Consider the following 56694-nt stretch of genomic DNA (forward strand, 5'->3'; position numbering starts at 1 on the left):
CGCTTCCGTTGCTGGTCCGCCGGTTCAAGGAGGACCGGTCGAGCTGCCTGTTCGGGGTGATGTCGCTCTGGCAGGGGGTGGACGTGCCGGGTGACTCCTGCCAGCTCGTGGTGATCGACCGGTTGCCGTTCCCGCGTCCCGACGAACCGCTCGCGGCGGCCCGGGCGGCGGCGGTGGACGCCGGCGGCGGATCCGGGTTCGCGGCGGTCAGCGTGCCGATCGCCGCGATCCGGCTGGCCCAGGGGGTCGGCCGGCTGATCCGGGCGACCGGCGACCGCGGGGTGGTCGCGGTGCTGGACTCCCGGCTGGAGACGGCCCGCGGCTACGGGCCCTTCCTGCGCCGGTCGCTGCCGCCGTTCTGGTACACCACCCGACCCGAGGTGGCCCGGGGCGCGCTGGAACGCCTCGGCGGCTCCTGACCCCACCCGCCCGCCGTGCCGGCGTCCGCGTGCGTCCGCGGGCCCGGGGGACGGTCGCGGACTCAGCCGCCGTTTCGGCGGAACCGCGCTGTCCGGACCGCCGGACACCCCGACCTCGCCGGAACGACGCGCGGACGTGACGGTCCGGACCGACCCCGGGGCCGGCCGGAAGCGACCGGCCCGGGACGGGTCACGGGGCCTTGGCGGCGACGACCACCGCGTCCGGTGGGGTCTCCGGCACGGTACGGGCGGCGAGCCGGCGTACCGCGGTGTTCAGCACCGCGATCAGCGGCACCGACACCAGCGCCCCGGTGATCCCGGCGAGCACCACCCCGGCGGCGATCCCGATGATCACGGCGAGCGGGTGGATCGCCACCGCCCGGCCCATGATCAGCGGCTGGAGGATGTGCCCCTCGACCTGCTGCACACCGATCACCACGCCGAGGATGATCAACGCGGTGACCGGCCCGCTGTCGACCAGCGCCACCAGCACCGCGACCGCGCCGGACAGGGTCGCCCCGACGATCGGGATGAACGCCCCCAGGAAGACCAGGGCGGCCAGCGGGAAGGCGAACGGGATGTCGAAGATGACGAGGAAGATCCCGATGCCGACCGCGTCGATGAACGCCACCAGCACCGTCGCCCGGACATACGCCACCAGGGTCGACCAGGACGCCTGACCGGCGTCGTCGACCTTCCACCGGGCCCCGACCGGCAGCAACCGGACCAGGAAACGCCAGATCTGCCGCCCGTCCCGCAGGAAGAAGAACGTCGCGAAGAGCACCAGCAGGGTGCCGGTGAGCACCTCGGCCACGGTCGCGGCGGTGGAGAGCGCGCCGCTGGTCAGCCGGTTGGTGTTGTCGTTGACCCACTGCTGGCCCTCGTTGATGTACCGGTCGAGCTGGCCGTCGCTCAGATGCAACGGGCCGTTCTTCAACCAGTCCTGGATCTGCCGGACCCCCTCGGAGGACTTCGCGCTCAGCTCCGGGACACCCTTGATGAACTCGTTCACCACCAGGGTCAGCGTGCCGATGACCGCGGCCAGCCCGGTGACCAGCACCACCGCCGTGGCCAGCGAGCGGGGGAACCGGGCCCGCAGCAGCCACCCCACGGCCGGGGCGAGCAGCGCGGAGAGCAGCATCGCGATGGCCAACGGGATGATCACGATCCGGATCTGGCCGACGATCTTCAGCAGCGCCCAGCCGACCAGCCCGACCACGATCAGCCGCCACGACCAGGCGGCGGCGATCCGCAGCGCGTGCGGCACGTCGGCGTCGTCCCGGCTGACCGTGGACGTGTGCAGGGCGGCCGGGGTCTCCGCGCCGACCACCACCGCCGAGGCGGGAGCCACCGGACCCGGTGCGGCCGGCGAGGCCACCCCCGGCCGGGGTGCGTCCGCCGCGTCGGCCCGGATACGGTCGCGGGCCCGGCCCTCCCGTACCGCCTGCCGACCCGACTCGTACGCGCGGCGGAGCTGTCCGCGTACCCGCTCGAAGCGGCTCAAGCGCACCTCCTGCTGACCAAGTGTCCACATACCGTAACCGGCGGACAGGAACCCGCGCGGACGTCACGGTAGGCCGGTTCCGCCACACAGTGCCCAGGCCGCATGGTCGGTAACCACCGGCGGGCGGGCGGCGCGGACACGGTAGCGTCTCCTCCCGTGACCGCCGACCAGAGTCTCGACGCCGGGCTGCCGATCCGCCTCCTGCACGACCGGGTGCTGGTGCGCATGGAGGGGAGCGAGGGCGAGCGCCGGTCCACCGCCGGCATCGTGATCCCGGCGACCGCCGCCGTGGGCAAGCGGCTGGCCTGGGCGACCGCCGTCGGGGTCGGCCCCAACGTCCGGTCGATCGTCTCCGGCGACCGGGTGCTCTTCGACCCCGACGACCGCTCCGAGGTCGAACTGCACGGCCGGGGCTACGTGCTGCTGCGCGAGCGGGACGTGCACGCCGTCGCCGCCGAACGCGTCGAACCCGACTCCACCGGCCTGTACCTGTAGGTCGGGGGTTCCGCCGTCGGCGGTCCCGGGGCCGTTCGCGCTCCGGGTGCCGTTTGCGCAGGGGAACGACGGGAAGCCAGGCACGTCCACGCCCTGGGGAGGGACGATGCCGATCTTCCTGAAGAAGCTGCTCATCATCCTGAGCGTCGGCTTCCTGATCTACTTCATGGCGTTCCGGCCGCAGGGCGCGGCGGACCTGTTCAAGGCCATCGGGGTCGCCCTGCTGGCCATCGCCGCCGGCCTCGGTGACTTCCTCACCAGCCTGTTCTCCTGACCCACCGGTCGATCCGCCAGTCGGGCCCTCTCCCGGCGACGCCGGTAGTTTGGCAAACTTTGCAACTTTCCCCGGTTTGCCAGTCGCTGGCAAACCGGGGATTTATGGCAAACTTGACTTCGTGGTAGCGCCGGACGGGCAACTCTTGCTTCAGCAAGCCTTCCGGGTCTTTCAGGACCTGGTCGAGAGCGAAGGCGTCCGGGTGACTCGCCAGTCGGCGGTCGCCCCTGACTCCAGCCGGGACGATGTCTGGCGCATCGAGACCTCGCAGCGCTTCTGCGAGCTGGCCGTCCAGGCATACCGCCGCTTCACGCCCCGACATGCTGACCAGGTCGTCAGCGGTGTGTCCCGTTTGATGCGCAGCATGCGCCCTCAACCGATTCTCGTGGTCGCTCCCTGGTTGAGCCCGCAGTCTCGCGAACTGCTCGTCGATCAGGAGATCAACTATCTCGATCTGACCGGGAACGTCTGGTTGCGTCTGCCGAACCCGCTGATCATCGTGCGTACCGAAGGTGCACGGAAGGACCCTGACCCCTCCGAGCGGCCCCCCGTACGTCTGCAGGGCAAGGGGATCAACGCGCTCGTACGTATCCTGGTGGATGTCGCGCCGCCCTACCGAATGGTCGACCTCGCCCGTGCTACCGGCTTGAGCCCCGGGTACGTGTCCCGGACGCTGGAGGCCCTGGACGAAGAACGTCTGATCGACCGGGGCAGGGACCGGGTCGTACACGATGTCGACTGGCAGCGACTGCTGCGCAGAAGAGCCGAGCACTACGGCCTGCTGAAGTCCAACCACACACGCGGTTACCTCGCCCGGACGGGGCTCACCGCGTTCGCCCGCGACCTGGCCGTCACCCGGCCTGGCGACATCGGCCCCGATGCCGACGCCGAGTATCGACGTCTGATCGGGCAGGGCGAAGACCCGGCGCTCGTGACGGGCTCGTTTGCCGTGAGCGACTACGTGCGGGTCGCCGCACCCGCGCAGCTCGTGCTGTACGTCCCTGACGCGGACCAGTTCGCGGATCGCCACGGGCTGATGCCGGTGGACCGGGGGGCGAACGTACTCCTGCTCCGGGCCGCGGACCGATCCCAGCTCGATCGCGTGCGCATGGTGGACGGAGTGTTGCACGTCGGCGTCTCCCAACTGGCATTGGACTGCCTGGCTGGTAATGGCCGTCTGCCCGAGGAGGGCGATGCTCTGCTCGACTGGATGCGAGAAAACGTCGTGGCGTGGCGTAAGGACAAGCTTCCGGAGCGTTAACCTCCCCCGGTGATCGAACGTGAACTGGATCCGCTCTACGTAGCCGCCCGCCGGGTCCTTCTCGATGCCCTGGACGCGCTCGGCACACACCGATCCGCGTTGATCCTGGTCGGTGCTCAGGCCGTGTACCTACGCGCCGGCGATGCCGACCTGGAGACGGTCGCACCGTTCACCACCGATGCCGACTTCGGGATCGATGCCAGCCGTCTCGGTAGCGACCCCGACATCACCGGAGCGATGGTCCGGGCCGGGTTCAGACTGAAGGTGAAGTCCGGCGGCAACGGCGTCGAACCCGGAAGTTGGCTCGCCACAACCCATCTGGGCGGCGACATGGTCTCGGTCGAAGTGGACCTGATGGTGCCGGAAGCCCTGGCCGTCGGTCACGGCAAGCGGGACGCCCGCCTCCCGTACCACGGCAAGAACGCCACCCGCTGGGCACCGGGCCTTGAGGCGACCGTACTCGACAACGACGAGCTGCCGATCGCGAGTCTTGAGCCCGAACGTGACCCCCGGACGGCTGTCATCCGGGTCGCCGGACCCGCCGCCCTGCTGGTTGCCAAAGCCCACAAACTCGGTGAACGTCTCGGTGTCGGCAGCCAGCACCGGATCAGGCCCAAGGACGCGGGCGACGTCTTCCGGATCATGCGGAGTCCGACCCCGCCCACCGTGATCGGTCGCCGACTGAACGAGTTGCGCCGGGACCCCATGTGCGGAGCCAGCGTCCACGCCGGGGTCCGTCATCTCACCGACCTGTTCGGCGCGCCTCGCGCGCCCGGCGTGGACCTCGCCGTGGCCAACCTCGCGGGGGCCGTCGCCGAGGACGAGGTCCGCGTGTTGATGCCGGCATACCTCGATACCGCGTTGGCCACCTACCGGGATTGACCGGCGTCGGCCGGAGTACGACGGGTCAGCGGGGGCCGCCCGGATGCCATGGCGCGCCCGGGTGCGGGCCGTACCAGCCGTACGGGACGGGTGGGGGTGGTGGGGCCAGGACCACCGGGATGGGCACCACCGGCTCCTCCGGGGCCTCGACCGGCCGCTGCTGGCCGTCCGGGAAACGCAGGTGGTAGCGGTCGCCGTCCCAGATCCCGATCGGGGCCTGCGGGTCCCGGCCGACGAAGAACCCCCGGTACGCGCTGATCGTGTCCAGCAGGAAGCGCTCCTCGGCGACGGTCCGCTCCCGGTCGGCGGGCCGGCTGTCCAGACCCCGACGCATGCCGTCCCGGAGCAGGGCCAGCCGGGTGGCCGCGAACTGGTACCCGCGCATCGCCTTGACCGCGCGGTCCCCACCGACCCGGCGGGCCCAACTGCGGGCGGCGTGCCGCCGGCCCAGGCTGCCCAGCGCGGCCACCTCGGGCGGAGTGAGCCAGCCGGCGCGGACGTAGTCCGGCAGGGTGCGTTCGGTGAGCCGACCCTCCCAGGCCCGCAGCCAGATCGCCAGCCCGACCATGCCGAAGAAGATCGGCACCATCACGCCGATGTAGCCGTACAGCGCGACCAGGGGCTGGCCGGTGGCGGCGGCCAGCGACGGCAGCAGGTTCCAGGTGCCGTGCAGCATCATCGCCACCAGCAGGCCGGCGACCGGGGCGAGGAAGCGGACCCGCCGGTCGGCGGTCCGGGCGGAGATGCCCAGCCCGATCCCGGCCATCGAGGTGAACAACGGGTGGGCGAACCCGAACAGCAGGATCCGGACGATGAAGATGGCCAACACCTGCTGTGCGCCGGTCGCCGGGCCGTACTCCTCGACGCCGGTGCGGTAGCCGTAGCCGCCCAGGTAGAGGATGTTCTCGACCATGGCGAAGCCGATCGCGGAGAGCCCGCAGTAGACCAGCCCGTCGGTGATCCCGGACCACTCCCGCCGCCGGAAGATCAGCAGCAGGATCGGGCCGAGGGCCTTGGTCAGCTCCTCGATGAACGGGGCGACCAGCACGGCGGTGAGCGCCTCCGGCAGGTGCCAGGCGGCGAACCGGCCGGCGAAGAACTCGTTCACGGTCAGCGACGCCGCGGTGGAGACGAAGGCACCCCACGCGAAGCAGAAGACCAGGTACTTCAGGGGCTCCGGCTCGTACCGGTCGAGCCACAGGAAACAGGCCACCAGCACCGGGACCGGCAGGATCGCGGCGACCAGGCCGATCAGCAGCGCCTCCGCCCCGAGGCTCTGCCCGAGCGTGAAGATCATGAAGACCGCGCAGCCGGCGATGACCAGGATGGTGCCGGCCAGCACCGCGTACCGCTGCCAGCTCGTCCGGCGGACGGGCATCCGGGTGACGGGCGGCCCCGGGGTGTGCAGGGCGGGGCTCGGCGGCGGCGGAGCAGCGGGGGCTCCGCCGGACGGGGTGTCGGCCATGCGGTCAGCGTAGCCACCCGGGACCCGGCCGGCCCGCCGCATCCGCCAGCTGCCCCGGCCCCCGCCGGGCGGGGCCGGGCCGCATCCGGGACAGCGAGACCGGCAGGACCTGGACGGCGGAGGCCGGCCGCCGCCGAACACCACGTCGTACCGCCGGCCGTCGTGGCGCCCGGCGGCGGGTCTCAGGGCAGGGCCGGTGGGGGTGCCGTCCCGGCCCTGCCCTCGGGCTGCTCGGCGGGCGGGGCGGGCCGCTCGTGTTCCCCGAAGGAGGACCGGACCAGCCGGTTGGCCTCGTCCTGGTCCAGGCCGGAGGCGACCAGCAGGTCGCTGGCGGTGGTACGCACCTGGGCCACCACCACGCTGCCGGAGAACCCCACTCCCCCGGTGTACGTCCGGCCGGCCTCGCTGACCGCGCGCAGGGCGCGTTCCCGGGCGTCCTGCGGTTCCACCCCGGCGGCGAACTCGTGCCGCAGCAACCGCACCGACTCGGCCAGGTGGCCGATCGCGTCGGGCATCGGGTCCGGCACCGGCTCGTCGTCCTCGATCATGGTGACCGCGCGGCGGATCAACGTGCCGCTGTTCCGCATCGCCCGGTCGATCGGGTCGGCCGCCTCGGCGTAGTGGGCCAGCTCGCTGCGTCGGTGCCAGCGGGCCGGGGAGATGGTGATGGTCTCCTTCGCCCCCTCGATGGCCTCGGTGAACGCGGCCAGCTCCTCCTTGTTCTGCCGGAGCCGGTCCAGCGCCCGCTGGCAGCTTTCCCGGTCCCGGGCGCGGATCGCCTCCGCCGCCCGGTCGAGCTGGTCGGCGAGCAGGTCCAGGGCCGGCCGGGCCGCCCGGTTGATCACCCGTAGCGGGTTGAGCGGCAGCAGCACCGCCGTCACCAGCAGGGCGATTCCTCCGCCGACCAGCGCGTCGACGAACCGGGGGATCTCCAGGTTCTTGGTCGACGGACTCAGCGTGGCGATCAGCACGGCGGTCGCCGCCGCCTGGATGACCACCGCGACACTGCCGCCCAGGAAGATCGAGATGACGATGGCGAGTACCACGACCAAGCCCAACTGCCAGGGCCCGGTACCCAGGAAGTAGATCAGCACGTCACCGATCAGCACCCCGATCGCCACCCCGATGATCAGCTCGACGGTGCGGCGGGTCCGTTGACCGACCGAGGCGGCCAGCGTGCCGACCGCCGAGATCGGCGCGAAGACCGGCTCCGGGTTGCGGAGCAGTTCGTGCGAGGCCACCCAGGCCAGCGCGGCGGCCAGGCCCGCCTGCAACGCCAGCACCAGCGCGCCACGTACCCGGTGCATCCGGTCCCGTAGGGTGGCGTGCCCCCGGTGCCGGAGCTGCGCCATCGCCCCGGCGATCCGGGCGGTGTCGACGTCGACCAGGCCCTCGCGCACCTCGGTCCGACGCATCAGCGGGCGGCGTCGGTCACGGGCGAGGGCCATGGGCCGGACTACCCGTCCCGGGCCGGGTGAATCCTGCCCCGGTCGGACCGCCGCATCGGGCAGACTGCACCGGGTGGAGAACCTGGTACGACGGTGGCGGGCGGCGGCCTGCGGGGCGGGTGCGCCGGCCACGGCGGAGCTGACCACGGCCGGCGAGGACCTGCTCGCCCGGTGGCGGGAACCCCACCGGCGCTACCACACCGTCGCGCACCTGACCACGGTGCTGGACGTCGTCGACCGGTACCCGGGCCACGCCGGACGGCCCGACCTCGTTCGGCTCGCCGCCTGGTGGCACGACGCGGTCTACGACCCGCGCGCGGCCGGGGACACCAACGAACGCGACAGCGCCACCCTGGCCGGTACGGTGCTCACCGCCGTGGGGCTGCCGGCCGTCGCGGTGGCCGAGGTCAGCCGGCTGGTCCTGCTCACCGCCGGGCACGCGGTCGCGGCCGACGACCACGACGGCGCGCTGCTCTGCGACGCCGACCTCGCGGTCCTGGCGGCCGACCCGCCACGGTACGACGACTACGCGGCGCGGATCCGGCAGGAGTACGCGCACGTGCCGGAGGCGGAGTTCCGGGCCGGCCGGGCCGGCGTGCTGGCCAAACTGCTCGACCTGCCCGCCCTGTTCCACGTGCCGGAGCTGGCCGGGCGGTGGGAGGCCCCGGCCCGGGCGAACCTGGCCCGGGAACTCGCCGCCCTGCGGCTCGGGGACTGAAACGCCCTGCCGGGGGCCGTGGCCGCCGGGTCGACCGGTCGTTAGCCTCTCCTGCATGTCCACCACCCCGATCGTCGACGAGTTGCGTGCCGCGCTCGGCGAGGCCGCCGTCCTGACCGACCCGGATCTGCTCCGCATGCACCAGCGCGACGAGGCCGACCTGTGCGCGGCCGGCGTGCCGCTGGTGGTGGTCCGTCCGCGCAGCACCGAGCAGGTGGTGGCGGTGGTCCGCGCGGCGGCCCGGCACGGCGTACCGGTGGTGCCGCAGGGGGCCCGGACCGGGCTGGCCGGCGCGGCGAACGCGGTCGACGGCGCGGTGGTGCTCAGCACCTCGGCGATGGACGGGATCCGGGAGATCGACCCGGTCGGCCGGATCGCCGTGGTGCAGCCCGGGGTGGTGAACGCCACCCTGGCCGGGGCGGTCCGCAAGGAGGGCCTCTACTACCCGCCGGACCCGGGCTCGTGGGAGTCGTCCACCATCGGCGGCAACGTCGCCACCAACGCGGGCGGCATGTGCTGCGTCAAGTACGGCGTGACCACCGAGTACGTGCTCGGCCTGGAGGTGGTGCTCGCCTCCGGTGAGGTGCTGCGGACCGGCCGGCGGACCGCCAAGGGCGTCGCCGGGTACGACCTGACCCGGCTCTTCGTCGGCTCGGAGGGGACGCTGGGGATCATCACCGAGGTGACCCTGGCGCTGCGACCCGCCCCGGAGGAGTCGCTGACCCTGGTGGCGGTCTTCGACTCCACCGCCGACGCGGGCACCGCGGTCGCCGGGATCGCCGCCCAGGGGCTCAGCCCCAGCCTGCTGGAACTGCTCGACCGTACCCACCTGGCGGCCATCGAGGCGTACCAGCCGATGGGGTTGCGCACCGACGCGGAGGCGCTGCTGCTCGCGGCGGCCGACACCGGCCCCCGGGCGGCGGCGGACCTGGCCCGGATCGAGGAGGTCTGCACGGCGGCCGGCGCGTCCGAGGTGTACACGGCGACCGACGCGGTGGAGGCTGCGGCGCTGCTCCAGGCCCGCCGGCTGGCCCACCCGGCGATGGAGGCGTTCGCCGCCCGGACCTACCCGCAGGGCAACGGCGGGCTGGTGATCGACGACGTGGCCGTGCCGCGCGGCGCGCTGGCCGCGCTGCTCGACGGGGTGGCCCGGATCGCCGCCGAGTGTGACGTGCCGATCGGCGTGGTCGGGCACGCCGGCGACGGCAACATGCACCCCAACATCGTGGTGGACCGGGCCGACCCGGCCAGCGTGGAGCGGGGCCGCCGGGCCTTCGACGAGATCATGCGGCTCGGCCTGGACCTGGGCGGCACCTGCACCGGCGAACACGGGGTCGGGTTGCTCAAGCGGGAGTGGCTGGCCCGCGAGATCGGCCCGGTCGGGATCCGGGTGCACCAGGCGATCAAGGCGGCCCTCGATCCGGGCGGGCTGCTCAACCCCGGCAAGGTGCTCTGAGCGACCCGACGGGAACGGTCGGCGGGAGAGCCGGGTCAGCGCGGCGCGGGCAGCCGGGCGGGGCCAGGTCAGCCCCCGTCCCGACCGCCGGGCGGGGCCGGGGCAGTGCGACCCGACCGCCGGGTAAGGCCCGGGTCAGCGCGGGGCGGGCAGGCCGCTGGGGTCGCTGTCCGAGCCCCGGTCGGCGGCGAATCCGCGTACGTCGGGCGCGCCGAGCCGGGCCGCGTCGGCGGTGGCGTCGTCCGGCATCAGCTGCGACTGGCGTTCCGCCTCCACCCGGGCCCGGTAGTGCTCCACCTCGCGGGCCCGTACGTCGGCGTTCCAGCCGAGCACCGCGCCCATCAGCTCGGCCGCGTGCTCCGCCGAGTCGAGCCCCCGGTGGCTGGTCTCGAAGGAGATCCGGGCCCGCCGGGTCAGCACGTCCTCCAGGTGCAGCGCCCCCTCCGCCCGGGCCGCGTACGTCACCTCGGCGGCCAGGTACTCGGGCGCGCCGGCCAGCGGGGCGGCCAGCAGCGGATCCGCCGCGATCAGGGCGAGCAGGTCCGTGGTGAGGCTGCCGTACCGCTCCAGCAGGTGCTCCAGCACCCCGACCGGTACGCCGTGCCGGCGGGCCAGGTCGGCCCGGTCCCGCCACATCGCCGCGTACCCGTCCGCGCCCAGCAGCGGCAGGTCGGCGGTCCGCGACGGGCGGGCGTTGCCGAGCCGGCGGGCGGCCCGGTCGACCACGTCGGCGGCCATCACCCGGTACGTCGTGTACTTGCCCCCGGCGACCAGCAGCAGGCCGAGCATCGGCTCGACCACCGCGTGCTCCCGGGACAGCTTCGAGGTGGAGTCGGCCTCACCGGAGAGCAGCGGACGCAGCCCGGCGTATACGCCCTCGATGTCGGCGGTGGTCAACGGCTTGTCCAGCACCCCGTTGACCTGGTGCAGCAGGTAGTCGATGTCCCGGGCGGAGGCGGCCGGGTGGGAGCGGTCCAGCCGCCAGTCGGTGTCGGTGGTACCGATGATCCAGTGCCCGCCCCACGGGATGACGAACAGCACCGAGGTGGGCGTCCGCAGGATCAGACCGGTCTCGCCGGTGATCGCCGAGCGGGGCACCACCAGGTGCACCCCCTTGGAGGCACGGACCCGCAGCCCGGGGCGCAGCCCCACGTCGTTGAGCATCCGCGACAGGTCGTCACTCCACACACCGGTGGCGGCGATCACCGTACGGGCGCGTACCTCGAACTCGGCGTCCGGGGAGCCGGGCACCGCCTCCAGGTCGCGGACCCGGACCCCGGTCACCTCCCGGGCCTGCCGGGTGAGACCGACGGCGCGGGCGCTGGTCACCACGGTCGCGCCGAGGCTGGCCGCGGTGCGGGCCAGGGTGACCACCAGCCGGGCGTCGTCGACCTGCCCGTCGAAGTAGCGGATCGCGCCGGCCAGCCGGTCGGCCCGCAGGCTGGGGAAGACGCGCCGGGCCCCCTCCCGGCTCAGGTGCCGGTGCATCGGCATGCCCCGCCCGCCGCCGAGGAGCCCGGCGAACGCGTCGTACGCGGCCACGCCGGTGCCGTAGTAGGCCCGTCGCCAGATCCGGGCCGGTAGCCCGCGCAGCCCGCCGTCGTCGGGCAGCGGCACCAGGATCGGCACCGGCCGGACCAGGTGCGGGGCGAGCCGGGTGGCGAGCAGTCCCCGCTCGGTGAGCGCCTCGTGGACCAGCCCGAACTCCAGCTGTTCCAGGTAGCGCAGGCCGCCGTGGATCAGTTTGCTGGACCGGCTGGAGGTGCCGGCGGCGAAGTCCCGCGCCTCGACCAGGGCCACCTTCAGGCCCCGGGAGGCGGCGTCCAGGGCGGCCCCCGCCCCGGTCACACCACCCCCGATGATCAGCACGTCGAACCGCTCGGCACGGAGCCGCCGCAGGTCGTCGGCCCGCCGGGCGGGAGAGAGCTGGCTGGCGGTGGCACGGGAGACGTTGGGGTCGCGCACCCGTTCACGGTAGCCGCACCGGCCACCGGTCGGCACACCCCGAACCGGACCGCAGCCGGCCACCCCGCCCTGAACCGCACCGGAACCGCACCGGAGCCGGCCGGCGCGTTCCGGTCCGGAGCCGTACCTGGCCGGCACGCCCGGGGACGGCCCCGTACCTGGGCGGCACGCCCGGGAACGGGGCCGTACCGTACGGTCATGCAGCCCGCTCCCCCGTTCGGACCGCCCGTACCCCCGCCCGCGCCGGCCCCGCCCGGGGCGTTGCCGGTGGTCGCGGCCGTCCTGGTCGGCTGCTGGACCGTCGCGGTGGTACTGCTCCCGCAGGTGGTCGGCTGGCTGGTCGAGCAGGTCATGCTCGCCACCGGGGCGGACCGGCCGGTCTGGCTCTGGCCGGTGGTGTCGCTGCTGACGATCCTCCTGGTCGGGGTGCCCGCCCTGCTGCTCGCCCTGGTACCCCGCTCCGGGTCGGTGCGTACCGCCGGCCGGTGCTGGCTGGCCGGGGCACTGGCGCTGGGCGCGCTCGGGCTGCTGCGGACGATCCCGCCGGTGCACCACGAGGCGTACCTCGCCGCGCTCGCCGTCGTCGCCGCGCTGACCGCCGTCGTCGCCACCCGCCTGCTCGCCCGGGGCCGCCGACTCCCGGCGGCCGAAACCACCGGGCCAGGCCGGTCCGGCGGGCCGGGCGGGACCGTCGAGGTCACCGAGCCGGGTGGTACCGGCGGGACCGGCGGGGTCACCCTGCTCGCGGTCGCCGCCGGTCTGGTCCTGCTGCTGCCCTGGCTGTGGCTGGGGGCACTCGGCGGGCTGCTGGAGACGGTGCTCGCGGTGGCCGCGGCGGCGGCCGTCGGCGCGCTCGCCGGGGCCCTGCTGGACGTCGGGTTCTGGACCTCGTTCGGGGCCGGTCCCGACCGCCGCCCGGCCCGGCTGGTGCTGGTCGGTGGCCTGGTCGCCGGGGTGACCCTGCTCCTGCTCGCCGCCGGCACCGGACACTCCGGTACCTCGCTCGCCCTGCTGCTGACGCTGCCGCCGGTCGGTTTCGTGCTCGCCGCGCTCCAGGCTCCCACCGACCGCACCGGCCGGCCGGCCGGTTCCGCCCCGGTGCGCTGGCTGGTCGGGCTCGCGGTCCTCGGTCCGCTGGCCGGCACCGACCCGGAGGAGGTCAGCCTGCTGCTGACCACCACCCGGGACGTGCCGTACTGGGTGGCGGTGACCGCCGGAGCCGGCCTGGTCGTCGCGCTCGGGCTCGCCGTCGGGTACGGCCTCGTGCTACCCCGCCGCGCGCCCACCCGTACGGTCGCCGCGGTCACCGTCGGGGTCCTGCTGGTCGCCGGTGCCCTGGTGTACGCCGGCCCCGGCAAACCGGGTCTGCACGGCGAACGCCTGCTGGTGGTGTTGCGGGAGCAGGCCGACCTGCGGGACGTCCCTACCGGCACCGGGCCGGCCGGGCGGGACGCCCGGGTCCGCGAGGTCTACCGGCGGCTGGTCGCCACCGCCGACCGCACCCAGGCCGACCTGCGCCGCAGCCTGGACCGGGTCCGGCTGTCGTACACGTCGTACTACCTGGTCAACGCGATCGAGGTGGACGGCGGGCCGGGAATCCGCACCTGGCTGTCCAGCCGTCCCGAGGTGGACCGGGTGCTGGTCAGCCAGCGGCTGCGTCCGTTGCCGGCCCCGGCCGGTACCAGCCGGGGTGACGCCACAGCCCCGACCGGCCCGGAGTGGAACATCCGCATGATCGGCGCGGACCGGGTCTGGTCGGAGCTGGGCGTGGAGGGGGCCGGGATCACCGTGGGCAGCTCGGACTCCGGGGCGGACGCCGGGCATCCGGCCCTGTCCGCCGGTTTCCGGGGCGGCGACGACTCCTGGTACGACCCGTGGGACGCCAGCCGCACGCCACGGGACAAGGGCGGGCACGGTACGCACACCCTGGGCAGCGCGGTCGGCCGGGGCGGCATCGGCGTCGCGCCCGGGGCGACCTGGACGAGCTGCGTGAACCTCGACCGTAACCTCGGCAGCCCGGCCCGCTACCTGGACTGTCTCCAGTTCATGCTGGCCCCGTTCCCGCCCGGCGGTGACCCGTTCACCGACGGCCGGCCGGAACGGGCACCGCAGGTGCTGACCAACTCGTGGGGCTGCCCGATCATCGAGGGCTGCGACCCGGCCGCGCTGCGCCCGGCCGCCACCGCCTTCGAGGCGGCCGGCGTCTTCGTGGTGGCGGCGGCCGGCAACACCGGCCCGTCCTGCGCCTCCATCGACGACCCGCCGGCGATGTACCCGGAGGTGTTCACCGTCGGCGCGGTCGACCGGTCCCGCCGGGTCACCGACTTCTCCAGCCGTGGCCCGGTACCCGGTGGCGGCAAGCCGGACCTGGTGGCTCCCGGCGCGGCGGTCCGCTCGGCGATGCCGGGCGGCGGGTACTCCCTGCTGGACGGCACCTCGATGGCGACGCCGCAGGTGGCCGGGGTGGTGGCGCTGATGTGGTCGGCGAACCCGGCGCTCGTCGGCGACCTGGAGCGCACCCGGCGACTCCTCCGGGACACCGCCACCCCGGTCCAGCTGCCCCGGACCTCCACCGAGGCTGCCCGCCCCTGCGGCGACGAACAGGACGTCGCCGGCGCCGGCCTGGTCGACGCGTACGCCGCCGTCCGGGCGGCGCGCGGGTGAGCTGACCGGCCTAGCGGGGGTCCTGCGGATCGTGGGGGTCCGTCATCCGGTACTCCCAGCCCTCGCGCCAGCCGAAGTCGGCGTCCACCAGGTCCTCCAGCCGGGCCCCGTCGATCCGATGGTCGAGGCCCCACCGGGTGGCGACGTGTCCGATCACCAGGACCCGTTGGCCCGCCCACCGCAGCGACAGGTCGTCGAGAAAGCGCCCGACCCGGTGCACGGCCTGTCGCCAGCTCTCACCACCGGGGTAGGGACGGTCGAGGTACCGGCTGCGCCGGCCGTGCAGTTCGGCGGCCGGCATGCCGTTCCGCTCCCCGTAGTCACACTCCCGCAGCCGCCAGTCGTGCAGCACCGGAATCGTGGTTCCCGCGAAGGCCACGTCGGCCGTCTCCACCGCCCGTCCCAGGTCCGAGACGAACACCGCCACGATGCCGTCGCTCCGCCTGCGCCGACCGAGTTCGGCTGCCAGTGCCCGTCCCCTGGCGGACAACCGACCCGGCAGCCATCCGGTGGCAAGACCTCGCTCGTTGTCCTCGCTCCACGAGTGCGTCTCGAAGACGATCTCAGTCGGCATGAGGCGATGCTACTGACGACAGCTCCCCTGGGCTCGCCACCCGCTCGCGGCCGTCCGGACCGGTTCGCGCCCTCGACGGGCTGCGGGGCTGGGGCCGTTCCGGGGCCGGGAGCCGAACCGGGCTGCCCCGGTCCCGCCCCGGTCGCATCGGAGCCCGGGCAGCGGAAAGGGCGGGCCGCTGACGCGGCCCGCCCTTTCGGCGTGTGTCGGAACCGGACTCAGAAGTCCATGTCCCCGCCACCCGGGCCAGCCGGGGCGGCCGGGGTCTTCTCCGGCTTGTCGGCCACGACAGCCTCGGTGGTGAGGAAGAGCGCCGCGATCGACGAGGCGTTCTGCAGCGCCGACCGGGTCACCTTGGCCGGGTCGATGATGCCGGCGGCCAGCAGGTCCACGTACTCGCCGGTCGCGGCGTTGAGGCCGTGACCCGCGTCGAGGTTGCGGACCCGCTCCACGACGACGCCACCCTCGAGGCCGGCGTTGACGGCGATCTGACGCAGCGGGGCGTCCAGCGCGATCTTGACGATCTGCGCACCGGTCGCCTCGTCGCCGACCAGGTCGAGCTTGTCGAAGGCGGTCTTGCCGGCCTGCACCAGCGCGACGCCACCACCCGGGACGATGCCCTCCTCGACGGCGGCCTTCGCGTTGCGGACGGCGTCCTCGATGCGGTGCTTGCGCTCCTTCAGCTCGACCTCGGTGGCCGCGCCGACCTTGATCACCGCAACACCGCCGGCCAGCTTGGCCAGGCGCTCCTGCAGCTTCTCGCGGTCGTAGTCGGAGTCGCTCTTGTCGATCTCGGCCCGGATCTGGTTCACCCGGCCCTGGATCTGCTCGGCGTCACCGGCACCGTCGACGATGGTGGTCTCGTCCTTGGTCACCACGACCTTGCGGGCCCGGCCCAGCATGTCGACGCCGACGGCGTCCAGCTTGAGGCCGACCTCCTCGCTGATGACCTGGCCACCGGTGAGGATGGCGATGTCGCCCAGCATGGCCTTGCGGCGGTCACCGAAGCCCGGCGCCTTGACGGCGACCGACTTGAAGGTGCCCCGCACCTTGTTGACGACCAGGGTGGCCAGGGCCTCGCCCTCGATGTCCTCGGCGATGATCAGCAGCGGCTTGCCGCCCTGCATGACCTTCTCCAGGATCGGGAGCAGGTCCTTGACCGACGAGATCTTGCTGTTGACGATCAGGATGTACGGGTCGTCGAAGACGGCCTCCATACGCTCCGGGTCGGTCATGAAGTACGCGGAGATGTAGCCCTTGTCGAAGCGCATGCCCTCGGTGAGCTCCAGCTCCAGCCCGAAGGTGTTGCTCTCCTCGACGGTGATGACGCCTTCCTTGCCGACCTTGTCCATCGCCTCGGCGATGATCTCGCCGACGCTGCTGTCACCAGCCGAGATGGAGGCGGTGGAGGCGATCTGCTCCTTGGTCTCCACGTCCTTGGCGAGCTTCGACAGCTCCTCCGAGACGCTGGAGACGGCGGCCTCGATGCCCCGCTTCAGGGCCATCGGGTTGGCACCTGCGGCCACGTTGCGCAGACCCTCGCGGACGAGGGCCTGGGCCAGAACGGTCGCCGTCGTCGTGCCGTCGCCGGCCACGTCGTCGGTCTTCTTGGCGACCTCCTTGACCAGCTCGGCACCGATCTTCTCGTACGGGTCCTCGAGCTCGATCTCCTTGGCGATGCTCACACCATCGTTGGTGATGGTGGGGGCACCCCACTTCTTCTCGAGCACGACGTTACGGCCCTTGGGGCCGAGGGTCACCTTCACGGCGTCGGCGAGCTGGTTCATGCCCCGCTCGAGGCCCCGGCGGGCCTCCTCGTCGAACGCGATCATCTTGGCCATACGGCGTTGTCCTCCTGGACACTCACGGGCCACCCGAGTGTGTGTCCCGGATGGGCCGCCTGGTGTACGCACCTTGGGACGTCGCCACCTGGCGACGACGACGTCCGTCGGCCGGGCCGGATAGCCCGCGACGACCGGCCATGTGCCACGCCGCTCGCGCCGCGTGGCCGTGGCCCTACCGCCCCGACCATTGGCACTCACATCATGCGAGTGCCAATGACTTGTTTAGCACTCTCCCCTGCCGAGTGCAAGCACGATCGCTCTCCGCCCCCCTCTCCCGTCCCCGCCACCTCCACCCGGCGCTGACGGGAGCCGGAGCCGAAGGGGACGACGGGCCGAGTAGCACGGCCACGATCGGCCAAGCAGCGACGGGCCAAGCGGAACGACGAGCCGAGCGGAACGACAGGTAAGCAGCGACGGGCCAGGCAGCACAACCACGGACGGAAAGCGGCCTTCAGTACCAGGCGACCGGCCCGGCCGGGCGCAGAGGAGTGCGCCCCAGAGCCGGGCAAGAGGCTGGGCGAGGCGAGAGACCCGGGCGAGGCAAGAGGCCGGGGCGAGGCGAGAGACCCGGGCGAGGCAAAGACGCCCCGGGCAAGGCAGGAAGCCCAGGGCAAGGCGAGAGGCCCCGGGCGAGGTGAGAGGCGGACGCCGGGAATGGGTGAGAGGTCTCGGGGCCAGGCGACAGGCGACAGGCGACGCCGGACCGGCGGTCCAGTGTCGGGAGATGGCCAGCCAGAGTCCAGGGCACCCGACCCGGACGAGGGTGATCCACCCACGCACCCCAGGGTGCACACCGGGTCCGCCCGCCCGCCACGGCCAACGAGCCCAGAACCGGCAGGCGGACACAGACCAGCAGAGCCGGCTCAGAGCCGTCGGAGCAGACACAGAACCGGCAGGGCAGACGCCGCGCAGCAAACGTGCCGCGCTGGCCCGCTCCCTGCGGCCATCGGAGCAGACACAGAACCGGCAGGGCACAGGCCGTTGGCGGCATCGGCCGATGTCAGGCCCGTAACCCGTCGATCGCGGTTCGCCCGGCTCCGACGGTTCGGATCCGGGCGGACTCCACGTGGGCCGGTCGGGCACGGACGCCTCTGGCGTTCGTCACCGAACGACCCCGTCTGCTTCGGCGCGACGGCGTCGTCACCGCCCCGCCACCCCCGTGGTCGGCGCTCAGGCGATGACGCGCACCCGCTCGGCCTGCGGGCCCTTCTGCCCCTGAGCGATCTCGAACTCGACCCGCTGCCCGTCGTCCAGCGCCTTGTAGCCGTCCATCTCGATCGCGGAGAAGTGGACGAAGACGTCCTGCCCTCCGTCGACGGCGATGAAGCCGTAGCCCTTTTCGGCGTTGAACCACTTGACGGTGCCTTGCGCCACGGTGCACTTCCTCACTTCGCTGGGCGACACGCAACCCCCGACGCCAGCGGGCAGCCGGCATCGGAACAACCGTGTTTCACACCGGCCGGGAGCGGCCGATGTACGGTGACCGAAATCGCACGCTACACGAAGCGTGACCGCAGCGCACGACCCCAAAATGGGGCGTAACGGGCAGCTCTCGACCCGGGAGGGCATCGGCCAGCATCGCTGCGGTAGGCATTCGGACATGACGCAAAATCCGGCCAGGTCAGCCCCGGGCACCGCCACGGTCCGCCGGGTGCGTCCGGCCGACGCCGCCCGGGTCCGGGCACTGCGGCTGGAGATGCTCGCCGACGCGCCACTGGCCTTCCTGGAGACGCTCGCGGACGCCGCGGCCCGTCCGCACGCCGAGTACGCCGCGCGGATCGCGTACACCTCGCGTGGCTCGCACACGGCACAGTTCGTCGCCGAGCCACAGGACCATCCGGGAGACCATGCGGGAGACCACCCGGCAGGCGGCCGGGGAGACCGGCGGGGACACCGACTGGTCGGCCACGCGGGCGGCGTCGCCGCAGCTGACGAGCCGGACGTGACCGTGGTGTTCGCGGTCTACGTCACGCCGACCTGGCGCGGCACCGGGCTGCTGGCGGACCTGGTCGACGGCGTCGGGGCCTGGTCCCGCGCGTGCGGTCGGCCGCAGCTGATGCTGGAGGTGGTGGTCGGCAACGACCGGGCGTACCGGGCGTACCGGCGGCTGGGCTTCACCGACACCGGGATACGTGTCCCGCACCCCACGATCCCGGCGCTGTGGGAACTCCAGATGCGCCGGGCGGCCTGACCGGTCGGGACGCCGGGTGGGGGCCCTTCGCGGACCCGGGAAGGACCCCCACGGTGCCCGGTCAGGCGGGGCGGCGGCTCTGGACGATCCGGAACCGGTTGGCGACGTACGCGCCGTCGGTGAGGGCGGCGTTGGCGGCCGGGTTGGCTCCGCTGCCGTGGAAGTCGGAGTAGGCCGCCGACTGGTTGACGAAGACGCCGCCGGTCAGGTTGGCGGACAGGTGCACACCGGCATCGACGGCCGCCGCCTCGGCCGCGTCCAGCACCGCCTCGTCGGTGGAGTAGACCGCGGCGGTCAGCGCGCCCTTCTGGCCGACCGTGGTACGCAGGATCTCCAGGCTCCGCGCCGTCGACCCGGTGGCGATGACGAAGGAGATCGGCCCGAACCACTCCTTGCCGTAGGTCGCGGTGGCGTCCGCGTCCAGCTTGACGATGGTCGGCGTACGGACCACCGCGTCGGGGTGCGCCGGGTGTTCCAGCGGACGCGACTCCAGTACGACGTCACCGAGCTTGCCGGCCTCGTCCAGCCGGTCCAGCACCCCGTCGTTGACGATCGCGCCGGTCAGCTCGACGGCGCGGGCCGGGTCGGCGGTGAGCTTGCCGACCGCCGCGGCGATGCCCGCCGCGACCTCGTCGAAGCTCTTGTGCCCCTGGTCGGTGTCGATCCCGTCGGCGGGGATGAGGATGTTCTGCGAGGTGGTGCACATCTGGCCGCTGTAGAGGGTCAGCGTGAACCCGAGGTTGCGGCACATGCCGGCGAAGTCGTCGGTGGAGTCGATGACGACCGTGTTCAGCCCGGCCTTCTCGGTGTAGACCGCCGCCTGCCGGGCGTGCCGCTCCAGCCAGTCGCCGTACTCGGTGGAGCCGGTGAAGTCGACGATCTTCACGCCGGGGTGCAGGGCCAGGTCGGAGGCGAGCTTCTCGCCGGGGGTCTCGGCGGCCAGCAGGACCAGGTTCGGGTCGAAACCGGCCTCGGCGAGCACCTCCCGGGCCACCTTGACGGTGATCGCCAGCGGCAGCACCGCACGCGGGTGCGGCTTCACGATCACCGGGTTGCCGGTGACCAGCGAGGCGAACAGCCCGGGGTACGAGTTCCAGGTCGGGAAGGTGTTGCAGCCGATCACCAGGGCGACGCCCCGGGGCACCACGTGGAAGGTCTTGGTCATCCGCAGCGGCTCGCCCTTGCCGACCGGCTTCTCCCACCGGGCCGTCCCCGGGTGCCGGGTCATCTCGGCGTACGCGTACGCGACCGCCTCCAGCGCCCGGTCCAGCGCGTGCGCGCCGCCGGCCTGGAACGCCATCACGAACGCCTGCCCGCTGGTGTACTGCACCGCGTTCGCCAGCTCGAAGATGCGCCGGTGCAGCCGGGCCAGGATCTCCAGGCAGACTCCGGTACGCGCCTGCGGGCCGGCGTCCCGCCAGCCGGGCAGGGCGGCGGAGGCGGCGGCCACCAGTTCGTCGGCGCTGGCGTGCGGGTAGCGCACGTCCAGGGGCACCCCGAACGGGCTCGCCTCGGTGGCGACCCGGTCGCCGGTGCCCGGCTGGTCGAGGGGGAAGTCCGCGCCGAGGTACGCCTCGAAGGCGGCCCGGCCGTCGGCGGCGGCGGTCTCGCCGTACACCCGAGGGCTCGGGGATTCGGGGTAGGCGGACCAGTACCCGCGCTCCGTGATCGCGGTCAGCGCCCGGGCGAGGGTGTCGGCGTGCGTGGCGTACAGGGGATGCGGGGTCTCCGTCATGCCCGCCATCATGCCGCAGCCCCGGACCGGCCGGTAGGAGCCGTTGGTCGGGTGGCCGGGGGCGGTGGTCCGGCGCATCCTTGACCGGTGCGGCGGGAGCGACACGACAGGGGACGGCGACCGACCGGGGAACAGCGGTCGGCAGAGGAACGGCGACCGGCAGAGGAACGGCGACCGGCAGAGGAACGGCGACCGGCGGTGGGCGGTCACGCGACGGGGGACGGCCTGCGGCAGCGGGCGCGGACCACGGCCACCTGGCTCAACGGCACCACGGTGGTGGGCCTGGCGCTGGCGGTGCTGGCCCGGACCACCCGGCGGCGTACGCCGGACGGGTTGATCGTCGCCGGACGGTACCGGTTGCCGGTGCCCCGGCAGCAGTGCTTCACGGTCGGTTCGGTGGTGCTGACCCGCCGGCCGCCCGAGTGGCTGCTGCACCCGGCACGGGCCGACCTGCTCGGACACGAACGGCGGCACGCCGGCCAGTACGCCTGGCTCGGCCCGCTGTTCTGGCCGGCGTACTGGCTGGCCTGCGCCTGGTCGGTCGCGTTGACCGGCGGGTACGGCGGCAGGAACGTGTTCGAGCGGCGGGCCGGCCTGGCCGCCGGCGGATATCCCGAGCCGGCCCTGCGCCCGTGGCTGGCGGCCCTGCGGACCCGCCGGCCCGGCGGCGACCAGCGGGCCGCTGGCAGCCAGCGGGTCGACGGCTGTCACCAGGCCGGCGGTGCCGCGCTGGCGGCGGTGGTCAGAAGTCGAGCTGCCACTCCATCCAGGCGTCGACGGCCCGGAAGCCCATCTGCTCGTTGACCGCGATCATGTAGGAGTTGCTGGCCGCGTTCCAGGTGTCGATCACCCGGAGCTGGGGCTCGTGGGCCAGCGCGTACCGCAGGTTCTCGATCTTGCAGAGCAGGCCGAGCCGGTGGCCCCGGTGCTCGGGGTCGACGATGGTGATCTGCTGGAAGGACTGCCACGGGAGTTCGGTGGGGTGCAGGTCGAGCATCGTCCAGGCGACCACCCGGCCGGTCGCCTCGTGCAGGACGCCGTGGTGGTAGGCGCGTCGCCCCCGGGCCGCCAGGACCCGTTCGGTGCCCCGGATGCGCTCGGCGTCGACCCGGTCCGGCTCCATGGTGAGGTCACCGAGAGGCGCGTCCAGGATGAGCCGGCTGTCGAGGTAGGCGACGTCGTCGAGGTACTCCTCCGGCGTGGTCTCCTGCCAGCAGACCGTGCGGTAACCGGCCGCCCGGTTGCAGGCGTCGGCCACCAGGGCGTCCAGGGCGGCGTGGTCGAGGTTGGCGATCTCCAACCGGCGGCGGACCTCGGGCAGGGCCGGTTTGGCACCGACCGTGGCCGCGAACCCACGGCCGTGGTCCGGCCGGTACACGCCCCCGGGCAGCGGGCCGACGGTCGGCCCGATCAACCGTTTACGGCCCAGCTCACGCAGCGTCCGGATGGCGTACTCGAGCAGCGCCCGGCCGAAACCCCGGCGCCGGTACGCCGGGTGCACCACCAGTTCGACACCGGCGTTGTCCGGATTCTCCAGGTGGGACATCCGTAGTTCCAGGTATCCGACGGGTACACCGTCGAGCGTCGCCAGGGCGGACCGCTGTTCCCGGCCCGGCATCGGGTGTCGGAGCAGGGCCGCGAACTGTACGTGGGTACGCGGCGCGAAGTCGGGTACGTCGACCATGCGGGCGGGTTCGGTCACCTGGAGGGCCGCGTCGATCGCGGCCGGATCGGACGGGTCGAGGGGCGCGATCACGAGGCTCATGCCGACGAGGGTGCGGGACCGACAGCAAACGGGCCAGCGATTTTCATCGCCGGCCCGGGAAGCTTGGTCGGGAGGGACGATCGCACAACGCCTCCGGCGTTGGGTCGTAAGGCTTGAAAAGTCTCCGGCGAACGCCCTCCCGCACGAAGCATCTTGCGCCCGTCCGGTTGCTGCCGTCAAGTCCTCGGCGGGGGGTTTTTCGTACCGTGGGCGAACGGTCGGTTACCCGACGGATCGACCCGATCCCCCGTTCGGGCGAGTCGACACGCCCGACCGGCCAGTCACCCGGACTCCGGCAGGACGATACCGGGTCAGCCGAGCAGACCGGCGTCCCGGGCGGCCCGCAGCGACGGCCGGATCCGGTGGGTCGGCCCGACCTGGCCGGCGACCGCGTCGATGGTCTTGAGCCCCTCGCCGGTGTTGAAGACCACCGTCTCGGCGGCCGGGTCGAGCCGACCGGAGGCGACCAGCTTGCGCAGGACCGCCACGGTCACCCCACCCGCCGTCTCGGCGAACACCCCGGTGGTGCGGGCCAGCAGCCGGATACCGTCACGGATCTCGTCGTCGTCGGCGTACTCCATCCAGCCACCGGTACGGCGTACCGCCTCCAGGGCATAGAGCCCGGCCGCCGGGTCGCCGATGTTCAGCGACTTGGCGATGCCGGTCGGCTTGACCGGGGTGATGGTGTCGGAGTCGGCGTGCAGGGCGGTGGCGATCGGGTTACAGCCGGCCGACTGCGCGCCGAACACCTTCCAGCCGCCGGCCGGGGCCTCGACCAGGCCGATCTCCACCAGCTCGCTGAACGCCTTGTCGACCTTGGTGAGCAGTTCACCGCTGGCCATCGGGATGACCACCTGGGCCGGGATCCGCCAACCGAGCTGCTCGGCGACCTCGTACCCGAGGGTCTTGGAGCCCTCGGCGTAGTAGGGGCGGACGTTGACGTTGACGAAGGCGGTGTCCTCGAACTCGTCGGTCTCGACCAGCTCACCGCAGAGCCGGTTCACGTCGTCGTACGAGCCGTCGATGGCGACCAGCTCGCCGCCGTACACGGCGGTGGTGACCACCTTGCCCTGCTCCAGGTCGCTGGGGATGAAGACCACCGAGGGCACCCCGGCGCGGGCGGCGTGCGCGGCCACCGAGTTGGCGAGGTTGCCGGTCGAGGCGCAGGCGAAGCGGGTGAAGCCGAGCGCACGGGCGGCGGTCAGCGCCACCGACACGACCCGGTCCTTGAACGAGTGGGTCGGGTTGGCGCTGTCGTCCTTGACCCAGAGCGGGGCGGTGATGCCCAGCTCGGCGGCGAGGTTGCCGGCGGCGACCAGCGGGGTCAGTCCCGGGTCGAGGGTGACCCGGGTGGCCGGGTCCTGGCCGGCGGGCAGCAGGGCGGCGTACCGCCAGAGGTTCTGCGGGCCGGCCTCGATCTGCTCGCGGGTGACCCGGGCCAGCGCGGCGGTGTCGTAGTCGACCTCCAGCGGGCCGAAACACTCGTAGCAGGCGTGTTGGGCGGCCAGCGGGTACCGGGCGGAACAGGCGCGACAGACCAGGGCGCGGGCGGGGCTGGTGGTGGTGTCGATGCCGGGGGCGACGGTCGTCGACGTCATGTCGAGGAGTCCTCTCATCTTTCCCCGCATCGCACCGTGCGGCGGGGACGGATTTGGCACCTGCCCCGCTCGGCGCTCAGCTCTGAGCACGCGGGGTGGTTGCCGGGGCGTCGTCGGGCCGTATCCCTCAGCCCCTCTGGATGAGGTATGCAGTTGTACGGCCGAGTCTACGAGCGCGCCCGGCTCCTGCCGAGCCCTCTTCCCACGGTGTGAGCCAGCCCGCACCGTCCGCTCAAAACGATCATGACGTCGCCGGCCTCCGGCGCGCCGCCGATGGCGATAGGGTGCGGCGCATGTCGGCGGTGGTGGTCGGGGCGGCGGCGCTGGGGTGTGCGGTGGCGGGCGCGTTCGTGCCGACGGTCGCGTACCGGTTGGCGGTGCCGTACGGCGAACCGGCACGCCGGGAGTGCACGGAGTGTGGCACCCCGTTGGCACCGGGCCTGCGGGGCTGGACGGCCGGCCCTGACTGCGGGCACCGGACGTCGGTCTCCCGCTGGCTGACCGCCCCGGTGGCCGGGCTGGCCGGTGGACTGCTCGGCGCGGCGCTCGGTCCGGTGGCCGTGCTCCCGCTGTTCCTGGCCCTCGCGGTGCTCGGGGTGCTGCTGGCCGTCGTCGACGTGGCCTGCCACCGGCTGCCCGACCAGGTGGTGCTGCCGGCGCTGGCGGTCACCCCGGCGCTGCTCGCAGTGGTGGCCCTGGTCACCGGCGGGTGGGACGACTGGCTGCGCGGGCTGCTCGGCTGTCTGGCGGTCGGCGTGCTCCTCACCGGCCTGGTGCTGCTGCCCGGTGCCGGTTTCGGTTTCGGGGACGCGAAGGTCGGCGCGCTGCTCGGCTGGTATCTGGGCTGGCTGGGCTGGGACGCGGTGGTGCTGGGCGTGGTGCTGCCCTGGGTGGTGAACGCCCCCGTGCTGCTGGTGCTGCTGGCCGTCCGGCGGGTCGGCTGGCGGTCGAAGGTGCCGTTCGGGCCGGCCCTCCTGGTCGGCGCCCTGCTGGCCGTCCTGGCGGTCGGCGGCTGGCCGACCATCGCGGCCGGCTGAGCCGACCATCGTGACCCGCTGAGCCGACCATCAGCCCTGGTCAGGCCGACCAGCGCGGGCGGCCGGACCGACCATCGGCCCCGGCCGGACCGACCATCCCGGGCGGTTGAGCCGAGCATCGGCGCAGGTCAGGCCGACCATCTTCTTGACCTGGACTGACCGGCCGCGACGCCGATCCGTTCATCACGCCGGGATGAGCCGATGGAAGGTGACCCGCGCCGCCCGAAGCATGTTCACATTCCGTTGCCACCGCCACTGATCCCCTGCATAACCGCAGGTAACAGCTTTGCGCCTGGTTACTCATCGTCACCCCCGCGGGTGTTCTGGGAGAGGAAATCCGTAGTGAACAAGCTCGTGTCGAAACTGCGCCGCCGCGACGACGGCGCGACCGCCGTCGAGTACGGACTGCTCGTCGCGCTGATCGCGGTGGCGATCGCCGCCACCGTCTTCCTGCTCGGCGGTGCCCTGGACGACAAGTTCACCGACGCCAAGGACTGCGTCACCAACCCGTCGGACGCGGCGTGCAGCACCAGCTAGGAACCCGCTGACCCGTCGGATCAGGGCCGGGGGGCGGGCCACCACCCGTCCCCCCAGCACCGGAGCGAGGAGCTTCGTGGACAAGGTTCTCCGTGGTGACGAGGGTGCCACCTCCAGCGAGTACGCGCTGCTGGCCGCCTTCGTCGCGGTGGCGGTGGCGGTGGCGGTGCTGCTCTTCGGCGAAGCGGTGCTCGGTCTGTTCGTCTCCGCGAACGAGACACTGCGGTGAGGCCGGGTGCGCGCGGAACGCCGACCGGCCGGACGACCGACCCCGACCGGACGGCGGACCGGGGCTCGGCGGCGGTGGAGTTCGCGCTGCTGCTGCCGGTCGTCCTGCTGATCGTCTTCGGCCTGATCGACTTCGGACGGATGTTGAACGCCCAGCTCACCGTCAACCAGGCCGCCCGCGAGGGGGCCCGCGCCACCGCGCTGGTCGACGCCGACCAGGGCGACGCCCGGGTCACCGAGGCGAGCCGGCCCGTCGGCGCCGTCGGCCGGACCATCCAGGACTGCCCGGCCAGCCCGGGATCGGACGACGACGCGATCGTCGACGTCACCTACGACTTCAGCTTCGTCACGCCGCTCGCCGCCCTGGCCGGATTCGGTGACGGCGTGGTCCTGCGGGGTCACGGGGTGATGCCATGTCTGCGCTGACCCGCCCGCCGCGCCACGCTGCCGGGCCTGCGCTGACCCGCCGGCTGCGCCACGCTGCCGGGCCTGCGCTGACCCGCCGGCTGCGCGACGACGACCGGGGAGCGGTGGCGACCGTCTTCGGCGTACTCCTCGCCGGGGGTGTGCTGCTCGGCATGCTCGCCCTGGTCATCGACGTCGGCCGGCTCTACGTCGAGCGCGAGGAACTCCAGACCGGCGCGGACGCGGCGGCGCTGGCCGTCGCCCGCGCCTGCGCCGACGACCTGGCCGCCTGCACCGACGTCGAACGGAGCACCCTGGCCGGCGAGTACGCCGCCGACCGGAACGCCGGCGACGGCGCGGCCGGGGTGACCGTCTGCGGTTCGGTGCCCGGCCTGCTGGACCTGGTGCCCTGCGCCGACGTGCCGGCCGCCGACAACCTGACCCGGTGCATCGGCGACCCGCCGGCCGGCGGTCAGCCCTGGCTGGAGGTACGCACCACGACCGCGCTGGCCGACGGCTCCACCCTGCTCCCGCCGACGTTCGCGCAGACGCTGCTCGGCAACGGCGGCTACCGGGGCGCGACGGTCGGCGCGTGTGCCCGGGTGAGCTGGGGTGCGCCCCGGGCCGGCCTGTCGGTCACCTTCTCCCGCTGCGAGTGGAACCTCGCCACCGCCGACGGCACCGACTTCCCGGCCGCGCCGCCGTACCCGCCGAACCCGGTGCCGGCGGACCGGTACGAGGTGGTGTTGAAGCTGCACGACGCGCAGGGCAACCCCGCGTGCGAGCAGGGCCCCTCGGGTTGGGACCGGCCCGGGGGCTTCGGCTGGCTGGACGACGGCAGCAGCAGCGACTGCGACACGGAGACCTTCACCGCCGACCCCGGCAACAACGTGCCGGCCCCCTGCCTGGACCTGCTCGACTCGGTGACCGGCAGCGCGGCGGACGCCCGGACGCTGTTCGTGCCGATCCACGACCGGGTCACCGGCACCGGCCGCAACGCCCGGTACGAGATCGGCAGCATGGAGGCCTTCGTGCCCACCGGTTACTTCTTCGGCAACGGGCGGGGCCGCCAGAAGGCGTCCTGGTTGACCGGTGAGTCGCCGTGCACCGGCCAGGAACGCTGCATCTTCGGCTACTTCGTCGACGTCCGGGTGCCCGGGCCGGTGCCCATCGGCGACCTGGACAGCGTCGGCGCCACCGTCATCACCCTCATCGGCTGACGCCGAGGAAACCCACGACAGAGGCTCCCCCATGACACGTCGCATCCTCACCATCACCCTCGCGGTGCTGGTCGCCGCCCTCGGCACCGCCGGAGTGCTGTACTACGCGCTCAGCGCGGACTCCCGGGCCCGGGCGGCGCTCACCGACGCGGTGACGGTGGCCATCGCCGTCGAGCGCATCCCGGCGGGGACGACCGGCGCGCGGATCCGGGCCGAGGAGCTGGTCCGGTTGGAGCGGATGCCGAGGTCGTCGGTGCCCGGCACCGCGCTGCCGGCGGTCGGCGCGGAGTACGACAAGCTCGTCCTCACCTCGAACATCGCGCCCGGCCAGGTGCTGCTGAAGGCGAACTTCGGCGAGCAGAGCCAGGTCACCAGCGGGTTGTCGCTGCCCGACGGGAAGATGGCGGTCACCGTGCAGACCGGCGCGCCGCAGCAGGTGGCCGGTTACGTGCGCCCCGGCGCGCAGGTGGCGATCTTCCTGACCTACAAGCTGGTCGACAAGGACGGCAACGAGAGCAAGATCGAACGGACCCGGTTGCTGCTGCCGAAGGTCGAGGTGATGGCGGTCGGCACGTACACCCCGCCCCGGGCCAACGCCGACGGCGGCTCCACCGCGGCGGCCGGCGGCACCAGCACCAACGGCACGCTGCTGCTCACCCTGGCCGTCGACCAGAAGGAGGCCGAGCGGCTGATCCTCGGGCTGAACACCGGCAGCCTCTATCTCGGTCTGCTCACCGACACGGTCACCGTCCGCCCCGGGACCGGGGTGGAGAACACCGACACCGCCGGCGGTGTCACCTCGATCTTCCAGTAGCGCGGTCGGGAGCGCACCATGACCATCCTGTACGAGCCGCACCGGCGCGACGCCCAGCAGTTCGCGGCCTACCTCGGCGGCGACACCCTGATCGTGACCACCCTCGCCGACCTGACCCGGCTCCTGGCCGACCTGCCCGGCGAGCGGCTGGTGGTGCTCGGGCCGGGCGTCGAGCTGGGTGAGGCGATGAGCCTGGCGGCCGGGAACCGGGTGGACCGGCCCGGGTTGGGCGTGGTGCTGGTCCGCGCGTCGGTGGAGCTGGACGTGCTGGGCGAGGCGCTGCGCGCCGGCGTACGGGAGGTGGTGCCGGTCGGTGACCCGGTGGCGCTGCTGGCCGCCTGTTCCCGCTCGATCGAGGTGTCCCGGCACCTCACGCCGGTCGCGCCGACGGCCGGGAACGGCGACGGGGCCGCCGGCCGGGTGATCACCGTCTTCGCGGCGAAGGGCGGCTGCGGCAAGACCACCCTCGCCACCAACCTGGCGGTCGCCCTGGCCGCCGGGGGCCGCCGCCGGGTCGGGTTGATCGACCTGGACCTGGCCTTCGGTGACGTGGCGATCATGTTGCAGCTCAACCCGGGGCGGAACCTGGCCGACGTGGCGGACCTGGCCGGGCGGCTGGACGAGCGGACGCTGCGCAGCCTGTTCGTGCCGTACCGGCCGGGGCTGGACGCGCTGCTCGCGCCGACCGGGCCGACCGAGGGGGAACGCGTCAACCAGGAGCTGGTCACCCGGCTGCTCACCCTGGCGCGGGCGATGTTCGACTTCGTGGTGATCGACACCCCGCCGCAGTTCAACGACCTGGTGCTGGCCGCCCTCGACGGGTCGCACCTGCATCTGCTGCTCACCACACCGGACATTCCGGCGTTGAAGAACCTGCGCATCACCCTGGACACCTTCGACCTGCTCGACCTGCCGAAGGAGCAGCGGCTGGTGGTGTTGAACCGGTCCGACGCGAAGGTCGGGCTGACCGCCGCCGACATCGAGCGGGTGATCCGGGTGCCGATCTCCGCGCACGTGCCGTCCAACCGGGACGTCCCGGTGTCGATCAACCGAGGGGTGCCGATCGTGCTCGACAGTCCGCAGCATCCGGTGAGCCGGGCGATCCAGGAGTTCGCCTCGGCCCGCCTGGCCGGCGGGTCGGACCGGCCCGGACCGGGCCGGCTCCGCAGCCTGCTGGGTCGGGGTGGCCGGCGGTGAGCCTCAGCGAACGCCTCGGCCGGCACCAGCGGGCACCCGAGCGCCGGCCGGGCGCCCACACCGGCCCGCTGGCCCAACTGCGCCGCCGGGTACACAAGGAACTCCAGGAGATCCTCGGTCCGCAGCTGTACCAGGAGCGCTCCGCCGAGGTGCTGGAGTGGCGGGTCCGGGAGACCCTGCTGACCGTCCTCGGCCGGGACGAGAATGCGGTGACCCCGGCCGACCGCAGCCGCGTCATCTCCGACATCTGTGACGAGATCCTCGGGCACGGCCCGATCGAGCCGCTGCTGCGCGACCCGGAGATCAGCGAGATCATGGTCAACGGGCCGGAGCTGATCTTCGTGGAGCGGTTCGGGCAGATCCTGCCGGTGGACGCGGCCTTCGTCGACGAGGAGCACCTGCGCCGGATCATCGACAAGATCGTCGCCCGGGTGGGGCGGCGGGTCGACGAGAGCAGCCCGATGGTGGACGCCCGCCTGCCGGACGGCAGCCGGGTCAACGCGATCCTGCCGCCGGTCGCGGTGGACGGCGCGAAGCTGACCATCCGGAAGTTCGCCGCCGACCCGTACGGCATGGACGACCTGGTCACCTTCGGCACGGTGTCCCGCCCGGTGGCGAACCTCCTCGCCGCCTGCGTACGGGGCCGGGTGGACGTGCTGATCAGCGGCGGTACCGGCACCGGCAAGACCACCACCCTGAACGTGCTGTCCCAGTTCATCCCGGCCGACGAGCGGATCATCACCATCGAGGACGCGGCGGAGCTGCAACTGCACCAGACGCACGTGGTCCGGTTGGAGTCCCGGCCGCCGAACATCGAGGGCCGGGGCGAGGTGAGCATCCGGGACCTGGTCCGCAACGCGCTGCGGATGCGGCCGGACCGGATCGTGGTGGGTGAGGTCCGGGACGGGGCCGCGCTGGACATGCTCCAGGCCATGAACACCGGCCACGACGGGTCGCTGACCACCGTGCACGCCAACTCGCCCCGGGACTCGCTGTCCCGGCTGGAGACGATGGTGCTGATGGCCGGCATGGACCTGCCGATCCGGGCGATCCGGGAGCAGATCGCCTCGGCCGTCGACCTGATCGTGCACCAGAGCCGGCTGCGCGACGGCAGCCGCCGGGTCACCCACGTCACCGAGGTGCTCGGCATGGAGGGCGACGTGATCAGCCTCCAGGACATCTTCGTGTACGACTTCCGGGCCGGCGCCGACGAGCACGGCCGGCCCCGCGGGCTGCTGCACCCCACCGGGCTGCGCCCGCACTTCCTGGAGAAGCTCGCCGACGCCGGGATCATGGTCGACCCGGCCACCTTCGGCCTGACCTCGACACTGCGATGAGCCGACCGGAACGCAACCCCGGAAGCCGGGCGGAACGCGACCCCGCAAGCCGGGCGGCAGGCAGCGCCCGAAGCCGGGCGGCAGGCAGCGCCGGGAGCCGGCCGACGGGCCGCCCCGAGGGCCGGGCGGCAGGCCGCCCCGGCGGCCGGGCGCTGGGCCGTACCCTGGTCGTCGCGCTCGTCGGGCTGGTCACGGTGCTGGCCGGGGCGGTCGGGCCGGCGCGGGCCGACGCCGGGCTGACCGTGTCCGGCCTGGAACCCGCGCCCGGGGTGGTGCGGTTCCTGCTCACCGCCCGGGACCTGCCCGGTGACGCCACCCTCGACCCGGCCACGGTCCGGGTCGCGGTGGGCGGAACGGTGCTGCCGGCAGAGGCCGCGCGGGCCAGCCGGTCGGTCCGGGAACTGCCGCCGCGCGCCCTGCTGGTGGTACTGGACGTGAGCGGGTCGGTGGCCGGCGCGCGGCTCGCCGCGGCCCGCTCCGCCGCGCGCGCCCTCGCCACGGAACTCCCCGACGACGTGCAGCTGGGGCTGATCGCGGTGGCCGGGCAGCCGCAGGTGCTGCTCCGCCCCACCGCCGACCGGGCCGCCTTCACCGCCGCGCTGGACCGGCTCGCCGCCCGCGGCGACACCGCCCTCTACAGCGGCGTACGGCTGGGCCGCACCGTGCTGGAACGGGCCGGCTTCGGGCCGGGGACGGACCGCCGGATGCTGGTCCTCTCCGACGGGGAGGACACCGCGTCGAGCGTGGCACTGGACGTCCTCACCGCCGAGCTGCGCGCCGCCGAACTGCCCACCGACGTGGTGGCGTTCCAGGCGACCGCCGACGGCCGGGACAACCTGCGGACGCTCAGCCGGGCCAGCGGCGGAACCCTGCTCACCGCCGCCGACGGTGCCGCGCTGACCGCCGGGTTCCGCGCCGCGGCCGGGACGTTCTCGCTGGTCCTGGCGGTGGAGGCCCGGGTACCCGACGAGCTGGCCCGCCGGGACGCCACGCTCACCGTCACGGTGACCGCCGCCGGCAACCCGGTGTCGACCTCGGTGCCGGTACGCTTCGCCGCCCCGGCCCGCGACCCGGCGACCACCCTGGCCGGGGAGCCGGCGCTGCCGCTGCCGCCCTGGGCGCTGTGGACGGCCGGCGGCGCGTTCTTCCTGAGCCTGCTGGTGCTGGTGCTCGTACTGGCCTGGCCGCGCGCCGACAACGAGGCGCGGATCCAGCAGCTCGCCCGGTTCGGGCCGGCCGGCGGCGCGCCGGTGGCCCCGCCCGCGCCGGCGGGGACGGCCCTGACCCGGACCGCGTTGGCGGCCAGCGCATCCTTCGTCCGGTCCCGGAACCTGGAGACCCGGATCGCCCTGTCCCTGGAACGGGCCGGGCTGCGGCTGCGCCCGCACGAGTGGGTGCTGCTCCAGGCCAGCGCGGTGGTGACCGGGGGCGCGCTGGGCGTGACCGTGCTCGGCTGGGTCGGCCTGGTCCTCGGTCTGCCGGCCGGCTGGCTGGCCCCCCGGCTGTACCGGTCGGTGCGGGCCGACCGGCGGACCGCCCGGTTCACCGAGCAGCTTCCCGAGGCGCTGCAACTGGTCACCAGCTCGCTGCGGTCCGGCCTGTCGCTCGGCCAGGCGCTCGACGCGGTGGCCCGGGAGGCCCCGGAGCCGGTGTCGGCGGAGTTCGGGCGGGCGCTGGCCGAGCACCGGCTCGGGGCCGACCTGGCCGAGGCGCTCGAACGGGTGGCCGACCGGACCGGCAGCGAGGACCTCAGGTGGGTGGTGATGGCGATCCGGATCCACCGCGACGTCGGCGGCAACCTGGCCGAGGTGCTCCAGACCACGGTGGAGACGATGCGGGAGCGGTCCCGGCTGCACCGGCACGTGCGGTCGTTGAGCGCCGAGGGCCGGCTGTCGGCGTACATCCTGGTCGGGCTGCCGATCGCGCTCGGGTTGTTCATGTTCGTGTTCCGGCGGGAGTACATGGCTCCGCTGCTCGGTGACCCGCTGGGGCTGGCGATGCTGCTGGTCGGGGTGGTGCTGCTGGTCGTCGGGACGGTCTGGATCAGCCGCGTGGTGAAGGTGGAGGCCTGAGATGCCGGTCGACGCGACGACGGTCCTGTTCGGGGCGGCGGCGGCGCTGTTCGTGGGGCTGGCGCTGGTGGTGGTCACGGTGGTCTCGGCGAGCTTCGGCCGGGCCGGGGTGGCGCGCGGCCTGAGCGCCATCGACCAGGTGTACTCCCCCGGTTCGGCCGGTCCGGCCGACGAGGCGTTCGGCACCCGGGTCGCCGGTCCGCTGGCCGCCCGGCTGGCCCGGCTCGGTCGGACGTTGACCCCGGCCGGGGTGCTCGACCGGCTGCGCCGGCAGCTCGACCACGCCGGCAATCCGCCGTACTGGACGGTGGAGCGGGTCTACGAGCTGAAGGGCGTCGGGCTGGTCGCGGGGGCGGTCGCCGGGTTCGCCGCCGGCCTGCCGCTGGGCGGGGTGACCGGTGCGCTGCTCGGGGCGCTGGCCGGCGCGGCGGTCGGGTTCCACGTACCCGATCTGGTGGTGCTCCAGCTCGGCGACCGGCGGCAGGAACAGCTCCGCCGCTCGTTGCCGGACATCCTGGACACGTTGACCGTGAGCGTGGAGGCCGGGCTGGGCTTCGACGCGGCGCTGGCGCAGGTCACCCAGTACGGGCGAGGCCCGATGGCCAGCGAGTTCGCCCGTACGCTCCAGGAGATCCGGCTCGGGATGACCCGGGCCGAGGCGCTGCGGGCCCTGGGCCGGCGGACGAAGGTCGTCGAGCTGCGGACGTTCTGCGCGATCGTCGTGCAGGCCACCGAGCTGGGGGTGCCGATCGCGAAGGTGCTGCGCGAGCAGGCGCGGGAGATGCGGATCCGGCGTCAGCAGTACGCCGAGGAGCAGGCCCGGAAGGTGCCGGTGAAGATCCTCTTCCCGCTGATCTTCTGCCTCTTCCCGGCGCTGTTCATCGTGGTGCTCGGACCCGGGGTGATCAACATCCTGGACAGCGGACTCTTCTCCTGAGTGGACTGTCCGCCACCAGCACCGCGCTGGCGTACACCCTGGACGGACGCCGCCCCTCGCCGGCCGCGGTCGGACGTCCTCGCTGTCAGGTGGCGAGTCGGCGGGCCAGTTCGTCGGCGACCTTCGCGGCCAGGTCGGGCGGGATCGCGGCGGCGATGGCCTCCGGCGTCAGCGTCGCCAGCACCCCCCGGACCACCTCTTCGCTGATGTTGCGGCCGATCAGGGTCTGGGTGTTCACGAAGGTGTCGTTGAGCACCTTCAGGGTGGAGTAGTTGGCGGGGATGCCCCCGCCGACGTACTGCCACGGCAGGGCGCGCATGGTGCGGGCCACGGCGGGGTCCTGAAGGATCGCCAGGAACTGGGCAGGTGTCATGTCTTCCTCACTGTCGTCGATGGCCGCCGAAACGGTGGCCAGCAGGTGGTCCCACGGGAAGTTCGGGCCGGGGTCGGTGTGTGTGGTGCCGCCCCAGGCCAGGCGCATGTCGTTGTGGCCGTAGAAGGCACGGACCCGGGGGTTCGTCCTCATCTCGGCGACGGTCGCGCGGCGCGGCGCGATGCCGTATGCCCGACAGAGGATCGCCGCCACCCCGGCGAGCCGGTCCCAGGCGACGTTGTCGAGCCACCACTGGCGGGAGCTACCGTCCGTCCCGGTGATCTCGATGGCGATCGCGTTCTCGTTGCCGGTACCCGAACCGGCGTGGCCGGCGCGGGCGTCGGTGTCCAGCGACTGGATGATCGTCGTGGCGTCGACGTAGAAGTGGGCGCTGACGCCGTCGGTCCGCCGGGTGGCGTAGTCCGCCTCCTGTGCGGCGGTGGCGTTGTTGTCGGTCGCGTGGATCGCGATGCCGTACTTCAGACCGTCCCGGTCGGTGTAGGCATTGCGGCCCTGGACGAACGGCACTCCGGGGACTCTCACGGTTGACTCCGTCCGCGTTCGCGGGTCGTGGCCGGCGGTGTTCGCCGGGCGTCCTCCGAGTCAACCGCGCGGACCGGCACCGGGGCATCAACCCCCGTCGACACGCAGCGACGCGACGTTCACGCCGGCCCGAGTCCACTTGTCCATGCGATTCCTCAGGGCACTCGGTATCAGCGTCTGCTCCACCGTCCTCGTCGGCGTCGGGCTCGTCGCACCGGTCGCCGCCCAGGATCTGAGCACGTCTGTCTTCCCGGCCAGCCAGGACGCGTACGTCAACGCGGCCTCGCCCGGCACCAACTACAACAGCCAGCTACAACTGGTGGTCGCCGGCAGCCCGGACCGGCTCAGCTACCTGACCTTCGCGGTCACCGGCCTCACCAAACCGGTCACCCATGCCCGGCTACGGATGGAGACCCGGACGGTCGACTACGCGGGGAGCCCGCAGGGCGGCCACGTGTTCCGGGTCGCCTCCACCTGGTCGGAGAGCACGGTCACCTACGCCACCCGCCCGACACTGCTGGACAACGCCGAGGTCACCCACTTCGGTGCGGTGGCGGCCGGCCGCGTCTACGAGGCCGACGTGACCGTAGCGGTCACCGGCAACGGGGTGATCAGCTTCGGCATCGTCTCCACCAACCCGAACGGGGCGTACTACACCAGCCGGGAGAGCGGCATCGTCGGTCCCCGGCTGATCGTCTACAGCGGCACCCCCGGCACGGCCGAGACGACACTGCTCGCCGCCGGCGACATCGCCGACTGCCGTACCCCATGGGACGAGGCGACCGCCGGAATCCTGGACGTCGAACCGGGCACCGTCGCGGCGCTCGGCGACCTGGCGTACGAACGCGGCACCTCCGAGGAGTTCGCCGCCTGCTACACCCCGAGTTGGGGACGCCACCGGGCCCGGACGCGACCGGCGGTCGGCAACCACGAGTACCTGACGCCGGGCGCGACCCCCTACTGGAACTACTTCGGGGCGGCGGCCGGCCCGGTCGGCAAGGGCTGGTACTCGTACACCGTCGACACCTGGCACGTGGTGGTGCTCAACTCGAACTGCTCAGAGGTAGGCGGATGCGGGGTCGGCTCCGAGCAGGAACGCTGGCTCCGCGCCGACCTCGCCGCCCACTCGGCCCGCTGCACGCTCGCCTACTGGCACCATCCCTTGTTCGCCTCCGGGAACCGGACCTACCCGCAGCTCCGGCCGCTGTACCAGGCGCTGTACGACGCCGGCGCGGAGGTCGTGCTCAACGCGCACAACCACCAGTACGAGCGCTTCGCCCCGCAGGACCCCACCGGCGCCGCCGACCCGGTGCGCGGCATCCGGCAGTTCATCGTCGGTACCGGAGGTCGGGTCCTGACACCGGACTTCGGCACCGTCGCGCCGAACAGTGAGGTCCGCAATGGCGCGGTGTACGGCGTGCTCCGGCTGACCCTGCTACCCACCGAGTACCGGTGGCGGTTCCTCGCGCCGACCGGTCACAGCTTCAGCGAGGCCGGCACCAGCACCTGCCACTGAGCGGCAGGTCAGCTCGTCACGTCCTTGCGGGTGAAGCGCCAGTAGGCGAGGCCCCAGAACAGGGTGGCGTAACAGATCGCCGAGATGCAGCCGAGCACCACGTCGTCGGTCTGCACCGGCGTGGAGAGCAGCCCCAGCCAGGCGGTGCTGTAGTGGGTGGGCAGGAAGTCGCGGATCGCCCCGAGCGCGGTGATCTGGTCGAGGATGCTGGACAGGATCCACAGCAGCACCGCCCCGCCGACCGCGCCGAGCGCCGCGTCCGTCGTCACCGACAGCAGGAACGCCAGCCCGGCCACCACCAGCAGGACGACCGCGAGGTACCCGAGGACGGCCAGCAGCCGCAGCAGCCCCTCGCCGGGTGGCAGCTCGGCGGCGACCAGGCTGCGCAGCGGCGACCAGCCGTACCGGAGGGTGCCGACCAGCAGCGCGGTACCGGCGAGGGTGAGCAGGGCCAGCCCCGAGTACGCCAGCGCGACCAGCAGCTTCACCGTCAGCAGCCGGGCCCGGGGTACCGGGATCGCCAGTAGGTAGCGCAGGCTTCCCCAGCTCGCCTCGCTGGCCACGGTGTCCCCGCAGAACAGCGCCACCACCACGACCAGCAGGAACGACGCCGACACGAAGATGGTGAACAGGGTGAAGTTCAGCCCGCCGGTGGTGGCGAACTCGACCAGGCTGGCGAACTCGCCGCCGCCGTTGTCGTCGTCGTCCCCGGAGTCGAACTGGAACGCGATCAGGATGATCAGCGGCAGCAGCACCATGAACCCGAGCGCCAGCTGGGTCCGGCGGCGGGACGCCTGCCGGCGGAACTCGGCCCAGAACGGCAGGGTCGCCGACGGGCGGTAGCCGGCGGCGGCCCCGACGCCCGCCTCCTTCGGCCTGGTGGTCGTGTCGGCCATCACCGGTCCCCGCTTCCCCGAGAGTTCTCGCCGACCAGGGCGAGGAACGCGTCCTCCAGGCGGCGCCGGGGCACCACCCGGTCCACCCCGACACCGGCCCGGACCAGCTCGGCGACCACCTCGCTGCGGGCGGTGCCGTTGGTGTCCACCACCAGCTGACCGTTGGAGTCGGGCAGCACCCGGACGCCGTCCAGCCGTTCCAGCACGGTCCGGGCGGCGGCCGGGTCGGTGACGTCGAACAGCACGCTGGGCGACTCGCCGACGATCTCGTCGACCGGCCCGGACGCCACGATCCGGCCCTTGTTCACCACGACCGCGTGGGTGCAGGTCTGTTCCACCTCGGCGAGCAGGTGGCTGGAGACCAGCACCGCCCGGCCGTCGGTGGCGTACCGCTGGAGCACCCGGCGCATCTCGGCGATCTGCGGCGGGTCCAGCCCGTCGGTCGGCTCGTCCAGCACCAGCAGTTCCGGCAGGCCGAGCATGGCCTGGGCGATGGCGAGCCGCTGCTTCATGCCGTGGCTGTAGTTCTTGATCCGGCGGTGCACGGACGCGCCCAGGCCGGCGATCTCCAACGCCTGCTCGAAGTGCGCCTCCGCCTCCGGTCGTCCGGTGGCCCGCCAGTACGCCTTGAGGTTCTCCAGGCCGGACAGGTGCGGCAGGAAGCCCGGCCCCTCGACCAGCGCGCCGATCCGGGACAGCACCGGCGAGCCGGGGACCAGCCGGTGCCCGAAGACGTAGATCTCCCCGGCGGTGGGCTGGGTCAGCCCCATCAGCACCCGCAGGGTGGTGGTCTTGCCGGCGCCGTTCGGCCCGAGCAGCCCGACCACCTGACCGGGGTGCACCTCGAAGTCGACGTTCGACACGGCGACGAAGCCGTCGGCGTACTCCTTGCGGAGCTGCCGGACGGCCAGCGGCGTGCCCGCGTACGCCGGGTGGATCGAGCTGTCCTGGCGGCGGTGCCGGCGGCGCAGCACGGCGACGACCACGACCAGCCCGACCACGATGGTGGCGAGCAGCCCGGCGAGCACCCAACGCCAGACGGTGGCGGTGGTGGGGATCGGGTCGCCGGCCACGGTGGGCAGCACCACCGGCCCGTCGCCCGGGGCGACGGTGTGCACGGTCGGCTCGGCCGGGGTGGCGTACGCCTGGTCGCTGGTGGCGACGACGATCCGGACCCGGTGCCCGGCCTCGATCCGGCGGACGATCGCCGGCAGGGTGACGGTGACCGGCTGGGCCTGCTCGATCCGCTCCGGCAGCCCGGTGAGCCGGACCGGGGCGACCAGGCCGTTGGGCAGGCTGGCCGCGCCGTTCGGGTCGACGTCGTAGAGCTTGACGAAGAGGACGGCCTCACCGGTCGGGGAGGCGGCCCGGATGCTGACGGTGGGCGCGCCGACCACGTCGACCGCCTCGTCCAGCGGGGCGGAGTCGAACCGGGCGTGCTGGCCGGGCAGGTCGCCGGCGATGCCGTCGAGCAGGCTGGAGAACGCGCCGGCCAGCGGCACCGAGGAGATCGCCGCCGGGTTGCCGCCGGGCGGGTTGGCGACCGGCTGCGCGGGCCCGGTCACGGTGATCTCGCGCCGCTGGTCGCCGGCGGTGCCCGGGTACTCGGTGGTGCGGTAGCCGGTCGCCACCAGGCCCCGGTCGAGGGCGTCGAAGCCGGCGATCCGGGACCAGGTGAAGTCGTCGCCCGGGGCGTCGCCCTCACCCTTGACGTAGTGGTTCAACCACTGCACGGTCAGGTACTTCACCCGGTCCGAGTCGGTCTTCGGGCCGTCGCCGCCGTCGTGTCCGCCGGTGAACCAGGCGACCCGGACGGGGGTGCCGGTGGCGGCGATGCCGCGCGCGTTGGCGTCCGCCTCGGCGAGCGGGAAGAGGCTGTCCGCTTCGCCCTGCACCAGCAGGGTCGGGGCCTTGATCCGGTCCAGTACGGGGGCCGGGCTGGACCGGCGCAGCAGGTCCACGGCGGCCTGGTCGGCCCGGCCGGTCGCGGCGATCCGCAGGTACGCGGCGCAGACGTCGGCGGCGAACCGACCGCAGGCCGGGTCGGCGGTCGGCGGCGGCACGCCCGGGGCGGCGGTCGACGGCGGGACGTCCTGGGAGGCGGGCGCGTCCGGGGCGGGCCGCCCGTCTGCGGTCCCGTTCTCCGCGTCCGCGCCGCCGGCGGCCGGGTCCGCTCCGGTGAGTCCGGCCAGTCCGGTGGGTGCCGCGCCGCTGCCGAAGAAGACCCCGGCCCAGCCCTTCTTGAAGACCCCGTCGGTGGGCGGCCGGCCGGTGCTCTCCGGCAGGAAGGCGCGGGGCAGGTCGTTCCAGGTGATCATGGGCACGATCGCGTCGACCCGCTGGTCCTGCGCGGCCAGCAGCAGGGCCAGCCCGCCGCCGTAGGAGCCGCCGACCACTCCGACCGTCGGGTCGCCCTCGGCGTCGGTACGCACCTCGGGGCGGGTGGCCAGCCAGTCCAGCAGCCGCTGGGCGTCGCGTACCTCGTGGTCGGGGCTGTTCAGGTGGATCTGCCCGCCGCTGCGGCCGAAGCCGCGCGCGGTCCAGGTGAGCACCGCGTACCCCTGCTCGGTGAGTTCCTCGGCGTCGGTGCGGACCGAGTCCTTGGTGCCGCCGAAGCCGTGCGCGAGCAGCACCGCCGGCACCCTGCGGTCGGCCGACGCGTCCTCGGGCAGGAAGAAGGAGGTGTCCAGCGGCACCGGCTCGCCGCCGGTCGGGCCGGCCGGCACCGGCAGCAGCGCGGACCTGACGGTGAAGGACGGTTGCTCCGGCCACACCGCCCAGCCGACGGTCGCGGCGACCAGCACGGTCGCCACGGAGGCGGCGACCAGCCGGCGGCCGGTGGGCAGGGCGCGCCGGATTCGCGCGGCCGACAGCTTTGGCATGGAGCACACGGTACGTCGTTGATCCTGAGCGTTGGCTGAGATGATCTCGACAAGGCTCCGGAGTCGCACGATGCAGGCGAAACGGTGGTGTCGCGCCCGCCGGGGCACGGCGGTGTCGCCGACATCGGGTGGATCAGACGATGAGATCAGCCGTACGTCCGTACGGCCGGCCCGATCGGCGGTGCACACCTGGTCGACCGCGCAGGACCTATCGCAACATGGTGGGTTGAATTCGTGTTTCGTGAATTCCGAATCTTCCCCCGAAACCCATGAGATGACACCATCCCACCCCCGCTTTCGCAACCTGAAGCACCTGAACGTTTACGCTTCGTCACTGACGGGCCGGAGTGGGACACCACGTCCACTCGGGGGCCGGGCGGACAGCACACCGACAGGTAGATTTCCGGTCCGGCGCACGAGACCCGGGACAGTGACCAGCCCTGCCCGCAGCCCCACCCCGTCTGGCGTCCGGACCACCGCCGCCGACGGCGGGTGACGTGCCGGGCCGGGCGCACCCTCGGGCCGGCCGCCGGGTCGGTGGTCCGCACCACCACCGACCCGGCGGCCCCGAACGGTTCCGGACAGACCCAGCAGGGGCGCGCGCCGCCCCCGACGGTCCGCGCGCGTCCGGGCCGGGACGGTCCGCGCGGCCCGCGCATTCCGGGGCGGGGCGGTCTGCGCATCCGGGCCGGGCGGACGGTGGCGGCTACCCTCGGGCGGGTGGCAGAACCCGAGTTGACCCTGATCGCCAGCCTGCGTCCGGCGGCGCTGGACGCCCGCCGGGGCGTCGTCCGGCTGCACCCGGAGGTGCTCACCGCACTGGCCCTGCGCCCCGGTGACCCGGTCCGGCTGACCGGCCGACGACAGACCGCCGGCATCGTGGCGAAGGCCGATCCGGGGGCCGGCACCGGCCTGCTGTACGCCGACGACCTGATTCTCGGCAACCTGGGTGTCCGGGACGGCGGCCAGGTCACGGTCAGCCCGCTGCCGGTCAGCGCGGCCGGACGGGTGACGCTGCGTGGACCGGTCGAGATCGTCGCCGTCGTGTCGCCGGAGATGCTGCGGCTCGCGCTGCTCGGCAAGGTGGTCACCGCCGGGGACGACGTCTCGCTGCTCCCCCAGGACGTCGAGCCGGGCACCCCGGTCCGCGCGCTCGTCGAGGCCGCCCGGCGCAGCCTCGCCAACACCGTCGGGTACGCCTGGACCAGTGCCCTGCTCACCGTGGTCACCGTGGAGCCGGGCTCCGGTTCGCTGGTCACCATGGACACCGTGGTCGGCTGGGAGCACGGTCCGGTCACCCACGGCTCTCCGGCTGCCCTCGGCCGGGGCCCGGCGAACGGTACGCCCGGCGGAGCGGGCACGCCCGGCGGGACAGCGGTCGGCACGGCCGGCGGTACCCGCGCGGGTGGACCGGGCCACGGCACCACCGCCGGGCCGGCGAACCCCGTCGGGGCCGGAGCGGCCGGTGGCTTCGAGGGCGGGTCCACGGGCACCGTCGGGGCCGAGGAGCCGGCACCGGAGGTGGACGAGCTACCCGGACTGCGGGCCCAGGCCGACGAGCTGACCGAACTGCTCGACCTCGGCTTCCACCACCACGAGGTGCTCGGCAAACTGGGCACCACGGTGTCGCTGGGCGTACTGGTCAGCGGGCCGGCCGGGTCGGGCAAGTCGGCGCTGGTGCGGGCGGTCGCCGCGAAGGTACGGGCCCGGGTCCGCCCGGTCTGGGCGCCGGAACTGGCGGCGCTGACCAACCAGGCCGCCGCCGAACGGCTCCGCGACGCCGCCGCCTCGGTACGCGCCGACGGGGCGGCCGTCCTGCTGGTCACCGACGTGGAGGCGCTCGCCCCGGCGGACCAGCCCGGCCCGCTCGGCACCGTCGTCCGGCAGGTGATCGCCGAGACGGTACGGGCCGGGGCGGCGGTGGTCTGCACCACCAGCCGTCCCGAGGCGCTCGACCCGGCGCTACGGGCCCCGGACCTGCTCTCCCTGCGGATCGACGTGCCGCTGCCCGACGCGGCGCTGCGCCGGGAGCAGCTGACCGTGCTGACCCGCCGGATGCCGCTGGCCGCCGACGTCCGGCTGGACGAGGTGGCCGCCCGTGCCCCCGGCTTCGTCGCCGCCGACCTGGCCGCCCTGGTCCGCGAGGCCGGGGTACGGGCGGCGCTGCGGCAGAAGGACACCGACACGCCGACCGTGGCGATGGCGGACTTCACCGCCGCCCGGGAGGTGGTCCGCCCCACCTCGATGGTGTCCTCCACGCTGGAGATCGCCACCGTCACCCTGGAGGACGTCGGGGACCTGGTCGAGGTCAAGGAGACCCTCACCGAGTCGGTGCTGTGGCCGCTGACCTACCCGGACACCTTCGCCCGGTTGGGGGTGCAGCCGCCACGCGGGGTGCTGCTGTACGGGCCGCCGGGCTGCGGCAAGACGTACCTGGTCACCGCGCTGGCCGGTTCGGGGCGGGCGAACGTGCTCTCGGTCAAGGGCGCGGAACTGCTGTCCAAGTGGGTCGGGGAGAGCGAACGGGCGGTCCGGGAACTGTTCCGCCGGGCCCGCGAGGCCGCCCCGACGCTGATCTTCCTGGACGAGGTGGACGCGCTCGCCCCGGTACGCGGCCAGGCCACCGACGGCGGCACCACGGACCGGGTGGTCGCCGCCCTGCTGACCGAACTGGACGGGGTGGAGGCGCTGCGCAACGTGGTGGTGGTCGGCGCGACCAACCGGCCCGACCTGGTCGATCCGGCGTTGCTGCGGCCCGGACGGCTGGAGCGGCTGGTCTACGTTCCGCCACCGGACGCGGACGCCCGGGTGGAGATCCTGCGGGCCGCCTCCCGCAACGTGCCGCTCGCCGGGGACGTGGACCTCGCCCCGCTGGCCGAGGCGCTGGACGGCTTCTCGGCGGCGGACTGCGCCGCGCTGGTCCGGGAGGCGGCGCTCGCCGCGATGCGGGAGTCGCTGACCGCCTCCACGGTCACCGCCGCGCACGTGGCGCAGGCCCGCGCGCGGATCCGGCCGTCCCTGGACCCGGCCCAGGTCGCCTGGCTGGCCGCGTACGCCGCCGACCGGCAGGGCTGACCCGGCCCCGCCGGAGCCGGGCCGGACCGACACGCGGCAGCGCCGCCGGAGCCGGGCCGGGCGGACGCGGGTGGTGGCCGCCGCCACCGGGGACCGGTCGCGGATCGGTTCAGTCCAGCCAGGTGCCGCCGCGCATCACCCGGAGCACGTTCAGGTCGTCGTCGAGGACCACCAGGTCGGCGCGGAGGCCCGCCCGCAACGCGCCGACCCGGTCGCCCAGGCCGATGGCGCGGGCCGGGGTGGTGGCGGCCATCCGGCAGGCGTCCGGCAGGGCGATCCCGGCGGCCACCGCGTGCCGCAGGGCGGCGTCCATGGTGAGGGTGCTGCCGGCGATCGCGCCGTCCCGGTCCAGCCGGGCCACCCCGTCGGCCACGGTGACCGCCTGGCCGCCCAGTTCGTACCCGCCGTCGGGCATGCCGGCGGCGGCCATCGCGTCGGTGACCAGCGCGGTCCGTTCCGGACCGGCGACCGAGGTGGCGAAGGTGAGCATCCCGTCGTGCAGGTGCACCCCGTCGGGGATCAGCTCGCAGACCACGTTGGGGGCGGCGAGCAGGGCGACCACCGGACCGGGTTCGCGGTGGTGCACCGGACGCATGCCGTTGAACAGGTGGGTGCCGACGCTCGCCCCGGCCGCGATCGCGGCCCGGGTCTGCTCGTGGCCGGCGTCGGTGTGGCCGATGGCCGCGACCACCCGTTCCCCGGTGAGCAGCCTGATCGCCTCCAGCGCGCCGGCCCGCTCGGGGGCCAGGGTGACCATGCGTACCGCACCGTCGCCGAGCCGGATCAGCTCGGTCAGTTCCGCCGTCGACGGGTCGCGGAGGTGTTCCGGGTTCTGCGCCCCGCAGCGCGCGGTGGCGAGGTACGGGCCCTCGAAGTGCAGGCCGGCGAGCACCCCCTCCCGGACCAGCGGCGCGAACGCCACGGTGGCCGCCCGCATCAGCTCGTACGGGGAGCTGACCAGGCTGGCCAGCAGCGTGGTGGTGCCGTGCCGGAGGTGGAACGCGGCGGCCTGCCGGGCCGCGTCCGGGTCGCCGGTGGTGAAGGTGTGTCCGCCACCGCCGTGGGTGTGCATGTCCACGAAGCCGGGGACGATCCAGTGGCCGTCGCGCACCGACGGGTACTCCGCGACCGCGCGGATCCGGTCCCCGTCGATCTCCACGCAGCCCTGGCGGATCACCCCGGTGGGGGTGACCACCTTGCCGTTCACCCGCAGGGTCATCGGTTCTCCAGTGCGTCGAGGGCGAGGAGGGCCGCGCCGAGGCAGCCGGCCTCGTCACCGAGGGTGGCGGCGACCAGTCGCGGCTCCCGGTGGAAGGTCATCCGTTCCCGCAGCGCGGAGCGGAGCGGGTCGAGCAGGTGCCGTCCGGCCCGGACCAGTCCGCCGCCGAGGACGATCGCCTGCACGTCGAAGAGCGCCTGGCCGGTGGCGAGCCCGTCGGCGAGCGCCTCCACCGCGCTGGTCCACACCTCCCGGGCCAGTTCCTCACCGGCCACCGCCCGCTCGGCCACCTGGGCGGCGGTGCTGCCGGGCACGCCGGCCAGTTCGGCGTACCGGCGGCCGATGGCGGCGGCCGAGGCCATCGCCTCCAGGCAGCCGGTGCGTCCGCAGCCGCAGCGCGGGCCGCAGGGGCGTACCAGGATGTGGCCGATCTCCCCGGCGGCGCCGTGCGCGCCGACGGCGGCCGACCCGTCGACCACGTGGGCGGCGGCGATCCCGGTGCCGATCGCGACGAACAGCACGTGCGCGGTGCCCCGGCCGGCGCCCAGCCGGGCCTCGGCGAGGCCCCCGGCGCGCACGTCGTGGCCGAGCGCGGTGGGCAGTCCGAGCCGCGCCACCGCCAGGTCCCGCAGGGGTACGTCCCGGAAGCCCACGTTCGCCGACCAGACCGCCATCCCGGCGGCCTCGTCGATGACGCCGGGTACGGCGATGCCGACGGCCCGGGGGGTGTGCCCGTCGGCGCGGGCCTTGCCGGCCAGCCCGTCGGCGACGTCCAGGATGGTGTCGACCACCGCGTCCGGGCCGCGCTCGGCCCCGGTCGGGTGCCGTTCGGCGTGTACGACGCTGCCGTCCGGGCGGACCAGGGCGCACTTCATGCCCGTCCCGCCGACGTCCAACGCGATCACGACGGGACCGGCGTCGCCGGGGCCCGTTTCCAGCGGATCGGCCGCGGTGCGGACGGCGGACGGCGGACCGGCGTCACCGGGGGTGGTGGCGGGTGGGCCAGCGGTCACGCCAGCACCACGGAGCGGGACAGGTGCCGGGGTGCGTCGGGGTCGAGACCCCGGCTGGTGGCCAGCGCCACCGCGAAGCGCTGCGCCAGGATCAGGTCGGCCATCGGGTCGACCGGGTTACGTCCGGCGGCCCACCGGCCCAGTACCGTCCGGCAGCCGTTGGTGCGGCTGTGCACGAAGGCGGCACCGGTGGCGGCGACGTCCTCGGCGAGTCCGTCGGGGATCTCGCCGAACGCCCAGACCAGCCGGCCCGGTGCGGCGATGGAGATCGGCCCGTGCCGGTAGTCCATGGCCGGGTACGCCTCGGCCCAGAACAGCGCCGCCTCCCGGCACTTCAGCGCGGCCTCCTGGGCGAGGCCGACGGTCCAGCCCCGGCCGAGGAAGGTGGCCTGTTCCACCCGGGTCGGGTCGAGCGGCAGCGGTGCGCGGACGGCCACCTCGGCGTCGGCGGCGAGCGCGGAGACGTTGTCGCCGAGGTGGGCGCGGAGCAGCGCCAGGGCGGTGGTGGCGAACCGGGTCTGCACCACGGAACGCTCGTCGGCGAACGGCAGGAGCACCGCGTCGTCGGCGATGCGGGTGGCCGGGGAGTCCGGGTCGCCGGCGATGACCGTGGTCCGCACCTGCCCGTCCAACGCGGCGAGCAGCTCGGTGACCTCGGTGGTGGTGCCGGAGCGGGTGATCGCGATGAGCCGGTCGTAGCGGCGGCCGGCGGGGAACTCGGACGCCTGGAACGCGTCGGTCTCGCCCTGGCCGGCGGCTTCCCGGCGGGCGGCGTACGCGGCGGCCATGAACCAGGAGGTGCCGCAGCCGACGACGGCCACCCGCTCGCCGGGGCGGGGCAGCCGGTCGGTGACGGTCGGGGCGAGGTGCGCCGCCTCCCGCCAGCAGTCGGGCTGGCTCGCGATCTCCGCGTCCACGTACGCCATGAGAACTCCTCGCAGGGGAGACTGTGCGCAATACGGCTCGTTACGGCTATGTTTCGAGCGTTATTCTGCGCGAAGTCCGGGGGTTCTGGCAACCACCTACCGGATCGCGCAGACCAAGGTTTTGCGCGTACCGAGTTTCGCGCACTACTGTGCACGCAACCAATCACCTTCCGTGCAGCCACTGGAGGCCCCCGGGTGGACCGGTACGCGAGATGGAACGCGCTGCTGGAGATGCTGACCGACAACGGTCGGGTCAGCGTCGAGGAGGCGGCGGAACGGCTGGACGTCTCCCAGGCCACCATCCGCCGGGACTTCGACCAGCTCGCCCAGCAGCAGATGATCACGCGTACCCGGGGCGGGGCGGTCGCCAACGGCGTCTCGTACGACCTGCCGCTGCGCTACAAGACCGCCAAGCACTCGGCGGAGAAGCAGCGGATCGGGGCCGCCGCCGCCGCGCTCGTCTCCCCCGGCACCGTGGTCGGCCTCAACGGGGGCACCACCAGCACCGAGGTCGCCCGCGCCCTGGCGGTGCGACCCGACCTGAACACCAGCGCCGAGGGTGCCCAGTTGACCGTGGTCACCAACGCGCTGAACATCGCCAACGAGCTGCTGGTCCGGTCCCGGATGAAGGTCGTGGTGGCCGGCGGGGTGGTCCGGCCCAAGTCCTTCGAGCTGGTCGGCCCGCTGGGCGGGGCGCTGCTGCGCGAGGTCACCCTGGACGTCGCCCTGCTCGGCGTGGACGCGATCGACCCGCACCTCGGGGCCGCCGCCCACCACGAGGGGGAGGCGGCGATGAACAACCTGATGGTGGCCCGCGCCAAGCGGGTGGTGATCATCGCCGACTCGTCCAAGCTGGGCGGGCACGCCTTCGCCCGGATCTGCCCGGTGGACCGGGTGGAGACGCTGGTCACCGACTCCGGGGCGGCACCGGCCGTGGTCGAGGAGTTCCGCGCCGCGGGAGTGAAGGTCGTCTGCGCCTGAACCGCCGGCCGTCAGGCGGTTTCCCGGGGACTTTCCGCTGCCGGGTGGGGGCTGAGCACGCCGTCGAGGTGCCGGTCCACGATGCGTAGCGCCTCGTCGCGGTCGAGGGCGCCGAGCAGTACCGCCGGACGCAGCCCGTCCAGGATCGCGGCCAGCCGCCGGGCCTGTCCGGTTCCCGGACCCCGGCTCCGGCCAGCGCGCCCGCCAGCGTGGCGACGAATCCGGCGAACGCCGGGGCCAGCGCGGCAGCGAGGTCCGGGGCGACGGCGGCGCGGGCCAGGAAGGCCACCCCGACGCGGGCGTCGAACCGGCTGGCCTCGTCGTAGGGCAGGTACTCGGCGGCCAGGGCCGACAGCACGGCGGTCGGTGTCGTCCCGCCGGCCAGCCGGGTCCGGACCCGGGCCGAGAATCCCTGGTGGACGCTGAGCCGCAACCAGTGCCGCAGGGCGTAGCCGAGCATCTCGTCCTTGGTGGCGAAGTAGTGCTGCACCGCGCCCATGGAGATCCCGGCCGCCTGGGCGACCTCGCGCAGCGACACCGCGTCCAGGCCACGGGTTCCTCACCGCACCGGGAGAACCTGCTCAAACTGCTGTTCCGGGGCGCGCCCGAGCCGCCCTACACCCTGCACGACATGGTCGACGACGGCGTCGCCGTGATGGACGCCCTCGGCTGGCGGTCGGCACACCTGCTCGGCGGATCGTTCGGGGGCCGCCCTGGCCCTGAGCACCGCCGTCCTGCACCCGCAGCGGGTCCGCACGGTCACCGGCCTGACCACCATGCCCTGGCGGAAGATCGACGTGGCGCGCTACGTCCGTTTCGGGATGTTCGCCAAGATGGCCAGCAACGTCCGATCCGTCGGCACGGACGAGCAGGCCGTGGACACCCTGGTCGAGATCGTCCGGATGCTGTCCGCGCCGGGCCAGCCCTTCGACGAGGAATGGGCCCGGCAGGTCGCCCGGATCAGCCACGCCCGGTCCCCCCGGGACGTCGGCACCACGCAACGACACTTCGCCGCCGGCCGCGCCAGCGAGGAGCTGACCGGCCGGATCGGCGAGATCAGGGTGCCGACGCTACTGATCAACGGTGCCGACGACCCCGTCGTCCGACCGAAGGCGGCCGCCGCGCTGGCCGCCCGGATCCCCGGCGCCCGCGCCGAGATCCACCCGCAGATGGGGCACGCCGTCCAGGAACACCTGTGGCCCCGCCTGGTGGAGGCCGTCGCCACCCACGCCGGGAGCGGCACCCCGGTCCGCTGACGCCGGAACGGCCCCGGCGGGAACGGCGTTGCGGCGCACACTACTACGGATAACGCAGTATCATCCCTCCCGTCGTACACCCGAGCGGGGGAGGTCAACGTGCCCGCCGTACTGGAGATAGAAGGTCTACGCAAGACGTACAAGAGCCGAAGGCGCGGCGAACGGCACGCGCTGGACGGCTTCGACATGCGGGTCGACGCCGGGCAGGTACACGGCTTCCTCGGCCCGAACGGCTCCGGCAAGACCACCACCCTCCGTACGCTGCTCGGCCTGATCCGGGCCGACGGCGGCCGGATGGCGCTGCTCGGCAAGGAGGTGCCGGCCGCGCTCCCCGAGGTCGCCGGGCAGGTCGGCGCGATCGTGGAGAGCCCGCAGTTCTTCCCGCACTTCTCCGCGCGGGACACCCTGTCGCTGCTGGCCGGGGCCGGCGAGGTGCCCCGGCAGCGGGTCGACGAGGTGCTGGAACTCGTCGGCCTCCGGGACCGGGCCGGCGAGCGGGTCAAGACGTACTCGCTCGGCATGAAGCAACGCCTCGCGGTCGCGTCCGCGCTGCTGAAGAACCCGAAGCTGCTGATCCTCGACGAGCCCGCCAACGGCCTCGACCCGGGCGGCATCCGGGAGATGCGGACCCTGATGCGGGACCTGGCCGCCGCCGGGATGACCGTGGTGCTCTCCAGCCACATCCTCGGCGAGATCCAGCTCATCTGCGACTCGGTCACCATCATCTCGCTGGGCCGGCGGGTCGCGTTCGGCCCGGTCGACGAGGTGCTCGCCCGGTACTCCGGCGGCAGCGTCCGGGTCCGCCTGGAAGCGGTCACCGACCTGCCGCCGGCCGCCGACGCGCTGCGCCGGGCCGGCGTGCAGGTCACCGCGTACGACGACCACCTGATGCTGGCCGGGGTGGACAAACCGGCCAACGTCACCCGGCTGCTCGCCGAGAGCGGCCTGTACGTCAGCGAACTGGCCCCGGTCACCGCCGACCTGGAGAGCGTCTTCCTCGAACTCACCGCCACCGCGCCGGTCCCCGGTCAGCACCGGCAGGTCGACGAGTCCCGCAAGGTCGGCGGCGGCAGCGCAGGAGGTTGGGGAGCATGAGCCTGTACGTCACCGAGCTGCGCCGGCTCGGCAAGCGCCGCTTCACCCGGTACATGACCCTGATCGGCCTGCTGGTGCTGGCCGCCGTGGCGGTCGGGGCGTTCGTCACCAACGAACGGATCGGGCCGGAACAGCAGGCCGCCGCCGAACGCCAGGCCCAGACCAACTACGAGGAGCAGGTCCGGTACGCCGAACAGGAACGGGCCGCCTGTGAACGCGCCGAGGCGGCCGGGGAGCCGAACGACGGCCGGTTCCCCGACGACTGCTCGGTCATCACCCCACCGCCCCGCGAGGCGTTCGAGGCCCGGTGGTACCTCCCCTCCACCTTCGACTTCCGGGAGAACTTCGGGTCCACCCTGGTCACCTACTCGGCGATCCTGGCGTTGATCGCCCTCGTGGTCGGCGCGTCCTTCGTCGGCGCCGAGTGGAGCACCGGCGGCATGATGAACCTGCTGCTGTGGCGGCCCAAGCGGCTGAACGTCCTGCTGACGAAGCTGGCGGCGCTGCTCACCGGAGTGATCGGGGTGTTCCTGGCCGGCGTGGTCGCCTGGACGGCGGCGTTCTGGGCGGTGGCCTCGTTCCGGGGCAGCACCGCGAAGATGACCGGGGGCGTCTGGCAGTCCTTCGGCCTCACCGGGCTGCGCGGCTTCGCCCTGGTGGTGGTCGCGGCGGTGATCGGCTTCGGGTTGGCGTCGCTGGGCCGGCACACCGCCTTCGCCCTGGGCGGGGTGATCGCTGTCGCCGTGGTCGGCCAGTTCGGGCTCGGCATCGTGCTGGCCCTGGCCGACGTGAAGTTCCCCGAGGCGTGGCTCATCCCGACGTACGCGCTGGCCTGGATAGACAAGGAGGTCAAGCTGGAGAACTACGAGGCGTGCAACTTCTCCGCGGTGTCCGGCTGCGAGCCCGACACGCTCGTCCTCACCTGGCAGCACTCGGCCTGGTGGCTCACCGCCGGGCTGGTGCTCACCCTCGGTGCGGCCGTCTGGTCCATGCGCCGCCGCGACATCGCCTGAGGTGACGTCCACCGGGTGCCCCTGTCGGAGCTTCCCGCACCGCAGGGGCACCCCGTCGACGCCCCCGGCCGCGCCGGCCGGTGCGGTTCGGGCGCGGCCTGGTTACCCTGGGGTTCCCGGTTGGCGTCGCCGTGCCGGCCGCCTGCCCGAGGAGCGCCATGCAGCCGTCCGCCGACGCGTTCCCCGGCCGTACCGAGCGGGACCAGCCGGAGTCCACGGCGGTCGGCGTTCCGCCGCCCCGGTCCGCACCCGAGGTCGAGTCCACCACCACCGGATCGCCCCCGGCCCCGCCCACCGGGCCACCCCCGGCTCCGCCCGCCGGGACGGAGCCGACCCCACCCGGCGAAGCGGATCCGACCCTGGCCGGCGGGACGGGTGCGGATGACGGCGGCGACCACAGCGGGTTGACCGAGCGGGAGATCCAGATCCTGGCCTTCGAACGGCACTGGTGGCGGCACGCGGGGGCCAAGGAACAGGCCATCCGGGACACTTTCGGACTTTCCGCGACGCGGTACTACCAACTCCTCAACGCGTTGCTGGACAATCCGGCGGCCCTGGCCGCCGACCCGCTGCTCGTCGGCCGGCTGCGCCGGCTGCGCTCGTCGCGGGCCCGCAACCGACGCCGCTGAAGCCGAACCCCGCCCGACGGTCGCGGTCCGCGACGGCTCAACGCGTCTCGTACGTCCGCAGCCCGTTGCCGATGGCGAAGAAGGTGGGCGCCCACTCCCCGATGAAGATGCCCCACCGGTCGGCCCGGGCCACCCCCGCCCTCTCCAGGTGCTTCGACAGGAACCAACTGGTGAACGAAAGGCCGATACTGACGAACCCGGCCACGTACGCGTGCTCCGACCGCAGGCCGGACTTGTGCAACTGCTGCAACATCAGCGGTCCCCCCGTCGTGCTGGACATCAGCCTCCCGAGGGTTCACGTTACCCTCGGTCATCGTCACGACTCAGCGGGTTGACCCGATCGGCCCACCGGTCAAGGCATGTCGCGATACCGGACGGGTAGCCGGGCCGGGTCCCGGTCGACAGGACGGGCCCGACGAGGGGAGTACGCATGCCGGTACGTCCGCCTGACCGCCGCCGGACGACCCCGCTGGTCGTCGCCGGCGCGGCCGGGCTGCTGCTGGGTTGGCTCGCCCGCTCGTGGCACCGGCTCGGACGGAACCCTGTCCTCGGCCGTGGCGGGCGGGTACCGGTGGGGTCTGCACAGGACCGGCGTCCGACCCCGTTCCCCCCGCCGGTACCGATGCCCGAGGGGGCCGTGGACGCGCCGTACACCGCTGAGGAGCCGTACACCGGACAGCCCCGGTACGGGCCGGACGTCCCCGGCGGACCGCCGCCGTGACACCGGGCACCGTCCGCCACCACGGGAGAGAACGATGATGCAGGTCAGATCCGCATCCACCGCGTCCCCGGACCGGCTGGAGAACGAGGACCTGGTCCTCCGGTTCGGGCCGCTGGTCGGGGTCCTCGACGGCGCGACCGTGCCGGACGGCTTCGACACCGGCTGCGTCCACGGACCGGTCTGGTACGTCCGGCACCTCGCCGCCCGGATCGGGCTGGCCCAGGCGGCACGCCCGGCCGCCACCCTGATGAGCAACCTGGCGGCGGCCGTCCTGGCGGTCCGCGCCGACCACGGCGGGGTCTGCGACCTCGACCATCCGGGCACCCCGTCCGCCACCGTCTGCCTGCTGCGCGAGGACGGCGACCGGGCCGACTTCCTCGTCCTCTGCGACAGTCCGCTGGTCCTGGACGTGGGGGGCCGGATCCGGGTCGTCTCCGACGACCGGCTGGAGACCGCCCTGGCCGAGCTGCGTTCCGTGGCCCGGACCGTCCCGGCCGGGGGCCGCGACGATCGGGCCACGGTCGGCGGCGACGATCGGGCCGCAGCCGACGATCCGGCGGTGCGGTTCCGGCGGGCGGTCACCGTGCAGCGCGAGCGGATGAACCGGACGCACGGCTACTGGGTCGCCGCGAGCGATCCCGAGGCGGCGTACCACGCGGTGACCGGCACGGTGCCGCTGCACGGTCCGGACGCGTTGCGCCGGGCGGTCCTGCTCAGCGACGGGGCGTCCAGCGCGGTCGACCAGTTCGGCCTGTTCGACTGGGACGGCCTGCTGGACCTGGTCACCACCGCCGGCCCGGCCGCGCTGATCGAACGGGTCCGGGCCGCCGAACGGGACCACCCGGACCGGTTGCGGCGGCACAAACGGTCCGACGACGCGTCCGTCGTACTCTGCGAGTTTCCCACCGGAAAGAAGCCGTACGACAGCGGAGCGTGATGAGGACCACTCACCCCCACCGACCGGCCGGTACCCGCCGCCGGACCGGTGGTGGACGGGCGATCAGGTGGACGCCGCCCGGGTGGTACCGGCAGACTGCGGCACGTGGCTGGAGACGTCCGGTTGGAGCCGGTGGACGAGAGGAACCTGGAACCGCTGCTCTCGGTGGCTGCGGCCGAGGCGGAGCCGGGTGACGTGATGCCGCCGGTGGAGGCCCCGGCCGGCTGGTCGCTGGCCCGCCGGGACGCGTTCCGGGAGTTCCACCGGGCCCACTTCGGTGGCTTCGACGGCGACACCGGCACGGTCATGTACGCGATCCTGCTCGGCGGCGAGGTGGTCGGCATGATCCGGATGGCCCGTCGTCCCGAGCCGGGGACGGTCGAGACCGGCATGTGGCTGGGGCTCTCGGCCCGGGGGCAGGGCGTCGGCGCGGCGGCCCTGCGCGAGTTGCTCAACGCCGCCGCCGCGCACGGGATGCACACCGTCGTCGCCGAGACCACCGCCGACAACACCGGCGCGCTCTCCGTACTGACCAGGTGCGGCGCGAAGCTCCGTACGGACGGCGACCAGGTACACGCCGAGATCTCCCTGGACTCCCCGGCCCTGCCGCGCTGACCCCCGGTCAGACCTGGCTCACCTCGACGCCGAGGACGGCCTGCTCGTCGGGGCGGTGCACCAGCACGTCCGCCAGGTACGACTGCACCGCGTGCCGCATCCCGACGTCCCGGCCGGCCTGCTCCGACAGCAGCCACTTGTGCTCGATGATCTGGGCGAACAGCTCCTGCGGCTCCAGTTTGCGGCGCAGGTTCGCGGGCACCGCCCGGACCACCGGCTCGAACACCTCGGTCAGCCAGCGGTGCGCGGCCTGCTGCTCGTCGGTCAGGTCGCTCTCGGCCCGGTACGCGTCGAGGTCGTTGAGGAGCCGGCGGGCCTGGTTCTCCTCGGCGTCCAGGCCGGTCAGCCGGAGCAGCCGTCGGGTGTGGTAGCCGGCGTCGACCACCTTCGGGCGGATCAGGTAGCGCCCGTCGTCGATGGTGGACAGCGCCACCTCGGCGACGTCGAAGCCCAGCTCGTTGAGGCGACGGATCCGGCCCTCGACGTCGTGCCGGGCCTGCCGCTCGACCTGCTGCTCGTAGGTGATCTCGTGCCAGAGGCGCTCGTACCGCTGCACGACCTCCTCGCAGACCACCTCCGGGTCGATGGACTCGTGCAGCAGGCCGGCGGCCTGGAGGTCCAGCGCCTCGCCGAAGATGTTCACCCGGGCGATCTCCAGGTCCTCGCCGCGTTGACCGTTGGAGAGGGAGTGGTGCAGCGCCCCGGTCTCCGCGTCGACCAGGTACGCGGCGAACGCGCCCGCGTCCCGCCGGAACAGGGTGTTCGACAGCGAGCAGTCACCCCAGAAGAAGCCGGTCAGGTGCATCCGGACGATCAGCGCGGCGAGCGCGTCCAGCAGCCGCTCCAGGGTCTCCGGACGCAGCGTGTGCGAGAACAGCGCCCGGTACGGCAGGGAGAACTGGAGGTGCCGGGTGATCAGCACCGGGTCGAGGGGCTCTCCGTCCGGGGTACGCCGGTCGGCGACGATCGCCACCGCCTCCACCGACGGGAAGTCGATCCGTTCCAACGCCCGGAGCAGGTCGTACTCGCGTTCGGCGACCCGCTCCCCGGTCTCCTTCACCGCGTAGACGTAACCGCCCAGGCGGACGAACCGGACGATGTGCCGGGAGATGCCCTGCGGGAGCGCCACCAGGTGTTCGGCAGGCCACTCCTCCAGCGGCGTCGACCAGGGAAGGTCGAGCAGCGCCGGGTCGACGAGAGCCGAAGTGATCCGCACGCCGACAAGCATGACGCCTACCCCCGCCGGAGCGCTTCCCTTCGTGGTTCGGCCCACAGCCGGCCGGTAGCGTGTCCGTCGTGCGCGAGACCCCGACGGTACGGCGGAAAGTCCAGCTCAGACCGGTCCGGCCGGCCGGTTGGTGGTGCGACGCGCTGCTGCTGGCCGCGCTGGTGGGAATCACCGTGGCGCTGGCCGCCGGGCAGCTCTTCGGCCTGGACCGGGCGGTCGCCGACTGGGCCGCCGACCACCGGCCGCCGGTGGCGTACTGGACGGCGGTGGTCTTCAACTATCTGGGCCAGGGCACCCCGTTGACGCTGCTCGCGGCAGGGCTGGGGGTGCTGCTGGCGGTCCGGCTCCGCTCCGTCCGGCCGATCCTGCCGCCGGTGGTGGCGTTCGTGTTGACGACCTTCACCATCGGCCCGCTGAAGGTGTGGACCGCCCGGCCCGCGCCGAGCGCCAGCGTCAAGGAGCCGTTCCTGCCGGCCGAGCAGACCCTCCCGCTGTTCCAGGACGACCTGCCGTTGCGGTTCGCCCAGTCGTACCCGTCCGGGCACGTCGCCAACGCCATCGTCTGGTACGGCGTGCTGGCGCTGCTGCTGGCCCCGCTGCTGCGCAGCTTCGGCCGGAGCGTGCCGCCCCGACTGGTCACCGTGGTCCGGGTCGTCCCGCCGGTGGTGGTCATGTTCACCACCACCTACCTGGGCTGGCACTGGATCACCGACTCGGTGGCCGGGCTGCTGCTCGGGCTGCTGCTGGACCGGATCCTGCACCGGGTGCCGTGGGACGACGTACCGCTGCCGGGCCGGTTGCGGAACTGGGACCGGCCGTTCATCTCGTACCCCTAGGGTCGGGCTGGTGGAGCGACTGGCGCGCCGGTTGGGCGTACCCGATGCGGTGGTCATCGGTCTGGGCTCGATGCTCGGCGCGGGCGTCTTCGTGGTGTTCGCGCCGGCCGCGGCGGCGGCCGGTGGCGCGGGCCTGCTGCTCGCGGTGCTCGTCGCCGGCTTCGTCGCCTGGTGCAACGCGACCAGCTCGGCGCGGCTCGCCGCCCGCTACCCGGAGTCCGGCGGCACCTACGTGTACGGGCGGGAGCGGCTCAGCCCGTACGCCGGGTTCCTGGCCGGCTGGGGGTTCGTGGTCGGCAAGACGGCGAGCTGCGCGGCGATGGCGCTGACCATCGGGGCGTACCTGTGGCCGGAGCGCGCCCGGCTCGTCGCGGTCGCCGCCGTGGTGGCGGTGACCACGGTCAACCTGCGCGGCATCGGCAAGACCGCCACCGCGACGAAGATCCTGGTGGGGGTGGTGCTGGCGGTGCTGGCCCTGGTCGCGGTGACCGGCGTCGGCGCGTTCTCCGTCGACCGGATCGGTGCCCCCGGCAGCCCCGGACCGGGCGTGCTCACCGCCGCCGGGCTGCTGTTCTTCGCGTTCGCCGGGTACGCCCGGATCGCCACCCTCGGTGAGGAGGTCCGCGACCCGGAACGGACCATCCCGAGGGCGGTACCGCTGGCCCTGGGCATCGTGCTGGCGATCTACCTGGTCCTGGCGGTGGTGGCGGTCGGCGTGCTCGGGGCCGACGCGCTGGCCGGTTCCACCGCGCCCCTGGCCGACGTGGTGACCGCCGCCGGCCTGCCCGGTCTGGCCTGGGTGGTCCGCGCCGGGGCGACCGTCGCGGTGACCGGGGTGCTGCTCTCCCTGGTCGCCGGGGTCGGCCGGACCACCCTGGCGATGGCCCGCCGCCGGGAC

At 73.5% G+C, this 56694-nt stretch carries 50 protein-coding genes, 1 pseudogene and 1 riboswitch (2 of these 52 running past the window's edge); of the genes and pseudogenes, 32 read left to right on the forward strand and 19 right to left on the reverse strand.

Annotation, left to right across the window (positions count from 1 at the left end; genetic code table 11):
* Positions 1-419: pseudogene (locus tag PVK37_RS31800) on the forward strand (ATP-dependent DNA helicase) (its annotated part extends 268 nt beyond the left edge of the window); the annotation flags it as partial.
* 190 nt (positions 420-609) lie between these two features.
* On the opposite strand, the gene PVK37_RS03750 reads toward PVK37_RS31800, so the two are convergent.
* Positions 610-1953 (reverse strand): AI-2E family transporter, encoded by a 1344-nt coding sequence (locus PVK37_RS03750; protein WP_275032294.1) that lies wholly within the window; start codon positions 1951-1953, stop codon positions 610-612.
* Between the two features lie 126 nt (positions 1954-2079).
* Between PVK37_RS03750 and PVK37_RS03755 the strand changes: the two genes are divergently transcribed.
* From PVK37_RS03755 to PVK37_RS03770, 4 genes are all read left to right on the forward strand, one after another.
* Positions 2080-2418 carry a GroES family chaperonin gene (locus tag PVK37_RS03755; RefSeq protein ID WP_275032295.1) on the forward strand — a complete coding sequence of 113 codons (339 nt, stop codon included), beginning with the start codon at positions 2080-2082 and terminating at the stop codon, positions 2416-2418.
* A 106-nt stretch (positions 2419-2524) separates the two neighbouring features.
* Complete coding sequence (locus PVK37_RS03760; protein ID WP_275032296.1) at positions 2525-2692, forward strand: hypothetical protein; 168 nt, start codon at positions 2525-2527, stop codon at positions 2690-2692.
* Positions 2693-2813: 121 nt separating this feature from the next.
* Entirely contained in the window at positions 2814-3953 is a 1140-nt protein-coding gene (locus PVK37_RS03765; RefSeq protein ID WP_275032297.1) for a hypothetical protein, read from the forward strand.
* A gap of 9 nt (positions 3954-3962) precedes the next feature.
* The gene (locus PVK37_RS03770) at positions 3963-4835 is read left to right on the forward strand and encodes a hypothetical protein (RefSeq protein ID WP_275032298.1); all 873 of its coding nucleotides are present in this window, start codon (positions 3963-3965) and stop codon (positions 4833-4835) included.
* A gap of 25 nt (positions 4836-4860) precedes the next feature.
* Here the strand turns inward: PVK37_RS03770 and PVK37_RS03775 are convergent, their stop codons facing one another.
* Together PVK37_RS03775 and PVK37_RS03780 are read right to left on the reverse strand one after the other, a co-directional pair.
* Positions 4861-6342: a PrsW family intramembrane metalloprotease gene (locus PVK37_RS03775; protein ID WP_275032299.1), complete on the reverse strand. Its 1482-nt coding sequence runs from the start codon at positions 6340-6342 to the stop codon at positions 4861-4863.
* Positions 6343-6482: 140 nt separating this feature from the next.
* Positions 6483-7715, reverse strand: a complete 1233-nt coding sequence (locus PVK37_RS03780; RefSeq protein WP_275034941.1) for an FUSC family protein — start codon at positions 7713-7715, stop codon at positions 6483-6485.
* A gap of 106 nt (positions 7716-7821) precedes the next feature.
* On the opposite strand from PVK37_RS03780, the gene PVK37_RS03785 reads away from it, so the two are divergent.
* Both PVK37_RS03785 and PVK37_RS03790 read left to right on the forward strand, forming a co-directional pair.
* Entirely contained in the window at positions 7822-8466 is a 645-nt protein-coding gene (locus PVK37_RS03785; protein ID WP_275032300.1) for an HD domain-containing protein, read from the forward strand.
* Between the two features lie 55 nt (positions 8467-8521).
* Complete coding sequence (locus PVK37_RS03790) at positions 8522-9922, forward strand: FAD-binding oxidoreductase (RefSeq protein ID WP_275032302.1); 1401 nt, start codon at positions 8522-8524, stop codon at positions 9920-9922.
* Positions 9923-10057: 135 nt separating this feature from the next.
* Here the strand turns inward: PVK37_RS03790 and PVK37_RS03795 are convergent, their stop codons facing one another.
* Positions 10058-11887, reverse strand: a complete 1830-nt coding sequence (locus PVK37_RS03795) for a glycerol-3-phosphate dehydrogenase/oxidase (protein ID WP_275032311.1) — start codon at positions 11885-11887, stop codon at positions 10058-10060.
* Between the two features lie 198 nt (positions 11888-12085).
* Between PVK37_RS03795 and PVK37_RS03800 the strand changes: the two genes are divergently transcribed.
* Positions 12086-14551, forward strand: coding sequence for a S8 family serine peptidase (locus PVK37_RS03800; protein WP_275032312.1), 2466 nt, complete (start codon positions 12086-12088; stop codon positions 14549-14551).
* Between the two features lie 10 nt (positions 14552-14561).
* On the opposite strand, the gene PVK37_RS03805 is transcribed toward PVK37_RS03800, so the two are convergent.
* The 3 genes from PVK37_RS03805 to PVK37_RS03815 all read right to left on the reverse strand — a co-directional run bounded on the left by PVK37_RS03805 (position 14562) and on the right by PVK37_RS03815 (position 18343).
* Positions 14562-15125, reverse strand: a complete 564-nt coding sequence (locus PVK37_RS03805; protein WP_275032313.1) for a histidine phosphatase family protein — start codon at positions 15123-15125, stop codon at positions 14562-14564.
* Between the two features lie 218 nt (positions 15126-15343).
* A complete protein-coding gene (gene groL, locus PVK37_RS03810; protein ID WP_275032314.1) occupies positions 15344-16966 on the reverse strand; it encodes a chaperonin GroEL in 1623 nt (540 codons plus the stop codon).
* Between the two features lie 1173 nt (positions 16967-18139).
* Positions 18140-18343 carry a cold-shock protein gene (locus tag PVK37_RS03815; RefSeq protein ID WP_013288855.1) on the reverse strand — a complete coding sequence of 68 codons (204 nt, stop codon included), beginning with the start codon at positions 18341-18343 and terminating at the stop codon, positions 18140-18142.
* Positions 18344-18569: 226 nt separating this feature from the next.
* Here PVK37_RS03815 and PVK37_RS03820 point away from each other — a divergent pair, with 226 nt between their 5' ends.
* Positions 18570-19160 (forward strand): GNAT family N-acetyltransferase, encoded by a 591-nt coding sequence (locus tag PVK37_RS03820; protein WP_275032315.1) that lies wholly within the window; start codon positions 18570-18572, stop codon positions 19158-19160.
* Positions 19161-19221: 61 nt separating this feature from the next.
* Here PVK37_RS03820 and paaN read toward each other — a convergent pair whose 3' ends face one another.
* Positions 19222-20895, reverse strand: coding sequence for a phenylacetic acid degradation protein PaaN (paaN, locus tag PVK37_RS03825; RefSeq protein ID WP_275034942.1), 1674 nt, complete (start codon positions 20893-20895; stop codon positions 19222-19224).
* A gap of 198 nt (positions 20896-21093) precedes the next feature.
* Here paaN and PVK37_RS03830 point away from each other — a divergent pair, with 198 nt between their 5' ends.
* On the forward strand, positions 21094-21699 hold the full coding sequence (locus PVK37_RS03830; protein WP_275032316.1) for a hypothetical protein: 606 nt from the start codon (positions 21094-21096) through the stop codon (positions 21697-21699).
* Here PVK37_RS03830 and PVK37_RS03835 read toward each other — a convergent pair.
* Positions 21638-22660 carry a GNAT family N-acetyltransferase gene (locus tag PVK37_RS03835; protein ID WP_275032317.1) on the reverse strand — a complete coding sequence of 341 codons (1023 nt, stop codon included), beginning with the start codon at positions 22658-22660 and terminating at the stop codon, positions 21638-21640. The genes PVK37_RS03830 and PVK37_RS03835 overlap by 62 nt on opposite strands.
* A gap of 311 nt (positions 22661-22971) precedes the next feature.
* Entirely contained in the window at positions 22972-24258 is a 1287-nt protein-coding gene (gene thrC / locus PVK37_RS03840; protein ID WP_275032319.1) for a threonine synthase, read from the reverse strand.
* An 11-nt stretch (positions 24259-24269) separates the two neighbouring features.
* Positions 24270-24405: riboswitch (SAM riboswitch) on the reverse strand.
* A gap of 146 nt (positions 24406-24551) precedes the next feature.
* Here thrC and PVK37_RS03845 point away from each other — a divergent pair.
* From PVK37_RS03845 to PVK37_RS03890, 10 genes are all read left to right on the forward strand, one after another.
* A complete protein-coding gene (locus PVK37_RS03845) occupies positions 24552-25295 on the forward strand; it encodes an A24 family peptidase (protein WP_275032320.1) in 744 nt (247 codons plus the stop codon).
* A 342-nt stretch (positions 25296-25637) separates the two neighbouring features.
* On the forward strand, positions 25638-25832 hold the full coding sequence (locus PVK37_RS03850) for a Flp family type IVb pilin (RefSeq protein ID WP_275032321.1): 195 nt from the start codon (positions 25638-25640) through the stop codon (positions 25830-25832).
* A 76-nt stretch (positions 25833-25908) separates the two neighbouring features.
* Positions 25909-26061 carry a hypothetical protein gene (locus tag PVK37_RS03855; RefSeq protein ID WP_275032322.1) on the forward strand — a complete coding sequence of 51 codons (153 nt, stop codon included), beginning with the start codon at positions 25909-25911 and terminating at the stop codon, positions 26059-26061.
* On the forward strand, positions 26058-26486 hold the full coding sequence (locus PVK37_RS03860; RefSeq protein ID WP_275032323.1) for a TadE/TadG family type IV pilus assembly protein: 429 nt from the start codon (positions 26058-26060) through the stop codon (positions 26484-26486). The genes PVK37_RS03855 and PVK37_RS03860 overlap by 4 nt, the downstream gene beginning before the upstream one ends.
* Positions 26474-27685, forward strand: a complete 1212-nt coding sequence (locus PVK37_RS03865; protein WP_275032324.1) for a TadE/TadG family type IV pilus assembly protein — start codon at positions 26474-26476, stop codon at positions 27683-27685. The genes PVK37_RS03860 and PVK37_RS03865 overlap by 13 nt, the downstream gene beginning before the upstream one ends.
* A 31-nt stretch (positions 27686-27716) precedes the next feature.
* Positions 27717-28499: a Flp pilus assembly protein CpaB gene (cpaB, locus tag PVK37_RS03870; protein ID WP_275032325.1), complete on the forward strand. Its 783-nt coding sequence runs from the start codon at positions 27717-27719 to the stop codon at positions 28497-28499.
* An 18-nt stretch (positions 28500-28517) separates the two neighbouring features.
* Positions 28518-29696 (forward strand): CpaE/TadZ family protein, encoded by a 1179-nt coding sequence (locus PVK37_RS03875; RefSeq protein WP_275032326.1) that lies wholly within the window; start codon positions 28518-28520, stop codon positions 29694-29696.
* Positions 29693-31033: a TadA family conjugal transfer-associated ATPase gene (locus tag PVK37_RS03880; protein ID WP_275032327.1), complete on the forward strand. Its 1341-nt coding sequence runs from the start codon at positions 29693-29695 to the stop codon at positions 31031-31033. Before PVK37_RS03875 ends, PVK37_RS03880 begins: the two co-directional genes overlap by 4 nt.
* The gene (locus tag PVK37_RS03885; protein WP_275032328.1) at positions 31030-33105 is read left to right on the forward strand and encodes a type II secretion system F family protein; all 2076 of its coding nucleotides are present in this window, start codon (positions 31030-31032) and stop codon (positions 33103-33105) included. Before PVK37_RS03880 ends, PVK37_RS03885 begins: the two co-directional genes overlap by 4 nt.
* A gap of 1 nt (position 33106) precedes the next feature.
* On the forward strand, positions 33107-34042 hold the full coding sequence (locus PVK37_RS03890; RefSeq protein WP_275032329.1) for a type II secretion system F family protein: 936 nt from the start codon (positions 33107-33109) through the stop codon (positions 34040-34042).
* An 85-nt stretch (positions 34043-34127) separates the two neighbouring features.
* On the opposite strand, the gene PVK37_RS03895 is transcribed toward PVK37_RS03890, so the two are convergent.
* Positions 34128-34958, reverse strand: coding sequence for a peptidoglycan recognition protein family protein (locus tag PVK37_RS03895; RefSeq protein ID WP_275032330.1), 831 nt, complete (start codon positions 34956-34958; stop codon positions 34128-34130).
* Positions 34959-35103: 145 nt separating this feature from the next.
* On the opposite strand from PVK37_RS03895, the gene PVK37_RS03900 reads away from it, so the two are divergent.
* Positions 35104-36474, forward strand: coding sequence for a CBM96 family carbohydrate-binding protein (locus PVK37_RS03900; protein ID WP_275032331.1), 1371 nt, complete (start codon positions 35104-35106; stop codon positions 36472-36474).
* An 8-nt stretch (positions 36475-36482) separates the two neighbouring features.
* On the opposite strand, the gene PVK37_RS03905 is transcribed toward PVK37_RS03900, so the two are convergent.
* Positions 36483-37370, reverse strand: a complete 888-nt coding sequence (locus PVK37_RS03905) for an ABC transporter permease (RefSeq protein ID WP_275032332.1) — start codon at positions 37368-37370, stop codon at positions 36483-36485.
* Positions 37370-40252: an alpha/beta fold hydrolase gene (locus PVK37_RS03910; protein WP_275032333.1), complete on the reverse strand. Its 2883-nt coding sequence runs from the start codon at positions 40250-40252 to the stop codon at positions 37370-37372. Before PVK37_RS03910 ends, PVK37_RS03905 begins: the two co-directional genes overlap by 1 nt.
* Positions 40253-40972: 720 nt before the next feature.
* Between PVK37_RS03910 and PVK37_RS03915 the strand changes: the two genes are divergently transcribed.
* Positions 40973-43327 (forward strand): AAA family ATPase, encoded by a 2355-nt coding sequence (locus PVK37_RS03915; RefSeq protein WP_275032334.1) that lies wholly within the window; start codon positions 40973-40975, stop codon positions 43325-43327.
* A gap of 109 nt (positions 43328-43436) precedes the next feature.
* Here PVK37_RS03915 and nagA read toward each other — a convergent pair whose 3' ends face one another.
* The 3 genes from nagA to PVK37_RS03930 form a co-directional block, all read right to left on the reverse strand.
* The gene (gene nagA / locus PVK37_RS03920) at positions 43437-44546 is read right to left on the reverse strand and encodes an N-acetylglucosamine-6-phosphate deacetylase (protein ID WP_275032335.1); all 1110 of its coding nucleotides are present in this window, start codon (positions 44544-44546) and stop codon (positions 43437-43439) included.
* On the reverse strand, positions 44543-45484 hold the full coding sequence (locus PVK37_RS03925; RefSeq protein ID WP_275034943.1) for an ROK family protein: 942 nt from the start codon (positions 45482-45484) through the stop codon (positions 44543-44545). Before PVK37_RS03925 ends, nagA begins: the two co-directional genes overlap by 4 nt.
* 71 nt (positions 45485-45555) lie before the next feature.
* Entirely contained in the window at positions 45556-46485 is a 930-nt protein-coding gene (locus PVK37_RS03930; protein WP_275032336.1) for an SIS domain-containing protein, read from the reverse strand.
* Positions 46486-46680: 195 nt separating this feature from the next.
* On the opposite strand from PVK37_RS03930, the gene PVK37_RS03935 reads away from it, so the two are divergent.
* Positions 46681-47466, forward strand: a complete 786-nt coding sequence (locus PVK37_RS03935; protein ID WP_275032337.1) for a DeoR/GlpR family DNA-binding transcription regulator — start codon at positions 46681-46683, stop codon at positions 47464-47466.
* On the opposite strand, the gene PVK37_RS03940 is transcribed toward PVK37_RS03935, so the two are convergent.
* Positions 47393-48013, reverse strand: coding sequence for a TetR/AcrR family transcriptional regulator (locus PVK37_RS03940; protein ID WP_275034944.1), 621 nt, complete (start codon positions 48011-48013; stop codon positions 47393-47395). The genes PVK37_RS03935 and PVK37_RS03940 overlap by 74 nt on opposite strands.
* A 166-nt stretch (positions 48014-48179) precedes the next feature.
* Here PVK37_RS03940 and PVK37_RS03945 point away from each other — a divergent pair, with 166 nt between their 5' ends.
* The 4 genes from PVK37_RS03945 (at position 48180) to PVK37_RS03960 (ending at position 51459) form a co-directional block, all read left to right on the forward strand.
* Positions 48180-48722: an alpha/beta hydrolase gene (locus PVK37_RS03945; protein ID WP_275034945.1), complete on the forward strand. Its 543-nt coding sequence runs from the start codon at positions 48180-48182 to the stop codon at positions 48720-48722.
* Between the two features lie 99 nt (positions 48723-48821).
* Positions 48822-49817, forward strand: coding sequence for an ATP-binding cassette domain-containing protein (locus tag PVK37_RS03950; RefSeq protein WP_275032338.1), 996 nt, complete (start codon positions 48822-48824; stop codon positions 49815-49817).
* A complete protein-coding gene (locus PVK37_RS03955; RefSeq protein ID WP_275032339.1) occupies positions 49814-50830 on the forward strand; it encodes an ABC transporter permease subunit in 1017 nt (338 codons plus the stop codon). The genes PVK37_RS03950 and PVK37_RS03955 overlap by 4 nt, the downstream gene beginning before the upstream one ends.
* A 131-nt stretch (positions 50831-50961) precedes the next feature.
* On the forward strand, positions 50962-51459 hold the full coding sequence (locus PVK37_RS03960; protein ID WP_423790998.1) for a DUF3263 domain-containing protein: 498 nt from the start codon (positions 50962-50964) through the stop codon (positions 51457-51459).
* A 37-nt stretch (positions 51460-51496) separates the two neighbouring features.
* Here PVK37_RS03960 and PVK37_RS03965 read toward each other — a convergent pair whose 3' ends face one another.
* Positions 51497-51712, reverse strand: a complete 216-nt coding sequence (locus tag PVK37_RS03965) for a hypothetical protein (RefSeq protein WP_275034947.1) — start codon at positions 51710-51712, stop codon at positions 51497-51499.
* Between the two features lie 177 nt (positions 51713-51889).
* On the opposite strand from PVK37_RS03965, the gene PVK37_RS03970 reads away from it, so the two are divergent.
* From PVK37_RS03970 to PVK37_RS03980, 3 genes are all read left to right on the forward strand, one after another.
* Positions 51890-52180 carry a hypothetical protein gene (locus PVK37_RS03970; protein WP_275032341.1) on the forward strand — a complete coding sequence of 97 codons (291 nt, stop codon included), beginning with the start codon at positions 51890-51892 and terminating at the stop codon, positions 52178-52180.
* 34 nt (positions 52181-52214) lie between these two features.
* Entirely contained in the window at positions 52215-53117 is a 903-nt protein-coding gene (locus PVK37_RS03975) for a hypothetical protein (RefSeq protein WP_275032342.1), read from the forward strand.
* Between the two features lie 105 nt (positions 53118-53222).
* Positions 53223-53732, forward strand: coding sequence for a GNAT family N-acetyltransferase (locus PVK37_RS03980; RefSeq protein ID WP_275032343.1), 510 nt, complete (start codon positions 53223-53225; stop codon positions 53730-53732).
* A 7-nt stretch (positions 53733-53739) separates the two neighbouring features.
* Here PVK37_RS03980 and PVK37_RS03985 read toward each other — a convergent pair whose 3' ends face one another.
* The gene (locus PVK37_RS03985; protein ID WP_275032344.1) at positions 53740-54948 is read right to left on the reverse strand and encodes a DUF4032 domain-containing protein; all 1209 of its coding nucleotides are present in this window, start codon (positions 54946-54948) and stop codon (positions 53740-53742) included.
* 80 nt (positions 54949-55028) lie between these two features.
* Between PVK37_RS03985 and PVK37_RS03990 the strand changes: the two genes are divergently transcribed.
* Positions 55029-55796: a phosphatase PAP2 family protein gene (locus tag PVK37_RS03990; protein ID WP_275032345.1), complete on the forward strand. Its 768-nt coding sequence runs from the start codon at positions 55029-55031 to the stop codon at positions 55794-55796.
* 10 nt (positions 55797-55806) lie between these two features.
* Positions 55807-56694: the 5' portion of an APC family permease gene (locus PVK37_RS03995; RefSeq protein ID WP_275032346.1), read on the forward strand. Its footprint extends 357 nt past the window's final position; the window shows 888 of its 1245 coding nt (coding positions 1-888); it begins with the start codon at positions 55807-55809; the stop codon falls past the right edge of the window.

The sequence above is a fragment of the Micromonospora cathayae genome (assembly GCF_028993575.1).
Taxonomy (GTDB): domain Bacteria; phylum Actinomycetota; class Actinomycetes; order Mycobacteriales; family Micromonosporaceae; genus Micromonospora; species Micromonospora cathayae.

What these genes read in the sequence shown, in the direction of transcription:
- PVK37_RS03750 (WP_275032294.1), bottom strand. Translation starts at nt 1,953, where the DNA reads ATGTGGACACTTGGTCAGCAGGAGGTGCGCTTGAGCCGCTTCGAGCGG.
- PVK37_RS03760 (WP_275032296.1), top strand. Translation starts at nt 2,525, where the DNA reads ATGCCGATCTTCCTGAAGAAGCTGCTCATCATCCTGAGCGTCGGCTTC.
- PVK37_RS03775 (WP_275032299.1), bottom strand. Translation starts at nt 6,342, where the DNA reads ATGCGGCGGGCCGGCCGGGTCCCGGGTGGCTACGCTGACCGCATGGCC.
- PVK37_RS03780 (WP_275034941.1), bottom strand. Translation starts at nt 7,715, where the DNA reads ATGCGTCGGACCGAGGTGCGCGAGGGCCTGGTCGACGTCGACACCGCC.
- PVK37_RS03790 (WP_275032302.1), top strand. Translation starts at nt 8,522, where the DNA reads ATGTCCACCACCCCGATCGTCGACGAGTTGCGTGCCGCGCTCGGCGAG.
- PVK37_RS03800 (WP_275032312.1), top strand. Translation starts at nt 12,086, where the DNA reads ATGCAGCCCGCTCCCCCGTTCGGACCGCCCGTACCCCCGCCCGCGCCG.
- PVK37_RS03805 (WP_275032313.1), bottom strand. Translation starts at nt 15,125, where the DNA reads ATGCCGACTGAGATCGTCTTCGAGACGCACTCGTGGAGCGAGGACAAC.
- groL (WP_275032314.1), bottom strand. Translation starts at nt 16,966, where the DNA reads ATGGCCAAGATGATCGCGTTCGACGAGGAGGCCCGCCGGGGCCTCGAG.
- PVK37_RS03820 (WP_275032315.1), top strand. Translation starts at nt 18,570, where the DNA reads ATGACGCAAAATCCGGCCAGGTCAGCCCCGGGCACCGCCACGGTCCGC.
- paaN (WP_275034942.1), bottom strand. Translation starts at nt 20,895, where the DNA reads ATGACGGAGACCCCGCATCCCCTGTACGCCACGCACGCCGACACCCTC.
- PVK37_RS03835 (WP_275032317.1), bottom strand. Translation starts at nt 22,660, where the DNA reads ATGAGCCTCGTGATCGCGCCCCTCGACCCGTCCGATCCGGCCGCGATC.
- thrC (WP_275032319.1), bottom strand. Translation starts at nt 24,258, where the DNA reads ATGACGTCGACGACCGTCGCCCCCGGCATCGACACCACCACCAGCCCC.
- PVK37_RS03845 (WP_275032320.1), top strand. Translation starts at nt 24,552, where the DNA reads ATGTCGGCGGTGGTGGTCGGGGCGGCGGCGCTGGGGTGTGCGGTGGCG.
- PVK37_RS03865 (WP_275032324.1), top strand. Translation starts at nt 26,474, where the DNA reads ATGTCTGCGCTGACCCGCCCGCCGCGCCACGCTGCCGGGCCTGCGCTG.
- cpaB (WP_275032325.1), top strand. Translation starts at nt 27,717, where the DNA reads ATGACACGTCGCATCCTCACCATCACCCTCGCGGTGCTGGTCGCCGCC.
- PVK37_RS03875 (WP_275032326.1), top strand. Translation starts at nt 28,518, where the DNA reads ATGACCATCCTGTACGAGCCGCACCGGCGCGACGCCCAGCAGTTCGCG.
- PVK37_RS03885 (WP_275032328.1), top strand. Translation starts at nt 31,030, where the DNA reads ATGAGCCGACCGGAACGCAACCCCGGAAGCCGGGCGGAACGCGACCCC.
- PVK37_RS03890 (WP_275032329.1), top strand. Translation starts at nt 33,107, where the DNA reads ATGCCGGTCGACGCGACGACGGTCCTGTTCGGGGCGGCGGCGGCGCTG.
- PVK37_RS03900 (WP_275032331.1), top strand. Translation starts at nt 35,104, where the DNA reads ATGCGATTCCTCAGGGCACTCGGTATCAGCGTCTGCTCCACCGTCCTC.
- PVK37_RS03905 (WP_275032332.1), bottom strand. Translation starts at nt 37,370, where the DNA reads ATGGCCGACACGACCACCAGGCCGAAGGAGGCGGGCGTCGGGGCCGCC.
- PVK37_RS03910 (WP_275032333.1), bottom strand. Translation starts at nt 40,252, where the DNA reads ATGCCAAAGCTGTCGGCCGCGCGAATCCGGCGCGCCCTGCCCACCGGC.
- nagA (WP_275032335.1), bottom strand. Translation starts at nt 44,546, where the DNA reads ATGACCCTGCGGGTGAACGGCAAGGTGGTCACCCCCACCGGGGTGATC.
- PVK37_RS03930 (WP_275032336.1), bottom strand. Translation starts at nt 46,485, where the DNA reads ATGGCGTACGTGGACGCGGAGATCGCGAGCCAGCCCGACTGCTGGCGG.
- PVK37_RS03955 (WP_275032339.1), top strand. Translation starts at nt 49,814, where the DNA reads ATGAGCCTGTACGTCACCGAGCTGCGCCGGCTCGGCAAGCGCCGCTTC.
- PVK37_RS03965 (WP_275034947.1), bottom strand. Translation starts at nt 51,712, where the DNA reads ATGTTGCAGCAGTTGCACAAGTCCGGCCTGCGGTCGGAGCACGCGTAC.
- PVK37_RS03970 (WP_275032341.1), top strand. Translation starts at nt 51,890, where the DNA reads ATGCCGGTACGTCCGCCTGACCGCCGCCGGACGACCCCGCTGGTCGTC.
- PVK37_RS03975 (WP_275032342.1), top strand. Translation starts at nt 52,215, where the DNA reads ATGATGCAGGTCAGATCCGCATCCACCGCGTCCCCGGACCGGCTGGAG.